The sequence below is a fragment of the Nocardia amikacinitolerans NBRC 108937 genome (genome assembly GCF_001612615.1).
GTDB lineage: Bacteria > Actinomycetota > Actinomycetes > Mycobacteriales > Mycobacteriaceae > Nocardia > Nocardia amikacinitolerans.
Genome location: NZ_BDAU01000004.1, coordinates 227,095 through 283,414 on the forward strand (window position 1 = coordinate 227,095; position 56,320 = coordinate 283,414).

General features: G+C 69.1%; 48 protein-coding genes. 33 read left to right on the forward strand and 15 right to left on the reverse strand.

Features of this window, described 5'->3' with window-relative positions:
• Positions 1 to 291 precede the first annotated feature (291 nt).
• The 16 genes from NAM01S_RS05055 to NAM01S_RS05130 all read left to right on the forward strand — a co-directional run bounded on the left by NAM01S_RS05055 (position 292) and on the right by NAM01S_RS05130 (position 17,091).
• Positions 292 to 1,929 (forward strand): cutinase family protein, encoded by a 1,638-nt coding sequence (locus tag NAM01S_RS05055; RefSeq protein ID WP_067779936.1) that lies wholly within the window; start codon positions 292 to 294, stop codon positions 1,927 to 1,929.
• 56 nt (positions 1,930 to 1,985) lie between these two features.
• A complete protein-coding gene (locus NAM01S_RS05060; RefSeq protein WP_067779939.1) occupies positions 1,986 to 2,912 on the forward strand; it encodes a DUF8176 domain-containing protein in 927 nt (308 codons plus the stop codon).
• A 16-nt stretch (positions 2,913 to 2,928) separates the two neighbouring features.
• Positions 2,929 to 3,810 carry a MinD/ParA family ATP-binding protein gene (locus NAM01S_RS05065; RefSeq protein ID WP_067780155.1) on the forward strand — a complete coding sequence of 294 codons (882 nt, stop codon included), beginning with the start codon at positions 2,929 to 2,931 and terminating at the stop codon, positions 3,808 to 3,810.
• Positions 3,807 to 4,451: a hypothetical protein gene (locus NAM01S_RS05070; RefSeq protein WP_067779941.1), complete on the forward strand. Its 645-nt coding sequence runs from the start codon at positions 3,807 to 3,809 to the stop codon at positions 4,449 to 4,451. The genes NAM01S_RS05065 and NAM01S_RS05070 overlap by 4 nt, the downstream gene beginning before the upstream one ends.
• Positions 4,452 to 4,491: 40 nt before the next feature.
• On the forward strand, positions 4,492 to 4,788 hold the full coding sequence (locus NAM01S_RS05075; RefSeq protein WP_067779944.1) for a hypothetical protein: 297 nt from the start codon (positions 4,492 to 4,494) through the stop codon (positions 4,786 to 4,788).
• A 7-nt stretch (positions 4,789 to 4,795) separates the two neighbouring features.
• Positions 4,796 to 5,068: a hypothetical protein gene (locus tag NAM01S_RS05080; RefSeq protein ID WP_067779947.1), complete on the forward strand. Its 273-nt coding sequence runs from the start codon at positions 4,796 to 4,798 to the stop codon at positions 5,066 to 5,068.
• Between the two features lie 31 nt (positions 5,069 to 5,099).
• Positions 5,100 to 5,762, forward strand: coding sequence for a DUF8175 domain-containg protein (locus NAM01S_RS05085; protein ID WP_253798275.1), 663 nt, complete (start codon positions 5,100 to 5,102; stop codon positions 5,760 to 5,762).
• Positions 5,759 to 6,571: a DUF8175 domain-containg protein gene (locus NAM01S_RS05090; RefSeq protein WP_067779949.1), complete on the forward strand. Its 813-nt coding sequence runs from the start codon at positions 5,759 to 5,761 to the stop codon at positions 6,569 to 6,571. The genes NAM01S_RS05085 and NAM01S_RS05090 overlap by 4 nt, the downstream gene beginning before the upstream one ends.
• Before the next feature lie 131 nt (positions 6,572 to 6,702).
• Positions 6,703 to 8,181, forward strand: a complete 1,479-nt coding sequence (locus NAM01S_RS05095; RefSeq protein ID WP_067780161.1) for a hypothetical protein — start codon at positions 6,703 to 6,705, stop codon at positions 8,179 to 8,181.
• Positions 8,178 to 9,668 carry an SCO6880 family protein gene (locus tag NAM01S_RS05100; protein ID WP_067779952.1) on the forward strand — a complete coding sequence of 497 codons (1,491 nt, stop codon included), beginning with the start codon at positions 8,178 to 8,180 and terminating at the stop codon, positions 9,666 to 9,668. The genes NAM01S_RS05095 and NAM01S_RS05100 overlap by 4 nt, the downstream gene beginning before the upstream one ends.
• Positions 9,669 to 9,675: 7 nt before the next feature.
• Positions 9,676 to 12,006, forward strand: a complete 2,331-nt coding sequence (locus tag NAM01S_RS05105; protein ID WP_067779955.1) for a hypothetical protein — start codon at positions 9,676 to 9,678, stop codon at positions 12,004 to 12,006.
• Between the two features lie 79 nt (positions 12,007 to 12,085).
• A complete protein-coding gene (locus NAM01S_RS05110; RefSeq protein WP_067779958.1) occupies positions 12,086 to 12,394 on the forward strand; it encodes a transposase in 309 nt (102 codons plus the stop codon).
• Positions 12,395 to 12,455: 61 nt separating this feature from the next.
• Positions 12,456 to 14,120 carry a peptidoglycan DD-metalloendopeptidase family protein gene (locus NAM01S_RS05115; RefSeq protein ID WP_067780164.1) on the forward strand — a complete coding sequence of 555 codons (1,665 nt, stop codon included), beginning with the start codon at positions 12,456 to 12,458 and terminating at the stop codon, positions 14,118 to 14,120.
• 101 nt (positions 14,121 to 14,221) lie between these two features.
• A complete protein-coding gene (locus NAM01S_RS05120) occupies positions 14,222 to 14,749 on the forward strand; it encodes a hypothetical protein (protein WP_169810807.1) in 528 nt (175 codons plus the stop codon).
• Between the two features lie 40 nt (positions 14,750 to 14,789).
• Positions 14,790 to 16,634, forward strand: a complete 1,845-nt coding sequence (locus NAM01S_RS05125) for a type IV secretory system conjugative DNA transfer family protein (protein ID WP_067779961.1) — start codon at positions 14,790 to 14,792, stop codon at positions 16,632 to 16,634.
• A 73-nt stretch (positions 16,635 to 16,707) separates the two neighbouring features.
• The gene (locus NAM01S_RS05130) at positions 16,708 to 17,091 is read left to right on the forward strand and encodes a DUF4913 domain-containing protein (RefSeq protein WP_245910580.1); all 384 of its coding nucleotides are present in this window, start codon (positions 16,708 to 16,710) and stop codon (positions 17,089 to 17,091) included.
• Positions 17,092 to 17,154: 63 nt separating this feature from the next.
• Here the strand turns inward: NAM01S_RS05130 and NAM01S_RS05135 are convergent, their stop codons facing one another.
• Both NAM01S_RS05135 and NAM01S_RS05140 read right to left on the reverse strand, forming a co-directional pair.
• Entirely contained in the window at positions 17,155 to 17,709 is a 555-nt protein-coding gene (locus NAM01S_RS05135) for a hypothetical protein (RefSeq protein WP_067779964.1), read from the reverse strand.
• Between the two features lie 412 nt (positions 17,710 to 18,121).
• Entirely contained in the window at positions 18,122 to 18,991 is an 870-nt protein-coding gene (locus tag NAM01S_RS05140; RefSeq protein ID WP_067779967.1) for a peptidylprolyl isomerase, read from the reverse strand.
• Between the two features lie 139 nt (positions 18,992 to 19,130).
• Between NAM01S_RS05140 and hisS the strand changes: the two genes are divergently transcribed.
• From hisS to NAM01S_RS05155, 3 genes are all read left to right on the forward strand, one after another.
• The gene (hisS, locus tag NAM01S_RS05145) at positions 19,131 to 20,411 is read left to right on the forward strand and encodes a histidine--tRNA ligase (protein WP_067779970.1); all 1,281 of its coding nucleotides are present in this window, start codon (positions 19,131 to 19,133) and stop codon (positions 20,409 to 20,411) included.
• A 189-nt stretch (positions 20,412 to 20,600) separates the two neighbouring features.
• Complete coding sequence (locus tag NAM01S_RS05150) at positions 20,601 to 21,182, forward strand: hypothetical protein (protein ID WP_067779972.1); 582 nt, start codon at positions 20,601 to 20,603, stop codon at positions 21,180 to 21,182.
• Positions 21,183 to 21,486: 304 nt separating this feature from the next.
• Positions 21,487 to 22,494: a malate dehydrogenase gene (locus tag NAM01S_RS05155; RefSeq protein WP_067779975.1), complete on the forward strand. Its 1,008-nt coding sequence runs from the start codon at positions 21,487 to 21,489 to the stop codon at positions 22,492 to 22,494.
• Positions 22,495 to 22,619: 125 nt separating this feature from the next.
• Here NAM01S_RS05155 and NAM01S_RS05160 read toward each other — a convergent pair whose 3' ends face one another.
• The 5 genes from NAM01S_RS05160 to NAM01S_RS05180 all read right to left on the reverse strand — a co-directional run bounded on the left by NAM01S_RS05160 (position 22,620) and on the right by NAM01S_RS05180 (position 29,081).
• On the reverse strand, positions 22,620 to 23,771 hold the full coding sequence (locus tag NAM01S_RS05160) for an FIST signal transduction protein (RefSeq protein WP_067779978.1): 1,152 nt from the start codon (positions 23,769 to 23,771) through the stop codon (positions 22,620 to 22,622).
• Between the two features lie 85 nt (positions 23,772 to 23,856).
• The gene (locus tag NAM01S_RS05165) at positions 23,857 to 24,936 is read right to left on the reverse strand and encodes a 2-oxoacid:ferredoxin oxidoreductase subunit beta (RefSeq protein WP_067779981.1); all 1,080 of its coding nucleotides are present in this window, start codon (positions 24,934 to 24,936) and stop codon (positions 23,857 to 23,859) included.
• A complete protein-coding gene (locus NAM01S_RS05170) occupies positions 24,936 to 26,897 on the reverse strand; it encodes a 2-oxoacid:acceptor oxidoreductase subunit alpha (RefSeq protein ID WP_067779984.1) in 1,962 nt (653 codons plus the stop codon). Before NAM01S_RS05170 ends, NAM01S_RS05165 begins: the two co-directional genes overlap by 1 nt.
• A gap of 125 nt (positions 26,898 to 27,022) precedes the next feature.
• Entirely contained in the window at positions 27,023 to 28,045 is a 1,023-nt protein-coding gene (locus NAM01S_RS05175; protein ID WP_067779987.1) for an Rv2578c family radical SAM protein, read from the reverse strand.
• A gap of 31 nt (positions 28,046 to 28,076) precedes the next feature.
• The gene (locus NAM01S_RS05180) at positions 28,077 to 29,081 is read right to left on the reverse strand and encodes an NAD-dependent epimerase/dehydratase family protein (protein WP_067779990.1); all 1,005 of its coding nucleotides are present in this window, start codon (positions 29,079 to 29,081) and stop codon (positions 28,077 to 28,079) included.
• Positions 29,082 to 29,120: 39 nt separating this feature from the next.
• On the opposite strand from NAM01S_RS05180, the gene NAM01S_RS36365 reads away from it, so the two are divergent.
• Complete coding sequence (locus NAM01S_RS36365; RefSeq protein ID WP_253798273.1) at positions 29,121 to 29,651, forward strand: ESX-1 secretion-associated protein; 531 nt, start codon at positions 29,121 to 29,123, stop codon at positions 29,649 to 29,651.
• Positions 29,648 to 31,294, forward strand: a complete 1,647-nt coding sequence (locus NAM01S_RS05190) for a hypothetical protein (RefSeq protein WP_067779993.1) — start codon at positions 29,648 to 29,650, stop codon at positions 31,292 to 31,294. Before NAM01S_RS36365 ends, NAM01S_RS05190 begins: the two co-directional genes overlap by 4 nt.
• Positions 31,295 to 31,391: 97 nt before the next feature.
• On the opposite strand, the gene NAM01S_RS34745 is transcribed toward NAM01S_RS05190, so the two are convergent.
• Together NAM01S_RS34745 and NAM01S_RS34750 are read right to left on the reverse strand one after the other, a co-directional pair.
• Complete coding sequence (locus NAM01S_RS34745; protein WP_253798271.1) at positions 31,392 to 31,838, reverse strand: DUF4254 domain-containing protein; 447 nt, start codon at positions 31,836 to 31,838, stop codon at positions 31,392 to 31,394.
• Complete coding sequence (locus NAM01S_RS34750; protein WP_067779996.1) at positions 31,808 to 32,284, reverse strand: DNA-directed RNA polymerase subunit beta; 477 nt, start codon at positions 32,282 to 32,284, stop codon at positions 31,808 to 31,810. The genes NAM01S_RS34745 and NAM01S_RS34750 overlap by 31 nt, the downstream gene beginning before the upstream one ends.
• 246 nt (positions 32,285 to 32,530) lie before the next feature.
• Between NAM01S_RS34750 and NAM01S_RS05205 the strand changes: the two genes are divergently transcribed.
• The 5 genes from NAM01S_RS05205 (at position 32,531) to NAM01S_RS05225 (ending at position 36,749) form a co-directional block, all read left to right on the forward strand.
• Positions 32,531 to 33,406 (forward strand): helix-turn-helix domain-containing protein, encoded by an 876-nt coding sequence (locus tag NAM01S_RS05205; protein WP_067779998.1) that lies wholly within the window; start codon positions 32,531 to 32,533, stop codon positions 33,404 to 33,406.
• Positions 33,407 to 33,581: 175 nt separating this feature from the next.
• Positions 33,582 to 34,172, forward strand: a complete 591-nt coding sequence (locus NAM01S_RS05210; RefSeq protein WP_253798268.1) for a DUF3558 domain-containing protein — start codon at positions 33,582 to 33,584, stop codon at positions 34,170 to 34,172.
• Between the two features lie 43 nt (positions 34,173 to 34,215).
• The gene (locus tag NAM01S_RS05215) at positions 34,216 to 34,689 is read left to right on the forward strand and encodes a hypothetical protein (RefSeq protein WP_253798266.1); all 474 of its coding nucleotides are present in this window, start codon (positions 34,216 to 34,218) and stop codon (positions 34,687 to 34,689) included.
• A complete protein-coding gene (locus tag NAM01S_RS05220; RefSeq protein WP_067780004.1) occupies positions 34,686 to 35,843 on the forward strand; it encodes a hypothetical protein in 1,158 nt (385 codons plus the stop codon). Before NAM01S_RS05215 ends, NAM01S_RS05220 begins: the two co-directional genes overlap by 4 nt.
• 138 nt (positions 35,844 to 35,981) lie before the next feature.
• A complete protein-coding gene (locus NAM01S_RS05225; protein WP_067780007.1) occupies positions 35,982 to 36,749 on the forward strand; it encodes an ESX secretion-associated protein EspG in 768 nt (255 codons plus the stop codon).
• A gap of 129 nt (positions 36,750 to 36,878) precedes the next feature.
• Here NAM01S_RS05225 and NAM01S_RS05230 read toward each other — a convergent pair whose 3' ends face one another.
• Together NAM01S_RS05230 and NAM01S_RS05235 are read right to left on the reverse strand one after the other, a co-directional pair.
• Positions 36,879 to 37,523 (reverse strand): TetR/AcrR family transcriptional regulator, encoded by a 645-nt coding sequence (locus NAM01S_RS05230; RefSeq protein ID WP_067780010.1) that lies wholly within the window; start codon positions 37,521 to 37,523, stop codon positions 36,879 to 36,881.
• A 79-nt stretch (positions 37,524 to 37,602) separates the two neighbouring features.
• Positions 37,603 to 39,642, reverse strand: coding sequence for a CocE/NonD family hydrolase (locus tag NAM01S_RS05235; protein WP_067780013.1), 2,040 nt, complete (start codon positions 39,640 to 39,642; stop codon positions 37,603 to 37,605).
• Positions 39,643 to 39,924: 282 nt separating this feature from the next.
• Between NAM01S_RS05235 and NAM01S_RS05240 the strand changes: the two genes are divergently transcribed.
• On the forward strand, positions 39,925 to 42,198 hold the full coding sequence (locus tag NAM01S_RS05240) for an MMPL family transporter (protein ID WP_084482468.1): 2,274 nt from the start codon (positions 39,925 to 39,927) through the stop codon (positions 42,196 to 42,198).
• Positions 42,199 to 42,315: 117 nt separating this feature from the next.
• Here NAM01S_RS05240 and NAM01S_RS05245 read toward each other — a convergent pair whose 3' ends face one another.
• The 4 genes from NAM01S_RS05245 to NAM01S_RS05260 are packed head-to-tail and all read right to left on the reverse strand — an operon-like array spanning position 42,316 to position 48,193.
• On the reverse strand, positions 42,316 to 43,503 hold the full coding sequence (locus tag NAM01S_RS05245; RefSeq protein WP_084482470.1) for a cytochrome P450: 1,188 nt from the start codon (positions 43,501 to 43,503) through the stop codon (positions 42,316 to 42,318).
• On the reverse strand, positions 43,500 to 45,425 hold the full coding sequence (gene asnB / locus NAM01S_RS05250) for an asparagine synthase (glutamine-hydrolyzing) (protein WP_067780016.1): 1,926 nt from the start codon (positions 45,423 to 45,425) through the stop codon (positions 43,500 to 43,502). Before asnB ends, NAM01S_RS05245 begins: the two co-directional genes overlap by 4 nt.
• Position 45,426: 1 nt before the next feature.
• Positions 45,427 to 46,812, reverse strand: a complete 1,386-nt coding sequence (locus tag NAM01S_RS05255; RefSeq protein ID WP_067780019.1) for a wax ester/triacylglycerol synthase family O-acyltransferase — start codon at positions 46,810 to 46,812, stop codon at positions 45,427 to 45,429.
• Positions 46,813 to 46,816: 4 nt separating this feature from the next.
• Positions 46,817 to 48,193 carry a cytochrome P450 gene (locus tag NAM01S_RS05260; RefSeq protein ID WP_067780022.1) on the reverse strand — a complete coding sequence of 459 codons (1,377 nt, stop codon included), beginning with the start codon at positions 48,191 to 48,193 and terminating at the stop codon, positions 46,817 to 46,819.
• 281 nt (positions 48,194 to 48,474) lie between these two features.
• Here NAM01S_RS05260 and NAM01S_RS05265 point away from each other — a divergent pair, with 281 nt between their 5' ends.
• The 6 genes from NAM01S_RS05265 to NAM01S_RS05290 are packed head-to-tail and all read left to right on the forward strand — an operon-like array spanning position 48,475 to position 56,079.
• Positions 48,475 to 49,512 (forward strand): 3-oxoacyl-ACP synthase III family protein, encoded by a 1,038-nt coding sequence (locus tag NAM01S_RS05265; RefSeq protein ID WP_067780025.1) that lies wholly within the window; start codon positions 48,475 to 48,477, stop codon positions 49,510 to 49,512.
• A 6-nt stretch (positions 49,513 to 49,518) separates the two neighbouring features.
• The gene (locus NAM01S_RS05270; RefSeq protein ID WP_084482474.1) at positions 49,519 to 50,427 is read left to right on the forward strand and encodes a hypothetical protein; all 909 of its coding nucleotides are present in this window, start codon (positions 49,519 to 49,521) and stop codon (positions 50,425 to 50,427) included.
• Positions 50,424 to 52,139 (forward strand): fatty acid CoA ligase family protein, encoded by a 1,716-nt coding sequence (locus tag NAM01S_RS05275; RefSeq protein ID WP_169810808.1) that lies wholly within the window; start codon positions 50,424 to 50,426, stop codon positions 52,137 to 52,139. Before NAM01S_RS05270 ends, NAM01S_RS05275 begins: the two co-directional genes overlap by 4 nt.
• Complete coding sequence (locus tag NAM01S_RS05280) at positions 52,136 to 53,164, forward strand: NAD-dependent epimerase/dehydratase family protein (RefSeq protein ID WP_084482478.1); 1,029 nt, start codon at positions 52,136 to 52,138, stop codon at positions 53,162 to 53,164. Before NAM01S_RS05275 ends, NAM01S_RS05280 begins: the two co-directional genes overlap by 4 nt.
• Before the next feature lie 30 nt (positions 53,165 to 53,194).
• Positions 53,195 to 54,601, forward strand: a complete 1,407-nt coding sequence (locus tag NAM01S_RS05285) for a cytochrome P450 (RefSeq protein WP_084482480.1) — start codon at positions 53,195 to 53,197, stop codon at positions 54,599 to 54,601.
• The gene (locus NAM01S_RS05290; protein ID WP_067780034.1) at positions 54,598 to 56,079 is read left to right on the forward strand and encodes a flavin-containing monooxygenase; all 1,482 of its coding nucleotides are present in this window, start codon (positions 54,598 to 54,600) and stop codon (positions 56,077 to 56,079) included. The genes NAM01S_RS05285 and NAM01S_RS05290 overlap by 4 nt, the downstream gene beginning before the upstream one ends.
• The last annotated feature ends 241 nt before the right edge of the window (positions 56,080 to 56,320 follow it).

The window sequence follows — 56,320 nt, forward strand, 5'->3', positions numbered from 1 at the left end:
ATCGTTGCCGCGCGGCATGTTTGCTGGAAAACCTGAAATGTTTGCTGGACCGTCAAGAGGGGTTGCTGGCCCGGTAAAGCCCAATTGTCGCTCCTCGGTGGCGGTCTCGCGTGAGCTGTCGGAAACTTGCCGTGCCGATCTCCGCGCCGCGCCGGTCGGTGTGCGTTATGCTTCGGCGTTTCGCGAAAAGTTTTCTCTGTTGCGGCAGTAATAGCCGGAATCTGTTACGGTCTATTGCGTTTCATGGCGTTGAGGGTAGCTGCGGCAACACGGGATTGATTGCGGATCGCTATGACTGATTACACGGCAAGACTCTCGGGGCTGGTGGTCGCGACCACCGTTGCCGTCGCCGCCGCGACGGCGAGCCCCGCGCTCGCCGATCCGCCGAATTCCCCCGCCCCCTCGACCGATCTGGCCATCGATGACTGTCCGGCGTTGTACGCCTTGGGCGTTCAGGGCACGGGGGAGTCCTCCCCGGACGCCGCGCCGACCACCGACACCGGCATGCTGTCCACGGTCTTCATGCCGTTGCTGGCCAAAGCCGCTCGGCCCGGCCTGGTCGAGCGCGCTTACGTGCCATACGAATCCGGCTTCGGCGGCTTCGTCAACGGCGGCGCGGCACCGTACGTGGAGTCCGTGCAAGGCGGGTTGACGCGGCTGCGGGACATGGCCGCTCAGGTCGCCCAGCGGTGCACCGACACGCGCCTGGCCATCGTCGGCTACTCCCAGGGCGCGCACGTCGCCTCGGTGTTCGCCCAGGAGGTCGGGCAGGGCCGCGGCGTGGTGCCCGCCGACCGGGTCGCGGCCGTCGCGCTGTTCGCCGACCCGACCCGCAATCCGGGCGCGCCGCTGTTCCCCGGCTCGCCGGGCAAGCAGACGCCCGATCCCGCGCCCGGCACCGCGGGCGCCGAGATCGCGACCATCGCCGCGCTGCCGCAGACGCCTGCGAACGGCGGCGGCGTCGGCCCGGAACGGGACCAGGCGGCCAATTTCGCGGCCCTCACCGGCCGCGTGGCGAGTTTCTGTGCGGCAGGCGATCTCGCCTGCGACGCGCCGCAGGGCGCGCCGATTCTGAAGGCCGTTGCCTCGGTGGCGGGCCAAGCGAAGCTGAGCGGCGGCGACCCCATCGCGTCGCTTGTCTCCATCGCGCAGGCGCTCGCGTTCACCTCGATCAAGACCGCGACCAAGGTCGTGAACGAGGACGTGCGGGGCACCTCGCTCGCGAATCTGTCGCTCTCCCCGCAGAAGTCGATCTCCCAGCGCATCGCCGACGCCTCGGACCCGCGCACCCCGCTGGATCTGAACGGCGCGCTGCGCGCCCTGCTGAAGGTCGGCATGATCGGGCTCAACGCGGTCGCCACCGTCGTGAAGGCGGTGATCAGTCCGGCGGCGATCTCGCAGCTGGCCACCGCTGGGTTGTCCAATCCGGCGGCGGGTCTGCTGCTGCTCGGCACGAAGTTGATCGGCGCCATTCCACAACTGATCCCGCCGACGACGGTGTCCCGGCTGGTCACCCAGGCGTTCGACGCGGTGGTGCAGAACATCACCGACAACAGCGAACTGCTGAACGTCACGACATGGGTGCGGTATTGGGACACCGTGCAACGGCACGGCGCGTACAGCACCGCGGCGGTGGCCGCCAACGGCGACGCGCCCACCCGCTTCGTCGCCGACTGGTTCGCCGCACTGGCCCGTGACCTGGCCGATCGCTTCGGCGCGGGCGCCGAGCCGCAGGGTGGGGCGGCCAAACCGCCCTCGGGATTCTTCGGCGAAAGTACCGGCGCGTCGACTACGCCGAATTCGTCCGGTACGGGACAATTTCCGTTCGGGACAGGAGCCGATGGCGCCTCATCCGGCGGCGCGACCTCGATTCCGCCCACCGAGCGACCCGGCACCGCCAACAACGCCTACCCGTTCTCCACGAACTGATCGCCGAGAGGTCCGACGATGCGATACCACGTGCCTGGCTCTGCGGGAATGGGGGAATGTTGAAGTCGTACAAAGATCTGTCCCGCTGGTACGACGCGCTCGAACCCGACAGCGGCGCGCCCGCTCCCGCGCAGCAGGACGACACGAGTCTCGACCCGGTCGACGACGACGGACCGGCTCGGTATCCGCACTATATCCGCGAGGAAGAGGATCCAGAGGAGGCGCGCGCGCGGAACGAAGTTCCGGCGGATCTGGCCTCGCGGCGCGCGGAATTCACCGGCGGCTGGTCCGATTGGGTCGCGGTCCACGCGCCGGGTCCCGACGACGACTACACCCCGCGCGACGGCGATCTGGTCCGTTTCCCGTGGCCGGAGGACGACGACTACGACGACGAGCCCGCGCCTGCCGTCCGCCCGCACCCGCGCGCGCTGCGCGACCATCCGGCCTCGCGCCGCGGCCGCGTCGTCGTCGTGCTGATCGTTGCGGTCCTGTTGCTGGCCTTCGTCGCGCTGGGCGCGCTGTACCTGTTGCGGGCCTCGGGCAACCGCGCCGCCGTCGCGCCGACCACCCCGCCGATGCAGTTCACCGCGGGCAGCGCGCAGGCGGGCATCACCTCGGGCTGTCCGACCGAGCGCGCCGAACGGCTGATCCGCAGCGCGGAGCCCGGCGGCACGCACAGCGGCCCCGACGTCGTGCTGGCCTTCCAGTACGCCTACTACGTGGAGCGGTCCGGCGAGCGGGCACGGGAATTCGTCGCGCCGGACGCGGCGGTCCCGGCCGCTCCGACGATTCAGCGTGGAATCGACACGGTCCCGGAGGGCACCACGCACTGCGTGCGCGTCGCGACGGTGGCCGTCGACATGTATTCGGTGGAGGTCACCGAGTATCGGCCGGGCGGAGCGCCCGCCACGTACAACAAGCAGACGGTCACCACCGCGGTGATCGGCGGCCGCACCCTGATCACGGGTGTCGCGGCCGGATGAAGGAGAGCTGAGAACGATGGGAGAGGACTGGAGCCGCTGGCTCGACGAGGCGCCCGAGGAGGGCCCTCCGCCGGGTCGTCAAGCGCGTTCGAAGGCTCCGGTGGTGCGGTTGCGGCGCGGCAAGCGGGGTGACGGCGAAGAGGAGACCGGGCCGACGCAGCGGCCGATTCTGGTGGTCGGCGGGTGCGGCGGCGCGGGGACCACCACGACCGCCCTCGGTATCGCGGGCGAATTGGGTTCGGGCGGAACGCCTACGGTCGCGGTGGACGCCACCGCGGCGGGCAGCGATCTCGCGCTGCGCGGCGCCGACGAGCACCTGCACCCGATCAGTCTGCAATCGTGGTTGTACGGGCGCGGCGACGACGAACCGGCCCCGCTGAAGGAATGCCTGTCCCGCGCCACGTCCGGCATCGGTCTGCTCTGGCGCGACGCCGCACCGCTGCGCCGCCGCGCCACCTACCTGACGGTCGCGCGCGCGGTGGAGGACGCGGGATTCACCGCGGTCTACGACGGCGGCAGCCCGATCGCGGGACGCCAGCTGCGTCCGCTGCTCGACGACGCGGATGTCGCTCTGGTGCTTGCCATTCCGGCGCGCCCGGATGCCGCGAACCGGCTGCGCGTCACCCTGGAATGGCTCGACGATCAGTTCGGCGATTCGACCGAGGGGCAGGGCGCGGGAATCGTCGGCGACACCACCATCGTCGTCTCGCATCAGCAGCCCGGCGCCGATTCGCGGGTTGCCGACCATTTGCGTGAACACCTGGGCGGCTGGGTCCGCGACATCAGGGAGATTCCCTACGATCCGCATCTCGCGCGCGGCGAACTCGTCCGGCACAGCGCGCTGGCCGCCGAGACCCGCCGCGCGTACGGGGTGCTGTTGGCGGGGGTGGCATCATGACCGCCGCCATGAAACTTCGCCGGAAACTCGATCCGCAGCCCGCGGGCGTCGTCGCGCCGCCCGAGTCCCGTCGCGCACCGGTCTGGGACCGTCCGGTGCCCGGCGTCGGACGCGCGCCCCTGGTCTGGCTGCTCGGTGTGCACGGCGGGGCCGGAGCAACTACCCTCGCGCATGTGCTTGCGCCGGCGGCGGATTCGAGCCGCCGCTGGCCCGGCGTCTTCGAGCGTGAATCGCCGTTCGTCGTGTTGGTGGCCAGGGAGACGATCGCCGGGTTGACCCGCGCGCACGACCTGCTGCGCCAGCACCATTTCGGTTTCGGCGGACCCTCCGAGGTGCTCGGCCTGATCACCGTGGCCGCGCGGCCGGGCAGGATGCCCGCCGAAATTCGGCGCTACCGCGACGTGGTCGGCTCGTTGGCGGGCCCGCTGTGGCAGGTGCCGTGGTACGAGGAGTGGACCCTGGTCGAGCCGGAGCAGTTGCCGGTGTGGACGCCGGGCGACCCGATGCCGGAGAAGAAACGCAAGATCGATCCGCTGGCCGAGGTCCCGCTGGAGGTGCGCGAGCTGGGCGTCGACATCGTCTCCGCGGTGCGTGAGAAGCTTGACAGCACTGCGGCTTTCGACGAGGGGGAGGATTCGTGAGGTCGACCGGCGCGCGCAGCAATTTCGAGAAAGGCATCCGATGAGCATGTTCCTCCTCGCCGTGCAGGACACGTACGGCACCGTGCTGGCCCAGGTCGGCAATCCGACGCCAGAGGCGCCGCCGGGATCGGAGAAGATCCTGCAGCTGGTGCGCTACCTGACTTGGTTCGTGCTGCTGTCCGGCATCTGCGGAATCATCTACGCCGGCGGCAGGTTCGCCTGGGAGAAGTGGACCGGTGGCGGCCTCGAATCGCCGAAGATGGTGGCGGGCGCGATGATCGGCGGCGTGGTCGCGACCAGCGCGGGCACCATCATGAACGCCGTCATCGGCACCTAGGACGACCATGTCCACCGTGCGAATGTCGACGGAGCTGCTCGCCTACAAGCAGATGCCCTCCGAGGTGCTCGAACCGCTGATGCAGCTGCTGAATTGGCTGCTGTGGTTCGTGCTGCTGGTGTGCCTGGCCTGGATGATCCTGTCCGCCGGCAGGCTGTGGATCGCGTTCCGCAGCGATCTGGCCGTCAACGACGCGACCCACGGCGTGGTGATGAGCCTGATCGGCGCGATCGTCGCCAGCACCGCCTCCGGCATCGCGTTGGCGTTCCTACCGACGTGAGCCGCGGGATCCTGATGGAGACGGTTCGGACATGAACTGCACAGCGACGCGGCCGCGTTCGGTGGCACACCCGCCCGGCGCCGGGCGGCTCGGCAGATCCGCGGCCGGGGTGTTCGGCGCGGTGCTGCTGGCGGCCGCCGTCGGCTGTGGCGGCGCGGACGAGCCCGCGGGCCCGGATCTCGCCGCGCGGCCGAGCGGGCTGCGCTGGCAGGCCTATCAAGGCGTGGCGCTGCCGCACACCGACCAGGGACCCGAGTCGCTCGCCGACGGTGCCGCAACGGGTTTCGAGCAGACCCCGCCGGGCGCGGCCGTCGCCGCGATCACCCACACCGTGCGCCTGTCGGTGGCCGCCGACGACCAGTGGCCGAAAGTGATCGCCGCCGAAGTAGTTCCAGGTCCCGCGCGCGACGAGTGGGCGGTGAGCCGGGTGCAGTTGTCCATCACCGGACCTGCCGAGCCCGAGTACGCCCCGCGGCTGCTGGGGTACAAGATCACGGACTACACCGAGCAACGCACCGCCGTCGACGTGTACACCGAGTACTCGGACGGCTCGAAAGCGGTGAACCACACGGTTGTCGAGTGGTTCGCCGAGGACTGGAGATTACGACTGCCCGACCCCGACTCGACCGCCCGCCCCGTCGAGGCCATCGACGTATTACCCACCGACATAGTGACATTGGAGGCGCCGAAGTGACCGAGAAGGAGTCCTACGCGCGTGATCGCGTCTCCTTCGGTGCGATCGCGTCCGCGGCGCTGCTGGCGCTCATCGTGATCGTCGGTGCGGTGGTGTACCTGGGGGGCGACGACGAGGCCACCGGCAACAACGAGGCCGAATTCGCCGCGACCACCGGCGAGGGTTTCGCGAGCCCGGAGGTCGACCTGTTCGGCAGGCGCGTCGATATTCCGAACAACCCTGCGGGACAACCGCTTCCGCAGGACCCGACGCATCAGCGCAAGCCGTCCGACCCGGACTGGCTGACCGCGGCGCCGGAGGGCACCCAAGCCCCGCGCGGCTGGCAGCGGGTGTACGGCGCGTCGGTGCCGTTCTCCACCTCCGACGGCCCGACCCGCATCGAGGACGGACTCGCCGTCGGTTACGCGCACACCCCGCAGGGCGCCGCGCTGGCGGCCGCGCAGATCACCTACCGGCTCAACGCCCGCCCCGCCGACCGCGACCTGTACGTGCGGCAGGTGCGCGTTTCGGCGCAGCAGATCGCCGCCTACGACCGCGCGCTCGACGAGGATCGGCTTCCGAAACAGCAGCCGGAGAAGGTGACTCGCTACTTCGTCGCCTCCGACGCGTTCAAGGTGGAGAACTACGCCGACGACTTGGCCATCGTCCGGTTCGCCTCGCGCGGGCCCGTCGTCGACGGCAAGCAGCTGTGGGCGGCGCTGCGGTTGGTCATGGTGTGGGACGCGGGCGACTGGCGGCTCAAGCCCGCCACGAGCAACGGCGCGCAGACCGAGTACATCGAGTCGCTCGAAGGGTGGACGAAATGGTGACCGCAGGCCCTCGAATCGAAAGCGACGCCGACGATTCCGCGATCACGAGGTTCGCGAGAAAGGCACGAGACACTGACCGGCGAGCAGCAAGTCCAGATCGAGTCCCTGCGGAGCATCGAGGGGTGGACACGATGGTGAGAAAACTGGTGACGATCCTCGCGGTCGTCTTCACGGTGATGGTCGCGACGCCGACGGTGGCCTACGGCCAGACCTACGGCTTCGACGAGACCTGCAACGAGATCCACGACACCCTCGACGGAGTCGGCCTGCCGGGGATCTCCCTCGGCGACGCCGCATCCGCGGTGTGCAAGGCGGGCAACGCCGCGTCGCATCCCGGCGACGCCGCGACCGCCGTCAAGGACAAGGCGTGGGACTCCACCTTCGGCAAGGTGGTGGATTCGCTGATGAACGGCCTCGGCGAGGCCATCATCCTCGCGCTCACGTTCTGGATGAAGGTGCCCAACGAGGCGGCGAGCGACAACGGGTCGTTGTTCACCAGGATCAACGACTACACGTATCAGATTCAGATATTGCTGCTCATCGCCTCGGTCATCCTGTCGGGCGCGAGACTCGCCGAGGCGAGGCGCGGTGCGGCGGTGAGCGAAGCGGCCGAATCCTTCCGCATGTTCGCCAGGGTGGTGTTCAGCTCCTGGATGCTCGGCGCCATCATCGTGGCGGGTACCCAGGCCTCGGATCGGTTCGCCGAGTGGATCATCAACGACTCGACCAACGGCAACGCCAAGGATTTGGCCGAGCTGATGGTGAAAACCAGTAAGCTGCAAGCCTTCTCGCCGGGTCTGGTGCTGATCATCGCGATCGTCGGCCTGCTCGGCGCGCTCGCGCAGATCGTGTTCGCCATCGTCCGCCAGGGTCTGCTGATCATCGCGGCGGGCGTGCTGCCGCTGGCGGCCGCCGCGTCCGGCATGAACATCGGTAAATCGTCGTATCAGAAGCTGATCGGCTGGATCATCGCCTTCATGTTGTTCAAACCGGTGGCGGCGATCGTCTACATGATCGCGTTCACCACGGCGGGCCACGTCGACGGGCTCACCTCGACCACCGGCCTGCCGGAAGGCGAAGAGGCACAGCGCATGCTGGTCGCCATCGTGTTGCTGTGCAGCGTGGCGTTCGTGCTGCCCGCGCTCATGCGCCTGGTCACCCCGGCCGTCGCGATCGTCGGTTCCGGCGGTTCGGGTCTGGCCTGGACCGGCGGCGCCGTGGTCGGCGCGCTGGCGCTCGGCGCCATGGGCACCAAGGCGGTCGGGGTGAAGGCCGCGGCGTCTCCTGGTTCGGCGGGCTACGTCAGCGGCAGCGGCTCGGGGCCGCGCCCGCCGGGTGGCGCCGGCGGCGGACGCGGCGGCGGCGCACCACGTCCCACGCCTCCGCGCGGCGGTGGTGGCGGTGGCGCGGCGGGTCAACCACCGCGCGCCTCCGAGCCGCAGGGCTCGGCCGGAGTACCGTCCGGAGCGGCGCGAGCGGCAGGCCGCATCGGCGCGGCGAGAGCCGCGGCGGGCAGCATGCGCAACGCCGACGATTCCATGGGTGATGTGGCAGGCGACCGTTGGGCGAACCGGTCGCCCGACCTCGGGAGGAGCACCATTCCGCGATGACGATGACCGAACCCTACGAGCGCCGCTCCTACGGGCTGTGGCAGAAGCCGCGCAGCGCAGGCCTTTTCGGCCTGCGCTGGGAAGAGACCGTGATCGGCTTCGTCGTCGTGATCACGGCGCTGATCTGCGCGATGGTCGGCGGCTTCCAATGGGGTCTCGTCGTCGGCGGCGTCGGCGTCGCCGTGATGGTTCCACTGGTGTGGCGGACGGGGGGCCGCTCCGGCTACGAGACGGGATTGATGATGTTCAACTGGATGCGCTCGCGGAACCGCGGCGAACACGTGTATCGGGGCGGACGGTTCTCCCGGATCCCCGGCGGCGTCACCCGGCTGCCCGGGCTGCTCGCGCCCTCGAAGCTGTACGAGGGCATCGACGCGGGCGGCTACAGCTTCGGCATGATCCACCTGCCGCAGTTCGCGCAGTACACCGTGGTGCTGCGGGCCTGGCCGCAGGGTCACGAGGCGGTGGACCAGCCGGTCATCGACCGCTGGGTTTCGGCATGGGGCACCTTCCTCGCCTCGGTGGGCCAGACCAGCGACATCGTGGCCGTTGTCCCGGTCATCGACACCGTCCCCGAGACCGGAAACCGTTTGCTCACCGAGGTTTCCACCATCACCCGCCCCGAGGCGCCGGAACTGGCCCAGCAGGTGATGTACGAGCTGGCCACCGAGCTGCCGCAGGAGCGGGTGCAGCTGCTGCCGCGCGTCGCCATCACGTTCAAGGCCACCACCGCCGAGCGTCGCAAGAACCCGGCCGAGGAAGCCGTCGAGATCGGCAGGCGGCTGCCTGGCATCTGCGCGGCGCTCGCCGAGGCGGGCGTGCGCGCCCAGCCGATGTCGGCCGACGAGGTGATCGCCTTCATCCGGCGCAGCTACGACCCTGCCTCGCAGGCCGACCTCGAGGTCGCGGCCTCCGAACCCGAAGGGCACGGGCTGGATTGGGCCGACGCGGGCCCGGTCTCGCACGACGAGAAGTGGGACCACTTCATCCACGACGGCGGCCGGTCGGTCACCTGGGAGATGGACGCCGCCCCCGAGGGCGCGGTGGACGAGCGGGTGTTGCAGCGGCTGCTGGCGCCGAACCCGGAGGTGCCGCGCAAGCGCATCGCCATCGTCTACCGGCCGCACTCGGCCGCCGACGCCGCCGAGATCGTCGACGACGACTTCAAGAACGCGCTAGTGGCGCAGCAAAGCGAACGCGGCGTCGTCTCGGCGGCCGCGACCCTGCGGGTGGGCGCCACCCAGCAGGCCCGTGAGGAACAGGCGAGGGGTCACGGTGTGACCCGCTTCGGGGCGCTGGTGACCATCACCGAGCCCCTGCGCGGCGACCTGCCGCGCATCGAGGCCATCACGCGCGACCTGTCGACCCAGGCGCGTTTGAAGATCCGGCGGTGCTACCGGTACCAGGCGGCGGCCTTCGCGGCCTCCCTCGGGTGCGGGGTGATCCTGCCGGAGCACGCGACGATTCCGAAGGCATTGGCGGGGTGAGCGATTCATGGCACGCGACAACGAGCCACCCGTACGGGAGCGCGACGAGGCGCAGGCGCGCCGAGGCAGGCGACGCGAGGACGCCGAACGCGAGGCATGGGGTCGCCCCTCGGCCGAGGGCAGGCCGCACCGCCCGCCCGTCGAGGGCACGAGCCAACGCGGCGGGCAGCGCTCGGGCAGCGAGGAGATGCCCGAGCGGAGGCGGCGTCCGGCCGGGGACCAGGCGCGGGTGAGCGGCGAGGAGCGGACCGGTCTGGGGGAGATGTCCGATCGGGAGCGCCGGCCGTCTCGGGACGCGAGCGAGCGGCGCGCGCGCCCCGGCCGCGCCGACGGCGTCCGTCCCGAGCGGGCGCACGCCGACCGCCCTCCGATGGACCGGGCACGCGCCGAGCACGCGCGGGCCGAGCGGGCCGCTCAGGAACGCGCGCGCGCCAACGGCGCTCGGCCGCAACGGCCCGCCGACCGCCCGGTGCGCGGCGAACGGCCCGTCCGCTCCGACAACGGTCGCGGCGGGCGCGCACCGCAGCGCCCGGCGAAGGTCGACTACACCGCCGACCGCGCGATGGGCGCACCGCACATGGACAAGGCCGCCCGGCGCGCGAAAGCCAAGGCGGACAAGCGCAAACAGTCCGGCCCGCCGCTGCTCGACGACGCGACGCGGGCACGGCTGGAGGCCGTCAGCCGGGAGGGCTCCGGCCTGCGCGCGGCATGGGCGACCTTCCGCATCCGCACCGACGACATCCGCCGCCGTAACTACGCCGCGCGCGCGGAGCAGACCATCGAGGACGGATTCGACCGCAGCACAGCCCAACTCACCGACCGCGGGTACGCGGGCGCGGGCGGCGGCCGGATGAACGTGGTCGGCCGCCCCGTCGAATACCGCGCCACCACGGCGCAGGTGGCCGGTCTGTGGCCGTGGTCGGTCGGCGCCGGCGCGCCGCTGATCGGCACGCCGCTCGGCTCACACCTGCACACCGGAGCGCCGGTCTGCTTCGACCCGATGAACTGGTTCATGCGCGGCAGCTTCATCACCGCGCCGAGCCTTTTCGTGCTTGGCCTCAACGGTTTCGGCAAGTCCTCGCTGGTGCGCCGGATCGTGCTCGGCGGCATCGCGCAGGGCATCACGCCGCTGGTGCTCGCCGACGTGAAGCCCGACTACCGCAAGCTGGTCGAACTGGTCGGCGGTCAGATCATCGACCTCGGCTACGGTCACGGCAAGCTGAACCCGCTGGCGGCCGGTGTGCTCGGCTCGGTGGTACCGCGACTGGAAGAGTTCCCCGCGCTGCAACTGCAAGTGCTGCAAGACATGCGGGCCAGGCAGGTCACACTGATCGCGGGCCTGATCGAGCTGGTGCGCGGCGCGCGGGTGCGCGACTACGAGGAAACGCTCATCTCGACCGCGCTGCGCATCCTCTACCAGCCGGGCAGCGGCTATACCCCGGACCAGCCGCCGATCATGGAGAACCTGCTGGAGGTGATCCAGGCAGGCGGCGAGGAGCTCCAGCTCGACGCGGGCGCCGACGATCCCGCCGAATACCAGGTCGCGATCAAGAACCTGCGCCGCTCGCTGCGCGCGCTCACCCAGGGTCCGTTCGGTGCGGTCTTCAACGGCCAGACCTCGGTGCCGATCGACACCGAGGCGGTCGCCGTCTGCATCGACGTCTCGCACATCCCGACCGGCGACAAGAAACTCAAAGCCGCTGTGATGCTGGCCTGTTGGGCCGACGGCTTCGCCTCGGTGGAGGCCGCGCACGTGCTCGCCGACGCGGGCCTCGGGCCGCAGCGCTACTTCCAGGTGGTGATGGACGAGCTGTGGCAGGTGCTCGGCCTCGGCGACTTCATGGTCGACCGCGTCGACGAGCTGACCCGTCTGCAGCGCGGCCTGGCCACCGCGCTGATCATGATCAGCCACACGATCAAGGACCTGCAGGCACTTGGCTCGGAAGCCGCGATCGCCAAGGCGCTCGGCTTCCTGGAGCGGGCGCGCGCCAAGATCTTCGGCGCGCTGCCCGCCGAAGAGGTCAAGCGGCTCGACAGCACGGTGCCCTTCACCTCCGCCGAGGAGGAGATGGTGACCGGATGGTCGGCGCCGCAAGCGTTGACAGGTGAGGCGCTGAAACCGGGCCAGCAGCGCCCCTCTCCGCCGGGCACGGGTAAATTCCTGCTGAAGATCGGTGAGGATCGGCGTCCCGGCATTCCCTTCCACATGGAATTCACGTTGTCGGAGAAGGAAAGCGGGATTCACGACACGAACCAGCGGTTCAGTGAATTCACCGGCGGCCCGAATACCGAATCCACCGCGCGTGGCGGTGAATCCCCGAACGGGAGCGCGGCATGAGATACCGTCCAGGACGCGAAGCAACAAGGATCGGCCGAGCGCCTGGTTGGGCGGTGTTGTTCGGCGGAAGGAGTGCCGCATGATGCCGCATCGTTCGTATCGCAGAGTGTCGCCGGAAGTGCGTAAGGCCGCCGTCGAGCAGGTCATCGCGCTGACCGGCAAACTACGCAGTGAATCCGAGGCATGCCGGGTGGTCGCCGAGCAGATCGGCGTCCACACCAACTCGGTGCGCAATTGGGTGCGCGCCGCGGAAGGCCCCGGGCTGGAACGCATGGACGCGACCGCGCTGCGCCGGAAAGTGGCGCTGCTGCAACAACAATTGGCGGCCGCCGCCGAAATGAACCGCACCCTCGCCGACACCCTCAACGAAGCCCGACGCCACACGTGACCATTCCCCCCGAGTCGCATTCGAACTCCGGCGCCCCGCCGCGTCCCCGTGCGAGGGCGTGGTGACCGGCCGCGGCGTGTTGTGGACGGCCCTCGGCGCGGTGATCGGACTGATCGCCCTGGTACTGGTCGTGGTGCTGCCCGCCGTCGAGGACCCGTGCGAGGACGCGTCGGTGCTCGGCCCCTCGCAGACCGCGTTGCCTCCGCTGGGTGGTGACCCGCCGGGCGCCAGTCCCGCAGGTGCCGCCGAACCCAGTGCCTCCCAGGCGAATCCGACCGTCACCGGCACTCCCTCGCTGGCCGCGGGCATCGGCCCGATCCGGCGCACCCTGCCGATGGCCGCGGGCACGTTCACGATCTCGGACACCTTCGGCTCCCGCAACGGCGGCCACCGCGGCGTCGATATGGCGGCGAGCGACGGCACCCCGATCTTCTCGGTGGCCGACGGCCGGGTGGTCGCGGCCGGACCGGCCTCTGGCTTCGGCAACTGGATCGTCGTCGACTCGGTCGACACCAACGGCAGGTCGTATTCGGCTGTGTACGGGCACATGTGGGACCACGGCGTGCTGGTGCGGGTGGGGGAGAGCGTGCGGGCGGGTCAGCAGATCGGCATGGTCGGCTCGGCGGGCGAATCCAGTGGCCCGCACCTGCATTTCGAGATCGTCCCCGGCGGACGCTTCACCGGCGGCCGTCAGATCGACCCGCTGCCCTGGCTGGACGGCGCGCCCACCCCGGACCTCGGCGGCGCGCAGTGGTACTCCGCCGACCCGCGGTGCCAGCGCGGCTTCGGCAGCGCGGGCGGCGCGCTGGCCGCGGGCAAGGTGCCCCAGGAACTCGAGATCTGGTACCGCCGTGCGGGTTCGCTGTGCCCGCAGATCACGTCCTCGTTGCTGGCCGCCCAAGGCAGGCAGGAGTCGGGTTTCCGCAGGGGTCTCACCTCGCCGGCGGGCGCGCAGGGTCTTGCGCAGTTCCTGCCCGGCACCGCGGCCGCGATCAACCCCGACGACGGCAGGCCGTATGTCATCGATGCCGATGGCAACGGCGTGGCCAGCGTGTGGGACGACGGCGACGCGATCATCGGGCAGGGCCGTTATATGTGCGCCATCGCACGCAAGGTCGGCCAGTGGGTGTCCGAAGGGCGCGTCCAGGGGGATGTCACGGCGCTGACGCTGGCCGCCTACAACGCGGGCGAGGGCGCGGTGCTCGCGTCGGGCGGCATGCCGAATCAGTATGCGGCGCACTACTCCGAGACCCGGCCGTACGTGGCGAACATCCTCGCGATGGAACCGCAGTACCGCGCGCCGGGTTCGACGGGACGCTTCAGCCCGCAGGAAGGCAGCGGCGGCGAACAGATCCTGGAGGCCGCGCACGACTGGCTCGGCACACCGTACGTGTGGGGCGGCGGCGGGCCGCAGGGGCCAACCGGCGGCGGCATGGACGGCCCCGGTCTGACCGCGGCCGCGGTGTTCGCGGCCTCCTCGGGCGCGGTGACGTTGCCGCGCACCGCCGAACAGCAGTGGGAGGCAGGCGTCGAGGTGCCGATGAGCAAGGCGCGGCCCGGAGATCTGGTGTTCAGTTCCTTCGGGCCGCGCGGACCCGCGGAGGTCGGAATCTATGCCGGTGACGGACGCATGATCCAGTCCGTGCCCGGTTCGGACGCGCGGTCGGGCGGCGGCGTGATGGAGGTCGCAGTGCCCGGCGACGCACGGCTGCGGAGGGTACTGTGAGCGAACACGCCGAGGCGCGAGTGCTGATCGGACCGCCACCGTGTCGGTCCGGGCGGTTAGCCTTGAAAGACAGAGCAACTGCACGCGCGAAACTGGTGGTGATGCTGGTGGTGAGCGTGGCGATGACCGTCGCGGCCTGCGGGCGCGACCAGACCGGCGAATCGGGTTCCGGTGCGCCGCAACCCGCCACGTCCACGACCAGGCTGCTCGAGAACGTGCCCGCGCCGGACCCGGTGACGCCGGACGGTGTCGCGGTGGCGGCGCTGCGCGAGATCTACACTTGGCGGCCCGCCACCGAGGCGCCGGGCGATTCGCTGGCCAGGGCGCGGAAATGGCTGGGGCCCAGCATGATACGGATGTTGGACGGCGATCCGTCGGTCACCGAGACGCCCAAGCCCTCGCTGCAGTGGGCGGACTGGGCCAAGGCGAAGGCCACCGTCGAGGCGTTCACCTTCGCCTCGGGGGACCGGCCGCCGCCGGGGCCCGATCCGGACCTGGCGCAGTTCAAGATCGGCATCGAGCAGACCGTCGTCTACCCGAACGGGCGCAAGGAACCACTGGCGCCCGCGACGGTGATCGCCACCGTGGTGCGCACGCCCGACGGCTGGCGGCTCGACGCGTTCCGCTGACCACACGCTTTCCACCGCAAGGCGATTCGAGGAGACAGACATGGCGAAGAAGAAGAAGGTGACGGATCCGGCGATACCCGGACCCGATCTCGGTCTGTTATCGGTCTACGCCGGTGCCGTGGTGATCGGAACGCTCTTGGTGGCCCTGCATCTCGGCAACCAGATGGCGGCCGAGCCGCAGGACCTGCCGATCAATCCGATCGAGATCGTCGCCGGGATCGCACGCGGTAAGTACACCTGGCCGACCGGCGCGACGGTGATCCTGCTGCTCGTGATCTCGTGCGCCGTCGCCGTCCTGGTGGTGCGCAGGCAGATGAACAAGCGCAAGTCCAAAGGCGCACTGCCGATCGACGAGAAGGCCCAGTACATGGGAACGGGCGGCGCGATCCGCGCGCTCACCGAGGCCGGTGTGCGGGAGAAGGCCGAACAACTCGGAATGAACCTCGGTTACGACGATGCGCCCGGCGTGCCGATCGGCGTGAGCGTCGCCGACGGTGTCATGCTCTACGGCTCCTACGAGGACCTGCACCTGGACATCTGGGGTCCGCGCCAAGGCAAGTCGACGTCCCGTGTCATCCCGGCGATCCTGTCCGCCATCGGCCCGGTGCTGTCCACCTCGAACAAGCGCGACGTCGTCGACGCGACCCGCGACGTACGAGAGTCCAAGGGCAGCCCCACCTTCGTGTTCGACCCGCAGGGCGTCGCCGACGAGAGTCCGAGCTGGTACTGGAACCCGCTGGACTGGGTCGACGCCAGGCACGAGGGCTGCGAGATGCGCGCCCAGCGGCTGGCCGGGCACTTCGCCGACGCCGACAACGGCGCCGAATCCAAGTCCGACGAGTTCTTCGATCCCGAGGCCGAGGATCTGCTCGCCGCGCTGTTCCTCGCCGCCGCGGTCGGCCAGCGGCCGATCGTGCAGGTGTGGGACTGGGTCACCAACCCGGTCGACACCGAACCCATCGAGCTGCTGCGCAACGCCCGCCACCACTACATGGCCTCCGGCCTTGCGATGCAGTACAACGCCGATCCCCGTACCCGCAGCGGCATTTTCGGCACCGCCAAGAAGATGGTGCGCTGTCTGCAGCTGTCCAACGTGCACGACTGGATCCTGCCCGGCACCGACCCGCGGACCGGCCAGACCCGCAGGCAGTTCGACGAGCTCGAGTTCATCGAGCGCAACGGCACGCTGTACTGCCTCTCGCTGGAAGGGCGCGGTTCGGCGGCGCCGCTGGTGAGCGCGCTGACCGAGGCCGTCATCGACGTGGCCATGCGCAAGGCGTCCCGCTCGCGCGGCGGTCGCCTGCCGATCCCGCTGCTCGCCGTGCTGGACGAGGCGGCGAACGTGGTGCGCTGGAAGGATCTGCCCAAGCAGTACAGCCACTTCGGTTCGCGCGGCATCGTGGTGATGACGGTGTTGCAGTCCTGGGCGCAGGGCGCACGCTGCTGGGGCGACGCGGGCATGCTCGCGCTGTGGTCGGCGGCCAACATCAAAGTGCTCGGCAGCGGCGTCGACGACATGAACTTCCTGCGCGACCGCTCCGAGGCGATCGGCGAATACGACTCCATCTCCGGTTCCGTCTCGGAATCCAAAGGCGGCAAGAGCTATTCGCGGTCGCTGGGCTCGTCGAAGACGTTCAGCGTCAACGCGCTCACCACGCTGCCGCGCGGCCGCGCGATCGTGTTCACCTCGGGTCAGCCCGCGGTGCTCATCCGAACGGTTCCGTGGTGGGAGGGCGAGTACGCTGCGGACGTGAAGAAGTCGATCGCGCAGCACGATCCGCAACGCAAGACCGAGATCACCGACCTGATCGGCTCGCCATCGCTGACCAAGGTCCCACCGCAACAACCCGATGCGGGCCAAGTCGAGGAGGTTCGGCCCCTGTGAGCGCGCGTAGCGAGCGAACCATGAACACAGCACGAGCTGTCGCGACGGAGCCGAGCGTCAGCGAGGCGGAGTCGTGACCGAACAGCAGCAGCACATGATTTACACCAACGTCGTCGAATTCGTCGAGAACTACCTGAGCCTGGTCTACCGGCGGCAGGTGACCGACATCAGCGAAACCGTATGGTGCCCCGAGTGGTGGAAGCACGCAGAGGCGGTGGCGCGGCTGGACGCACTGTGGCGCGCCTGGGAGCACTACCGCATGGAACCCAGCACCGGGCTGAGTGTCTGGTTCCTCGATCACGCCGACCCGCACATGACCAAGCTGTTCGACCCGCGCGGGCCGTTCAAGTACTGCAGTGTGCGCAACGGGCACAAGGACATGCTGAGCCCGCTGCCGCTGAAGTCGCCGGCGCAAGGCATGTTCGGCGATCCGACGGTCGGCGACTTCCGGGTCTAGCAGACACCAAGACGCCCGCTGAATTCAGCGGGCGTTCTCGGGGATTCGGTTCTTTCGCGCGGATTACTGCCTGGTGCGTTCGAGACCGCGGGCGTCCGGCTCGCGACCACGCGCCGCGACGGAGCGGTTCTCCTCGGTGCGGGCTCGGACCGCCTCCTCCGGCGGTTGTCCCTGCCCTACCTCGATGAGCATGCGGACGGCCGCCAATTCCGGTGCGACGCCTATGCGCGAGAGATGCGCCGCGATCGCCATGCGCCGCTCGGCCGAATCGTACCGAACGACCGGTTGTTTCGCGGCGGACGCGGTGGCCGCCATGCGCGTGGCTTCGGCCTGCGCGGAGAAACGATCCTTCTCCAGTGAAATGCCTTTGGCCGGCGCCGCTTTCTCCACCATGCGCGCGAGCTCGAGGTTGCGCGGGTCCTTGGCCTTGGAGTCGCGAGCCTCCCGAATCTGGAGTTCGCGAGCCTCTTTCATGCGGGCCTCGGTGATCTTCGCGCGCGCCTCGGCTTCCTTCTGACCACGCTCACGGGTGCGCAGTGCGACCAGGGTCGCCAGCTGCAACATACTCTTCATCATGGCCGCGGTTTCCCGGCCGATGTCGTCCAGTTCCTCGGACATGGCTGCTCCCCGATGCTGCAGTGATCACTATGGATGATTGTGGTGCTTCGTCACGGACACCGCCACGCGAACTGTAGCCCGTCGGCGGATGCCCCGCCTGCAAACGTGGACACCAGGAGAACTCGTGTCGTCGGCATCCCTTGTGGCTGGGGATCGCCCATTAGGGATGGCTACGCTACGCGAACTCCTTGTTTCGAGATTACCCGAGAAACGCGTGGCACAACCGTACGGACGTGCCACGTAACAGCATATATCGCACAATTCCGACACGCGCAGCGAAGCGCCGGAGTAGTTCCGGCACAAGTCCTGTGCCGCCGGATAATTAGGCTCGCCTACCCTGAGTTGCCGTAGCACATAAGGTTCGGGCCCGGTCGCCGATCACGGCGCCGGGCCCGACGATGTTGCCGGGGATTCAGTCCAGCTGAACCGACTGGATGGTCACCGGCGCGTTGGGCTTGCCGTCGCCGGGACCGTTGGAGTTGTCCTGGCCGATCTGCGCGATCTTGTCCAGGGTCGCCATGCTGTTCTCGTCCACGGTGCCGAAGATGGTGTACTGCGGCGGCAGTTGCGAGTCGCCGTAGACGATGAAGAACTGGCTGCCGTTGGTGCCGGGGCCAGCGTTGGCCATGGCCAGCGTGCCGCGCTTGTAGTCGATCGGCACCTGGCTGCTCGGGTCGCCTTCGGCGTACTGATCGGTCGGGTACTCGTTGTCGAATTCGTAACCGGGACCGCCCATTCCGGTGCCGGTCGGGTCGCCGCACTGGAGCACCTTCAGCGTCTCGTCCGCGGTCATCCGGTGGCAGTCGGTGCCGTCGAAGTAGTTCTGGCTGGCCAGGCTGACGAAGCTGTTGACGGTGCAGGGGGATTCGGCGTTGTTCAGGGTCAGGCCGATCGGACCCTGATTGGTGTCCATGCTCACGCTGACCTTGGCGTCGCCGCCGGTGGTCGGGATGCCCTGCGCCTTGGACGGCTTCTGCACCGGCTTGTCGGCGGGCTTGGCGCCGTCGCGGTAGGTGCAGTCGACCAGCTCGGGCTTGGCCTTGGCGTTCGGCGGTGCCGCGGCGGACAGCGACGCGTCCTTGGTCTCGGAAGCGGAGTTCTGGTTGTCCTCGCCCTTGGTGAGGAAGTAGACGCCGGTGACGGCGGCGACGGCGACGACCACACCGAGCACGGATCCGGCGATGGTCAGTTGCTTGCGCCTGCGCGCGCGTTCTGCCCGGTTGGCCAGTTGGCGCTCGAGCTTGCGTTTGGCCGCTGCTCGTCGCTGTTCGTTGCTCGGCACTACCACGTTCCTCCCGTGTCGGCTTGCTTCCGAGGTAAGAGTGTGCCATCTCTTCCTGAGACCGCTCGGAAGTTCCTCGGACGGGTCGGGAGCAAACCGGTTGGACTCGAGGGGCGGTGGTGGTGGAAACTGGACCATCGTGACCAAGACCAGCAGCTTCTCCGCCCCGCGGGGGGTACCGGACTACGTGCCTCCCGGCTCCGCCGAGTTCGTCGCCGTGCGCGACGGCCTCGTGCATGCGGCCCGACTGGCCGGGTACGGGCACATCGAGCTGCCGGTGTTCGAGCAGACCGCGTTGTTCGCGCGCGGCGTCGGCGAGTCCACCGACGTGGTCAGCAAGGAGATGTGGACCTTCGCCGACCGCAAGGGTGAGAGCTTCACCCTGCGCCCCGAGGGCACCGCGGGCGTGATGCGCGCCGTGATCGAGCACGGCCTTGACAAGAGCGGTCAGCTGCCGCTCAAGCTGTGCTACGCGGGTCCGTTCTTCCGCTACGAACGCCCGCAGGCCGGCCGATACCGGCAGTTGCAGCAGGTCGGCGTCGAGGCGATCGGCGTGGACGACCCGGCGCTGGACGCCGAGGTCATCGCGATCGCCGATGCCGGCTACCGCAGCCTCGGTCTGGACGGGTTCCGGCTGGAGATCACCTCGCTGGGCGACGAGACCTGCCGTCCGCAGTACCGCGAGCTGTTGCAGGACTTCCTGTTCGGCCTGCCGCTGGACGAGGAGACCAAGCGCAGGGCGCAGATCAACCCGCTGCGCGTGCTCGACGACAAGCGTCCCGAGGTTCGCGAGCTCACCGCGGACGCCCCGCTGATGATCGATCACCTCTCCGAGAGTGCCAAGACGCACTTCGAGCAGGTGCTCGGCCACCTCGACGCGCTCGGCGTGCCGTATGTGCTGAACCCGCGGATGGTGCGCGGCCTGGACTACTACACCAAGACCACCTTCGAGTTCGTGCACGACCAGCTCGGCGCGCAGTCCGGTATCGGCGGCGGCGGCCGCTACGACGGGCTGATGGCCGAGCTCGGCGGTCAGGCGCTGTCGGGCATCGGCTTCGGTCTCGGCGTCGACCGGACGGTGCTCGCGTTGCAAGCCGAGGGCAAGTCTGCGGGCGTTCCGTCGCGCTGCGAGGTGTTCGGCGTGCCGCTGGGCGATGCGGCCAAGCAGCGCCTCGTCGTGCTCGCCGCGCAGCTGCGCGGTGCGGGCATTCGCGTCGACCTCGCCTACGGCGGGCGCGGCGTGAAAGGCGCGATGAAGGCTGCCGACCGTTCCGGCGCGCGGTTCACCGTGGTGCTCGGCGACCGCGACCTGGCCGAGAACAGCATCGCCGTGAAGGACATGGCGACCGGCGATCAGCGGCACGTGCCGCTCAGCGAGGTCGTCGGCGTCCTGCGCGAGGCGTTGATCGCGGGGCACTGACCCGGCTCGGCGGGCGGGGCCCGGGGACGAAAGTCCCGTGCCCCGCCCAACGGCGCACCCCTGAGATTCGCGCGCGGTACCGTGTCTGCGCACCGCCCGTGCGGTGATCTTGCGGAGAGGTGGAGAGTGGACGCGAATCCTGGTCAGCCGGAATCGGTTCCAGTCGGACTCGATCTCGTCGCCCCCGAGATGTACGAGCCGATGCTGCGCAGGCTCGCGCTGGCGGCGGCCGGTGTCGGGATCGGCGCGGCGCTGCTCGCGGCGACCGTCGTCGAGTGGCCGATCGCGGTGGCCATCGGTCTGGTCGTCGGCCTGCCCACCGTGGGCTACGCCCTAGCGCTGCGGCGCCGCCGGATGTGGGTGACGGGTACCACCATCCACGCCCGCCGGGTGTTCGGCGAACGGCGGGTCGAGGTCGCGTCGGCCACCGGCGTCGAACTCCTGGTCTTTCCCGCGCGGCTGAGCCGCATCGTGCTGCGCGTCACCGCGGGCCCGGACGTTCAGCTGATCCCGCTCGCCATGTACACCGACGCGGGCAGCGGACGGGAGCTGCACCTGCTCGGTCTGCGCAAACTCGCCGACGCCCTCGCGGCCAGCCACCTGGCCGCCGCGGTCGCGGTCTCGGCGCTGCTCGTGCACCAGTTGCGCGCCGAAGCGCGGGACGCCCGCCTGGAGGAACGCCCCCTCTACCGCGCCGTGCAACTGGCGCGCGCCAAGGACTACGTGTCACCCGTCGTGCTCACCGACCGGGAGGTCGCGGACCTCGGCTGAGCCGTCGGTCTTGGACCCGGCACGAGCTCCGTGGCACTCACGCATGGGCATGCCCGGCACAGCTCCGAGACACTGACGCTGGGGCATGAGCCGTCGCATCCGTTGTGCGCACAGGGCAGGAAGCGGCCGACCTCGGATTGAGCCGTCTGGTCCCACAGACTCCGTGTACGCCCCACACAGGCGGTGCCTATGTGGGGCGTACACGGGGTGTGTGGGACGTGAGGCGTTGCTCACGGGTGCGATTCGAGCACCGTGAGGCTGAGTAGGGTTGGGCCTGAGTAACCGTCCAACGCAAGGAGTTCGCGTGAGCACCGCCGCTCGGAACACGCCCGTGACCGTTGCCGTGACCGGTGGAGCCGGGCAGATCGCCTACGGCCTGCTGTTCCGTATCGCCTCCGGCGTGATGCTCGGACCGGACACTCCGGTGCGACTGCGGCTACTCGAGATTCCCGCCGCCGTCGCCTCCCTGGAGGGCGTGGCGATGGAGCTCGAGGACGGCGCGTTTCCGTTGCTGGACTCCATCGACATCAGCGACGACCCGTGGGTCGGCTTCGCGGGCGCGAATGTCGCGCTGCTGGTCGGCGCCCGCCCGCGGACGGCGGGCATGGAGCGCTCCGATCTGCTCGCCGCCAACGGCCCCATCTTCACCGAGCAGGGCCAGGCCATCAACGCCAGCGCCGCCGACGACGTGAAGGTGCTCGTGGTCGGCAACCCGGCCAACACGAACGCGTTCATCGCCATGAGCAACGCGCCCGACGTGCCCGCCGAGCGCTTCACCGCGATGACCCGCCTCGACCACAACCGCGCCATCGCCCAGCTGGCCAAGAAGACCGGCACGCCCGCCGCCGATATCGCTCGCGTGACGATCTGGGGCAACCACTCCGCCACCCAGTACCCCGACATCACCCACGCCACCATCGCGGGCCGCCCCGCCCCGGACCTGGTCGACGCCGCCTGTCTGCGTGACGACTTCATCCCCACCGTGCAGCAGCGCGGCACCGCCATCATCCAGGCCCGTGGCGCGTCGTCTGCCGCCAGTGCGGCAAGCGCCGCCATCGACCACATCCACGACTGGGTCCTCGGCACCCCCGCGGGCGACTGGACTTCCATGGCCGTCCCGTCCGACGGCTCCTACGGCGTCCCCGAGGGCCTCATCAGCTCGTTCCCGGTCACCTGCGCCGACGGCGGCTACACCATCGTCCCCGATCTCGAGCTCGACGACTTCTCCCGCGCCCGTCTCACCGCCACGGTCTCCGAACTCGAACAGGAACGCGACGCGGTTGTCGACCTCGGCTTCGCCAAGCGCGGCTGAGCCGCAGGCGGGGCGATTACCTCGCAGACACCTGCAGACGACCTGACGTCCGCGAGGTATGTGGTCTGCGAGGAGTCGACGCTACGGGGTTCCGTTGCCGGTGCGTAGCCTCAGGCGGTCGCGGGTCATTCGCTGAACAGCGCCATGGATGCGGTGAAGCCGTGCAGTGCGTTGCGGCCAGCGACCGGGCCGATCTCGCCCGCGGCGAAGAAGCCCGCGAGCGGAATGTCCCCGAGAACGTCTTCGATGGCGGTGGCATCGTGATCGGCGACTCCGAACATTCGCCTGCCGCGGCCGTTGCAGGTGAACAGCAGGGCGCCCGCGGGGCGGCCGGGGAGCGCCGAGCGGGCCTGGGCGAGTGCGGCGCGCAGATCTCGGTCGGCCACGACCGCATCGCGAACCTGGAACTGCACCGTCGTGCCGACCTCGACCTCCTCGCCGATTTCGATCGCGCCGCTCGCCGGGTCGGCGCCGAGCAGCCCGCGGATGAGGAAATCACCCTGCCCTGGGGTGGCAAGGTGCTCGTCGACCACGATGCCGATCTGCACGCCGCGCGCCACAAGCTCCCGCTGATCGGGCGGCAGCGCGTCGACGATCTCGCGTAACCGCCAGATCGGCGACCGGCCGCCGAGTTCGGTGATCACCGCGCCACTCGCCTCGGTGACGATGTACGGCTGCCCGATCGGCCGGCAGCCCTGCGACACGACCGGCACACCGTGCAGTCCGGGAAGCCGCACGCCGACCGCGCCGGAGGCGACTACCTCGTGGTCGCGGAACAGCCTGTTCCCGCCGGGCCGCGGGCCGCCGCTGACCAGCCCGCCCATCAGGATGGTGCCGGGCAGGTCGTGGTTCAGGTGCTCGAGCAGCGCTTCGGCCGGGAAGGTGAACGGGTCGGGCAGCAACAGGTGGAAGTCTTGCGCGGCGCGGTCGAAGCGATACCCGGCCAGCAGCCCGCCCGAGGCCGTGGGTACGAAGTCCAGTTCGAACGTCTCGGCGGCCGCGCCGGCCGCCAGCCACACCGCCACCGCGGGTTCGTCCTCGAATTCGCGACGCCCGGCCACGACCGCGTGTGCCACGCATCCGACGAGCGCGGGCACCCGGACCGACTGATGGACGCCGTCGAGCACGGCCTGCGCCACATCCGCGTGCGCTCGCGACGCGAGGAGCACCGCGAGCGAGGGCGAGGTGTCCGCGAGCCGCTCGCGCGCACGCAGCGCCGCCTCCGCGCCGGCGTCCTTGGCGTCGGGCGCGGTGGAGAGTCCTACCGCGATCCGCACAAATCCATCGTAGGGCGCGATGATCGCGTCGACACCTCACCGCGGTTATTGCCGGGGTCGCAGCCGCCGCGAGGCGTGCGGAGGCTCAGGCGACGGTCCAGGTTTCGGGGCCGGTGAGCAGGGTTTGCAGGGAGTCGGGGGTGCGGGGGTTGCGGTCGGCGGCGGTGCTGTTCTGGGCGCGCACGGCGTCGTCGTAGGTGGGGCGGGTGACGCTGCGGAAGATGCCGGTGACCACGTGGCCCAGGTCCTGGTCGGAAAGGCGGGAGAGGGCGTAGGCGTATTCCGGGTCGTCGGTGTAGGCGTCGTGCACGACGATGTCGGCCTCGTCGACATCCGCCGTTCGGGCCACGCGCAAGCCGAAACCGTTTCGCACGACGGCGAATTCGCCTTCGGCGCCGAAGCGCAGCGGTTGTCCGTCGTGCAGCGGGATCAGTCGCGATTCGGCGTCGCCGCGGCGCAGGACGTCGAAGGAGCCGTCGTTGAAGATCGGGCAGTCCTGCAGGATCTCCACGAAGGACGTGCCGCGGTGTTCGGCGGCGGCGCGCAGCACCTCGGTGAGTCCGGCGCGGTCGGAGTCGATGGCGCGGGCGGCGAAGGTGGCCTCGGCTCCCAGCGCGAGCGAGAGGGTGTTGAAGGGGTGGTCGACCGAGCCCATGGGCGTGGACTTGGTGATCTTGCCCTGCTCCGAGGTCGGCGAGTACTGACCCTTGGTCAGGCCGTAGATGCGGTTGTTGAACAGCAGGATCGTCATGTTCACGTTGCGGCGCAACGCGTGGATCAGGTGGTTGCCGCCGATGGACAGCGCGTCACCGTCGCCGGTGACCACCCACACGGAGAGGTCGGGGCGCGTCACGGCCAGGCCGGTGGCGATGGCGGGCGCGCGGCCGTGGATGGAGTGGATGCCGTAGGCCTCCAGGTAGTACGGGAAACGGCTGGAGCAGCCGATCCCCGACACGAACATCAGGTTCTCCCTGCGCAATCCGAGCTCGGCGAGGAACCCGCGCACGGTCGCCAGGATGACGTAGTCGCCGCACCCGGGGCACCAGCGCACCTCCTGATCGGAGGTGAAGTCCTTGACCTTCTGCGGTCCGTCCGCGCCGGGTACTCCGGACACGCCGGAGAGGCCGAGATCCGTTCCGACGAGCGAGGTTTCGACGATGGTCATCAGTTGCCCCCGATCCGCTCGGCGGTGGCCGCGCGCCGTGCGTCCTGTGTCCGATAGGTGGCCCGCGCGCGGGCGGTGAACGCCTTGTCCTGTTCCATGTCCGCGATGGAGCCGTCGAGCGCGGCGTCGATGACGCCGACGAGTTCCTGCGCCGAGAAGGCGGTGCCCGCGATCTTCGTCCACGGCTGCACGTCCACCAGGTACTTGGCGCGCAGCAGCATGGCCAGCTGGCCGCCGTTCATCTCCGGCGCGACCACCGTCCGATAGCGGCGCAGCACCGCACCGAGGTTGGGCGGCAAGGGATTCAGATGCCGCAGGTGCGCCTGGGCGACCGGGACGCCGCGGCGGCGGGCGCGGCGGCAGGCCTCGCCGATCGGACCGTAGGAACTGCCCCACCCGATCAGCAGCAGTTCGGCGCGCCCGTCGGGGTCGTCGACCTCGAGCCGGGGGACGGCGATGCCGTCGATCTTGGCCTGCCGCAGCCGGACCATCAGCTCGTGATTGGCGGGATCGTAGGAGATGTTGCCGCTGCCGTCGGCCTTCTCCAGTCCGCCGATGCGGTGCGCGCGGCCCTTCGTGCCCGGCACCGCCAACGGGCGGGCCAGGGTTTCCGGATCGCGCGCGTAGGGCTGGAATCCGGTCTCGTCGTCGGCGTCCGGTTCGAAACCCGGATCGATGGGCGCCAGTTCCGCGACGTTCGGAATCGCCCACGGCTCCGAGCCATTGGCGATGGCGCCGTCCGAGAGCAGCAGCACGGGCGTGCGATAGGTGAGCGCGATCCTGGCCGCCTCCACGGCGGTGGCGAAGCAGTCGGCGGGGGAGCGCGGGGCCAGCACAGCCACCGGGGACTCGCCGTTGCGGCCGTGCAGCGCCTGCAACAGGTCCGCCTGCTCGGTCTTGGTGGGCAGGCCTGTGGAGGGTCCGCCGCGTTGCACGTCGACGACCACAAGCGGCAGTTCGGTCATCACCGCCAGACCGATCGTCTCGCTCTTCAGCGCCAGGCCGGGCCCGGAGGTGCTCGTGACGCCGAGTGCGCCGCCGAGCGCGGCCCCGAGCGCCGCGCCGATGCCCGCGATCTCGTCCTCGGCCTGGAAGGTGGTGACGCCGAAGTGCTTGTGCTTGCTCAGCTCGTGCAGGATGTCGGAGGCAGGCGTGATCGGATAAGTGCCGAGGAACACCGGCAGCCCGGCCAGCTGTCCTGCCGTGACCAGTCCGTAGGCCAGCGCGGTGTTGCCGGTGATTTGGCGATAGGTGCCTGGCGCCAGGGTGGCGGGCGCGATCTCGTAGGTGGTGGCGAAGGCCTCGGTGGTCTCGCCGTAGTTCCAGCCCGCGCGGAAGGCGAGCACATTGGCCTCGGCGATGTCCGGCTTGCCGGCGAACTTCTCGCGCAGGAAGCGTTCGGTGCCGCCGATCGGCCTGCCGTACATCCAGGAGAGCAGGCCGAGCGCGAACATGTTCTTCGCGCGCTGGCCGTCCTTCTTGCCGACCTCGGCGGGTTCGGTGGCGGCGAGCGTCAGCGAGGTCATCGGCACCTGGTGCACCACGAAGTCGGTGAGCGAGCCGTCCTCGAGCGGGTCGGTGGCGTAGCCGACCTTGGCCAGGGCGCGCTTGGTGAACTCGTCGGTGTTCACGATGACGGTGGCACCGCGCGGCAGGTCCTCGAGGTTCGCCTTGAGCGCCGCCGGGTTCATCGCCACCAGCACGTCGGGCTGATCGCCCGCGGTGAGGATGTCGTAGTCGGCGATCTGGATCTGGAAGGACGAGACGCCGGGTAGCGTGCCCTGCGGCGCGCGGATCTCGGCGGGAAAGTTCGGCTGGGTGGCCAGGTCGTTGCCGAACGCGGCCGCTTCGTGGGTGAAGCGGTCGCCGGTCAGCTGCATTCCGTCGCCGGAGTCCCCGGCGAACCGAATGACGACCTTTTCCAGTTTGGCTGTGCCGACATCACTTTGGTGCGAAACCATATGCCTGCTTCACTTCCTCGTCGAGTGAGAGGTGCCAGGGCCAACCTACTCCGCCGAAGGCGGGTATCGCCGCTGAAGCGCGCAGTCCGCCGCGATTGGTTTCCCGAGGTCGGGCGGGTCACCGGTCAGGCGAACAGCGCCAGCTGGGTGTCGGCGGCGCTCGGCGGCTCGGCGGCTCGCACCCGCGCGGCCATGGCGTCGTCGTCCCTGGTCAGACCGTGTCGCTCCAGCAGCGGCGTCACGCGCTCGCGGAGCCAGGCCGCGTACTCCGGCGTGACGTAGGCGCCGCGGCCGTACAGCTGACGGTATTTGCGCAGCAAGGCGGGGTGCGCCTCGCCGAGCCAGCCCAGGAACCAGCCGCGGGTGCTGCCGCGCAGATGCATCGGGAAGGCGACGGCCGAGGACGCGCCCGCCGCCGCGATCGCGCCGAACAGCTCGTCGAGATGCGCGCGACCGTCGGTGAGGTAGGGGATGACCGGTGCCACCATCACGTGCACCGCGAAGCCCGCGTCGGTCAGCGCGCGCACCATGTCGAGCCGGGCGCGCGGTGACGGCGTTCCGGATTCCAGGCCGCGGTGCAGTTCCTGGTCGAGGATGGCGATGGAGACGGCCAGGCTCACCGGCACCTCGCGGGCGGCGAGCGTCAGCAGCGGCAGGTCCCTGCGCAGCAAGGTGCCCTTGGTGAGGATGGAGAACGGGGTACCGGAATCGGTCAGCGCGCGAATGATGCCGGGCATCAACCGATATCGGCCTTCGGCGCGCTGGTACGGATCGGTGTTGGTGCCCAGCGCCACCGGATCCCGGTGCCAGGATTTGCGGCCGAGTTCCTTGCGCAGCACCGCGGCGATGTTGGTCTTCACCACGATCTGCGCGTCGAAGTCGCGGCCGGCGTCCAGGTCCAGATACTCGTGGGTGGGGCGGGCGAAGCAATAGCGGCACGCGTGCGAGCACCCGCGCATCGGGTTGATCGTCCACTGGAAGGGCAAGTTCGAAGTCTCGGGCATCTTGTTCAGCGCGCTCTTGCAGAGCACTTCGTGGAACGTGATGCCCTCGAACTCCGGTGTCTGTACGGTGCGAACGAACCCCGCCCGGCTCAGGCCGGGCAGTGCGCCGTCGTCGGCGTCCAGGGTCTGGTTCTGCCACCGCACACCCTCAGTCGAACATGTGTTCTAGGGTGTGTCAAGCGATGCGGCGGGTCTCGGTCGCGTCGAACGCGGTCGTGTCCGCGAAGAACGTGACCAGATCGCGGACGGTGTCGTCGATCGGGCGCGGCCGGTAGCCGAGTTCGCGTTCGGCCTTGCCGTGGTCCACCATCGGCGCCGAGACCAGCGCGCCGAGCGCGGCCCTGGAGAGGATGTCGGTGCCGAGCATCTTGCCGATCGGCTCGAGCACCGGGATCAGCCCGCCGACCAGCTTGGGCGGGATGGTGAACTTCGGTCCCTTCTTGCCGCCGTGCGCCGCGGCCATCCGGCACAGGTCGAGCATCGAGATCATCGAGCCGCCGAGCAGGTAGTTCTCGCCGGTCCTGCCCTTCTCGCCTGCCAGGATCAGGCCGTGCGCCACATCGCGCACGTCGACCAGGTCGAAGCCGCCGCCGATCATCGCGGGCACCCGGCCCTGGGCCGCGTCGCGCAGCGTGCGGTTGATCCGGGAGAGGGGAGTGCTGTGGTCGACGGGACCGAACACGCCCGTCGGGTTGCAGAGCACGGCGTCGAGGCCCTTGTCGACGACCTTGCGCAGCTCGACCTCGCCCGCCCACTTGGAGCGGTCGTAGACCGGGAGCGCCGGGTCGGTGGAGCGCACCGAACTCTCATCGATGCGGCCGCCGCAGCTGTACTGGTTGAAGGCGTGGATGGAGCTGGCGTGCACCATCCGGCGCGCGCCGACCTCGAGCGCGGCCTCGGCGACCACGCGCACGCCCTCGGTGTTGACCTTCCAGGCCAGATCGTTCTTCTCGGCCAGGGTGATCACGGCGACGAGGTGATACACCAGTTCCGCGCCCGCCAGCGCCTCCCGCATCGACGCGGGGTCGAGCACGTTTCCCGAGACCCAGGTGAGGTTCGGGTGCACCGTCTGCTCCGGGGCCACTCGGTCGATGGCGGTGACTTCGTGTCCCAGATCGACGAGCAGGCGGAGCAGATTCGTGCCAAGGTAGCCGGCGGCGCCGGTCACTGCGACCTTCATGGCCGTTAGAATATAGAACTTGTTCTAATTTGCAACACGTTGCAGTTCTATCCGGCTCGTTCCACTTCGCTCGCGACGGTCTCGAAAGATGCCGGTGGAGTCGGCTATATTGAGCCCAACCGCAGCGGCTTCGCCGTTCGGACGGCCCGAGCTGTCCGGGGGCACAGTCGTTTCGGGCAGGGAGACGTTCGACAACGCTATGTGCACGACACAGATGTTCACGACGAATTGGGGGGCAACTCGATGAGTGATCTCTCGGTGGAGACCGAAGCGGTCCGGGCATTCGCCACGGAGAACGCCGGGATCGCCGCACAGATTTCCTCGGCAAGTTTCGACGGCGCGGCTCAGTTGGCCGCACTCACGCCGGTCTTCGGGCTGATCGGCGCCGACTACCTGCTGAGCTTCGCGGCCGCGCAGGTGCTGCAAGCCAAAGACATCAACGACTTGTCGGCCAAGTACGCCGACCTGTCGTTCAAGGCGTTCAACGCCGCCTCGCTCTACGAGGGCACCGACACCACCAACGCCGGTGCGCTCAACGTGCAGACCGGCGAGATCGGGGGCGGAGCGTGAAGCCGCTGGATCCCTCGCCCACGGGGCTCATCGCCCCGTCCGAGCCCGCTCTCGACTCGCTCGACCACGCCGCGGCAGGCGCGAATCAGGCGGCCGCCGTGGAGATTCCCACCGATCAAGCCCTCATCGATCTGCCGCTGCCGCAGCTGCCCGAGGACATTCCGCCCATCGAGGCGCCGGAATTCGTGTTGTCGCAGAAGGTGAGCGAGGACGCGCCCGCGCACGGCGCCATGCCCGCCGGACTGCCCGGCCTCGGCGGGGCGCCCGCGCCGGAGGCCCAGGACATCCTCGGCGGCATGCCCACCGACGTGGAAAGCCTGCTCGCCGGTGCGAACACCGCCATCAGCCACGCCGCCACCCAGGTGCAGGACGCCGCGAACAACCTCGTCGGCCAGGCGGGCGGACTGCTCGGCGGCGGGCTGGGCGGTGACCCGTCCGGTGCGGCGACGCCCGCCGCGGCGGCGATCCCGCAGCTGCCCACGTTGCCGCAGCTGCCTGCCGACCCGATCGGCGCGCTGATGAACGGGCTGCAGATCCCGGCGCTGCCGGGCGTCGACCTGCTGTTCAAGCCGATTCTGGATCTGCTCGGCAGCTTCGGCACCGGCGTCTTCGGCGCGCTCGACCCGACCGCGATCCTCAGCCAGTCCTCGAAGATCATCGAGACGGCGATGCAGATCGGCAAGGGCAGCCTGGCGACCGTCGAGCAGGTCTGGGAGGGGCAGGCCTCGCGCCAGGCGCAGGTCGCCGGGCAGGAAGCCAACCAGCAGGGGCAGGAGACCAGTCAGCGCGGCTTCGACATCTCCGAACTCACCCAGCGCGCGGCGGCCGTCGTCCAGCAGGGCAATGCCCAATTGCTCGGCATCGCAGGCTCTTTCGCCACCCAGGCGACCGCGATGGCGCCGGTCATCCTCACCCCGCCCGGCCAGGCCGCGCTGATCGCCAGCGCGACAGAGCATCTCGGGCAGGCCGTCTCGGTGGTGAACATGACCCGCGGCGATCTTGCGGGCAAGACCGCCGAGCTGAACGGTGTCGTCTCGCAGCTGCTCGGGCAGAGCGGATTGCCCTCGGCGCAGGAGGTCGCGCAGGCGGCGGCCCAGAACATCGGCGAGCCGCTGCTGGCGCAGGCGCAGGAGACCGCTACCCAGGCGGCGAGCGCGAGCCCGAGCAGCGGTCTCAACACGTCGACCTCGACGATCCCGTCCTCGCTCAACACGACCGGGCCGGCGGGCACACCCGGCTCGCCGAGCGGTTTGCTCGGACCGCTTGGGCGTCCGGGCGGTCCCGGCCCCGGTCCCGGCGGTCCCGGGCCGGGCTACTCCGGACTGCCGAGCACACCGGGTCTGCCCGGTTCGGCGGTACCCGCCGTCCGCCCGATCGGCATGCCGGGCGCGGCGCTGCCGACCGGTCTCGGCGCGGCGACGACACCCGCGGGCACCGGCAGCTCGTTCATGGGCGGTGCGCCGGGCGCGGCAGGTGCGCGCCAGTCCGACGACGACGAGCACTCGCGCAATGTGCAGCCGTATCAGAGTCGCACCGGCAACGACGATCTCACCGGACCGCTCGGTGAGTCGACGCCGGATGTGATCGGTGCGACGCACACGGACGAACTGCTCAGCTCGGACTACGAGCAGGATCAGTTCTAGGGATTCGCAAGAGGTTTCGCGACGGCACCCTCCTCCGGGTTCGGGGGAGGGCGCTGTTGTTCGTGGTCGTCGGTTTCGCGCGCGGACGGACGTGTGGTCAAGGCGCGGCGGGAAGCCTGCGGCGGCCCGCGTGCAGTTCGTCGGCGAGGTCTTCGTAGGCGACGGCGAGTTCCGCCAAGCGCTCCCACGCGAACCACAGGTCCCAGTCGGAGTTCTTCGCGAGAGCGGTGTAGGCGTGGGCGGTGCGCTCGGCGAGCCGATCGATGACGGTGCCGAGTCCCTCGGTGTGCAGGTACGCGGCGCCGCGTGCGACGGGGAGATGTGCGCGCGCCCAGCGGTCGACGGCGCGCACCAGTTCGGCGCGGCGTTCATCCATGGCGTGGACCGCGTCGCCGTCGAGCCTGCGGTGGTGCAGCAGCGTGAGTTCGCGGGCGTGGGACGCGAGCGGGTGGACGACGGACGCGTCGCCCCGGCAGGCGCGCAGGAGTTGGCGCCTCGTCGGCAGCGGCGCGGTCAACGGGACGTCCGTCGTGGCGGGCGACACCGCGACACTCCTGCGCAGGCGAGGGCGAGCGCGACGATCCTCGCTCCGGAGGGCCGGAACGTATCGCGCGGCGGGTTCACCCAGCGGCGGAACCCGGTGTCGGTAGGCGAGGGAAGCACGATCTCGCCGCCGCGCGCGACGACCGAGACGTCCAGCCGCAGCAACCGCAGGCGCAGATCCGCGTCCTCCTCGACGTCCGGTCGGCACAGGAAAGTCCATCTGCGCGAACGAACATGGTCGACGACCGGACCGAGCGCGCCACCCTGGAACAGCATCTCGTCGCGAACCCGCCGCCCCAGCGTCGCGGGCATGGTGACGCCGCCGACGAAGCCCGCCGTGACCACGATGCGCCCGGCCTCCGGTTCGATGCCCGCCGGTAGGCCACAGGTGCGCCGATAGTAAGTGCATCTGGACACCGGGGTGTCCGCGAACGCCGTGTCGTTCATGGGAGCCTCGATTCGCCGGATTACTGACGTACGCGCACCGTCCTGGACCTGGAACCCTTGCGGTGGTTAGAGTTTCAGGACTTTCTGAGTCGGACCGGGGCGCGTTCAGTGAAGCACCGGGTATTGCGCGGCGGGAACGTTCGAGGTGGTGGAACCGGCGGAATTCGCCCAGGTTCCAAGGATTCCCGTCTTTAGGTTCCAGTTTGATACCTGGCCACTAGTGAGGCTTACGAAAGGGAATCTGTCGTGACCGGATCGACCTTGCCGCGGCGCGTGCTTGCCCGACATTTGCGCACGCTTCGCGAAACATCTGGCGTCAGCGCCGAGGCCGCCCGCTTGTCGATCGGCGTCGGCAAACAAACCCTCTGGCGTTTGGAGACCGGGCAGCCTGTCCGTCTGAATCCACTCTTCATCGAAAGGCTGTGTCAGGTGTACGGCGCGGGTGACGACGTCACCAGCATGCTGCTCGCGCTGACCGAGGAGGCGGGACGCGCGGGATGGTGGCATGCGTATCGGGATGCACTCCCCAAGCACAGGGATCTGTTCGTGGGTCTGGAAGCGGCTGCGAAGAGGATCGTTTCGTATCAGATCGCGTTGCTGCCCGGAATCTTCCAGACTGTGGACTATCGACGAGCGATCACCTGGATCGACTCGCCACAGATGCCCACGGCGGAGGTCGAGCGGCGGATGGGGGTGTTCGCTTGCCGGAAGATGCGGTTGACCGATACCGGCAATCCGATCGCTGTGGATGCGATTCTGGACGAAAGTCTGTTGCACCGGGCGATCGGCGGACCAGCTGTCATGGCCGACCAGCTCGAGCACCTCGCCACGCTGAGTGACTTGCCGAACGTGTCCTTGCGTGTCGTGCCGCGTTCCGCGCACGCATACATCGGATTGAGTGTCGGTCCATTCGTGATACTCGAATTCCTAAGGCATCCAACGATGCATCTCACCGAGCCTCCGGTGGTCTACCTGCAGGCGTATACCGGAGCGTTGTTCCTCGAGAAGCCCGAAGAGGTACGGCAGTACCGGCAGGTCCACGTCGATCTGCAGCGCTCCGCATTGGATGAGGCGGACAGCCGGTATCTCATCCGCGAGATCGCGAAGGAGTACGCGGTATGACGTTGGCATCTCGGTTGATGACTGGCCGCGGCACGTCAGAGCAGCGCTCCGAGGTCGCGTTCCTCGCAACCTGGGCTTCCGGATCTCGCGAGTGTTCGCTCGCCGGTGGTAGTCTCAGCCGCAGTTGGCTGGGGGCGGAGAAGCCGGTCCACCCCGTGACGCCGAGGGTCCGGCGGTGAAGGTGCCGATGACGAGCAAGTCGAATGCGTGGCGGGTGGGGGTTCTCGCGTTGGGGGCCGCGTTCGTGCTGGTGGGGTGTGGGTCGTCGGTGGGTGGGGATGCGAATCCGGCAGGGAGTCCTACCGCGACCAACGCTGGGACGGGACTCGCGGCGGACGTGCCGTCTGGCTACAACACGTGTACGGATATTCCCCAGAGCGTGCTGGACTCGGAGAAGTTGCTGGACAAGACTTCGAACGATTCGAACGTCTCAGGCGGTATCAAGTGGCGCGGATGCATCTGGGTCCAGAACGACGGCTACGGTGCGAGCATCCGAACCACGAACCTCACCGTGGAAATGGTTCGGGAGAAGAACTTTTCAGACTCCCGCGAGTTCACTATTGACGGACGAAGGGCGATCTCGACCCGTCAGAACGAGTCTCGTCCGGAAACAGCATGCAATCTGAACGTCGAGATGCAGGGCGGCAGTCTCGAGATCTATCTGACCAATCCGCCGTCGGCAAAGAAGACGGGCCATCTCGACACTTGCCAGCTGACTCGTTCGCTCGCAGAGAAGGTCGTGCCGACCATACCTGCGGGCGCATGAGGAGCGTCATGGGTATTCGAAACACGGGGGTGGAATTCGATTCATGAGCGACGATCAGAGGCCGCGGCCCATGGCGAACCTGCTCAGCGCGGCGCGCGAAGGGTATGCGTCAGTCGAGATGAAGCCGGAAGACTTCATCTATATCGATCGCGACTGCGACTATTTCAAACGCGTGATCCGGCGGATTCAGACCATCATGGAGGGCGTGTCGAACCAGGAACCTTGGGGCCTGGGCGAGGGCAACAATAGGATGGTGTCTGCGCAGACCGTCGTCAACCGCTTCAGGAAGAAGGCCAAAACGGCCGACGACGGCAACGCGGTTTGGGAAATCATGGAGCAGCACTACCGCATCGTGGAAGACATCCAGGAAGTGCACCGGATCGCCCGCGAGCGGATGATGCAGGCGGACAGCAACTTCGCCGCGGAGTTCAACCGATTGAACGAGACCTTGCCGGAGCGTCCTCCGGAAGGGCAAGTGCTGGGTCCGTTCATCCTGCCGGATGGGTCGACCAAATGACCGGCTACGAGAGCCCACGCATCCCCATCGGCGGTGAACATCCGTACGGCTGGAAGCATCCCGACATCAACGACGCCTTCAGCCCGCTTGACGTGACCAATGCGGTCAACCAAGCCCAGCAGTACTGGCAAGTGCGCAATCTGTGGGATCAGGGTCTGCGGACTTTCGAACGCTCGATTCGAACCTCGTTGGAGCAAGCTTGGTCTGGCCCGGCCGCCGATAAGGCGATGGAGCAGATCCAGGACTACACACGGAAAGCGGACGAACTCACTCCCATCCTCGCGGAGCTGTACACCCGCGTGCGCGACGCCGCCGACGCGATTGTCAACACCAAGAAGGCCCTGCCCGACCCGGTCGTTGTCACCTGGACATCTTGGCTGTGGCCACCGAACCGGTGGGAACTCCAGCGCGAACAGTCGAGCGAAGAACAGGCTGCGCAAGTGGCGATGGAGACGCACTACGTCAAGCCGTTCGCCGACATCGACGGCAAGATTCCCGTGCTGCCCACCCCCGTGAGTCCCACCTCCTCGCTGGATATTCCGCCCCCACCGCCCGGCGGATACAACGGCGGCCCCGGACCCGGACCGGGCGGCCCCGGCCCTGGACCGGGTTCCGGCGTACCGGGCGACACCGACGGCGACGGTGTTCCCGACACCCCCGTCGAGGAGCCGACGGACGAGGAAACTCCCGAGGACACGACCACCGACGACACCTCGACGAACCCGACCAGCACGACAACCACGCCCACCACCCAGACCCCGACATCGACCACCCCGGCCGGGCTCAACCCGACCGACCCGAACCGCACGGTACCGAGCGGCCTCCCCTCCGGCCCCGGTTCGCCCGGCGGTCCGGGCCCTGGCACCCCGGGCGTCCCCGGTGCACCCCCGGGCATGGGCCGCAGCATCCAGGGAGTGCCGACGACACCGGGCACCCAAGGCCCGGTGGGCGGCCTGGCCGCGGCCAGCAACGCCAATTCACGTGGCATGGCCGGTATGCCTGGCATGGGCGCGCCCGGCGCGCGCGGCGGCGGCAAGGACGACGAGGAGCACAAGCTGCCGGAATACCTTGTCACGCAGGAGAACACCGACGAATTGCTCGGCGAGATCCCGAAGACGATCCCCGGCGGCGTCATTGGTGGCGACCTCGACTGACGCCGGTGGGGGCGTCCGCGTGCTGAGCCCGAGTACTCGGCGCGGACCGTGTTCTACTTGCCGGGCTCACGAGCCGGCTTCGCAGGGCAGCAAGGCGTGCGGGTCGCCGCGGGCCGAAATGTGAGATGAGGGTTGTGAATGGCTGAATGGTCCTGGGAGACAGACGATTTCGCGGCACTATGGCTGGGTGACGCGCACGATCGGATCCCGAGCCCGCTGCGCCATCTCAGCCGCTTCGCCTACCGCGACGAGTTCGCCGCGCACTGTGACGCGGTCCGGCAGCGCTACTCCGCAGACGAACTCGACGAGATTCGCGCCGCCATGCACACCCTGGGCGCGTCCGAGTTGCGCATCGAAATCCTCGGCGGGAGTTGCAAACACCGCGCCAGCGCCGGTCGCGACGACCTGCGCGAGTACCGGATCATCGGCGCTCGCGCCGGGCATCGCGCCGTCACGTTGAGCCAGTACGGCACCGACAGCGAGCACGGCCCGATCCGCCTGCGCGCCTTCGACGCCGACCAGCTGCCCGCCCGCCTGACGCAATCGATCCCCGGCTGCGCGCCGGGAGCCGAGAAGCCCGCCACTTTCCACGCGGACGAACTGAGCCCCCGCCGCGACGGTTACCTCCAGGACAACGCCCGCAACACCCCGCGCGAGCGCTACCAACGCCTCCTCGGCCGCCCCTCCGACGGCGGCGGCTCGGCCGTCCTGCTGACCGGCCCCCTGCACACCCACACCAAACCCCGCAATGTCGTGCAGTGGTACGACATCTCCGGCGACGGCCGCTACACCGAACTCCGCGGCGCCCACATCACCGTCCGCCCCACCACCCCCGCCGACTTGACCACCCAGTTCGCCACCTGGATCACCCGCGCCCTCGACCACCTCCGCCCCGACGACCTCTGACCACCATCCATGAGCCGAAGTCGACCGACTGAATCCGACCTTCAGTTGGTCGGACGCTGTGGAGGTGACACCCAGTCGGGCTTTCGGTGGTGGGATCCCGCGCGCGGGTGATAGCGCGGGCGAGTTCGGTTATCGGCCCAACCCCTCCAGTACCGAGGTCAGGACCGTGTGGGCGCTGTCGACGACGGCGTCTAGGGGTTGGCGGTAGTCGTCCAGTACCCACTGTTGGGCGATGGTGAGTACGGCGCCGACGAGTCCGGTGGCGATGGTGCGCAGAAGGGGTGGTGGCACGGAATCGATGTCGATCATCGGGGTGGCCAGTTCGAGGAAGGTGTCGACGAAAGATCCTGTGACCCTGCGGTAGTCGGCGTCCACGGCGGGGCTGATGCCGAGTATTTCGAAGAACGCGATGCGCGCGATTCGAGGGTCTTCGGCGATGCCGTGGAAGAAGCCGGTCAGCGAGCTGTGCACGGCGGCGCTGACGGTGCCGGGAGACGTCGAGGCTCCGTCGACTATGTACCCGCGCAACCGATCGGTGGCCACCGCGTACGCGGCGAGCAGCAAAGACTCACTGCCGTCGAAGGATTCGTAGAAGTAGCGTTTGCCGACGCCCGCCCGCGCGCAGACGGCGTCGATGGTGGTGTTGCGATAGCCGCGGGTGCCGAATTCCTCGACCGCCGCGTCGACGAGTCTGGCGCGCCGCTGCTGTTGACGCTGTTCGGGCCCGGCGCCCCGGTATTTGCGGCCGGGGGCGCCGAGCTCGGAAACGGTCACGCCACCATGGTGGCACCGGCGTCGGTGTGAGACAAACCACGCCGGGCACAGTGCTCGACGCGGGCCCGTCACGGTCCGCTCACCAGCCGGGATCGCCCTCGACCGGGATGTTGACCCAGCTCGGTTCGTTGGGATCCAGCACGAGATGCTGTGGGCGAAGGCCACTCTCGTTCAGCAGCGGGCGCAGCGGGATGCTGCTGGGGAAGTTGCTCGCGAAGATGTCGATGCGCAGCCGATGGCCGGGCTGGAGCACGCCGTCCGTGGCGAACAACCCGATGTCGAGTACGGTCGGCTGACCGGGTACGACGGGCTCGCGGCTCGCCAGGGTCAGGATCGGATAGGGATCGGTGTAGTCGCCGTTGGGGGAGCGGGTGGAGGCGGCCTCGTCCACCGCGCGCAGCGAGGCGGTGCGCTGTCCGGTCGTCCATACCGTCGAACGGCCGTCCGGCGCAACGTCGTTCAGTGTCACCGTCCAGTAGCCGTCGGTGGTGTCGAGCACGGTGTTCAGGTGGACGGCGAGCGGGCCGGAGATCTGGGTCGGCCGGTTCACCGGCGCCGTCGTGAAGGTCAGCGCGTTCACCTCGCTGATCCGCGCGTCTTCGGCGCAGATGTCGAGTGCCGAGACGATGCCCGCGGTGCCGTGCGCGGCGTCGCGTGAGCACAGGGTGGCGAGTCCGGGCGCGATCGTCAGCCGTGCGGGTCCGCCAGGCGCCGCGGTCAGGGAGCCGTCGCCCGCGGCGGTCGGTGCGGTGCCCGAGGGGGCCGCATTCAGGTACAGCCGCCGGTACTCCATGCCGGGGCGCGGGAAGGACGGGCTGTCACTCCATCCGCCGCCCTGCTGCCACGACGTCACCTGGTCGTAGCCGTCGATGCCGTTGTCGATTCCCTTGAGCCACTTGTCGAACCAGGCGCGCTGCAGCACGTCCAGCGACGGCGGTGCGCCGGGCAGGCCGAGGCCTGCGCCGGTGGTGATGTGGTAGGTGTCGCCCATCACCAGCTTCTTTTCGCTGTCGGGCACATCGATCGCGTTGTACACCCGGGGCGAGGAGTAGGTGAAGATGTCGTGCCAGCCGCCGTAGATGAAGGTCGGCGTCTGGATTCGCTCCGGATTGCCGACCCACGCGGTCCGCAGATCGCTCTCGTCATCGAGCACCGCGAGCATTTCCGGTGGGATCTGGTCGATGCTCGGTGTGGCCAGCGCCGCGATGACGACGTTGAAGAAGGTGAACGGGTCACGGATGCGATCGGCCAGCCAGGTCCAGTCGAACTTGCCGGTCACCATGGAGACCACGTCGGGAAGCAGTTTGGTGGCATTGACCGCCAACAACCACTCGGGGATGAAACCGATGCCGAGCGCGCCACCGGGCGCCGCGACGTCGCGGATCAGGTCGCTGCCCGGGACGACAGGGAAGATCGCTCGCAGCGCGGCGGGTCTGCGCTCGGCGGTGTGCAGTTGGTTGATGGCGGAGTAGGAGATTCCGCTCATCCCGATCCGTCCGTTGGACCACGGCTGGCTTGCCGCCCAGTCCACGACCTCGGCGCCGTCCTGCTGCTCGCGATGGCCGAACACCTGCCAAACACCTTGCGAGAAACCGGTTCCGCGCACATCGACGACGACCTGCGTGTAGCCGCTCTGGATCAGCTTGCGGTCCACGCCGAAGGTGCGGGCGGCGCCGCCGGGCAGGGCGCGCATCAGATCGCTGAGCCCGCCCATCCCGAAGGCCGAGAAATCCAGATTGCGCAGCACATGCATCAACGGGTCAGCGAGCCCGGGAATCGCCAGGGCCGAATCGGCCAGGTTGGCAACGAGTTTCGTGTAGGGCGTCAGGTTGACGACCGTCGGCGTCGGCTCCTGGATCGGCTGACCCGTCGCGTCGGCGGGATGGTAGACGTTCGCCTTCAGCACCGTGCCGTCACTCATGGTGATCGGCACATCCCATTCGATGAAGACATTCGGATACTGGGGCGGCGCATTATGGGTGGCGACGAACTGGGCGTCGAGCCCGGCGCGCGTCGGCGTCGACTCGGCCGACGGCGCGGACACCAGCCCACCTGCCATCACGAGGAATACGGACAGTGCTGCGGCCGCCGCAGCGATCGGACCCCGACGTCTGATCATGCCTTGCAAACCCTCCCAATGAGGAACTACTCCGTTCCCATAAGTGACGCAACGGTAACCTACGCCACGAAATCGCGCCAGCATGACCGGGCTCACATCACGCCCGCGTGCCGTTCGTCTCCCCGAACAAGATCGGTGGCGATTGTTCTCCCGACGATGCAGTGACACCCGATCGCTTTGCTGCGTACGGTGATTCACCGGCCCACGCTCAGCGGAGCGATCTCCTGGGCCGGGAAGGCGTGCTGCGATGGTTGACGTTTCGGACCCGGGGCTTGTCGCCCGATGAGCCTCGACGCACTCGAAAACACTTCAGCCGCACCGGTTTCCGCGCACCGAAGTCTGCTGCTGCGCTGGACACGACGACTGACGACCCATCCGCGCGCGGTGATCGCGGTGTGGCTGGTCGTTCTGGCGCTGTGCGGAGCGGGCTACCCCGTGCTCGAATCGCGCGTGCAGGCACCGGATCTCACCGTCGACGGCGCGGAATCGGTCGAAGTGCAGCGTCTGATCGCCGAGCACTTTCCCGGTTTGCGAGCCGAGCAGGCGCTGCTGGTCTTCGATTCCGACACCGCGAGTGTGGACACCGCCGACTATCGCGCCCAGATCGAGCGGACCCGGCACGCCGTCGAATCGATCGACGGCGTCACGCTGCTCGCCGCTCCCGACAGTGCCCGACAACTGATCTCGGCCGACAATCGCACCGCCTTGGCCGTTGTCGCCATCGAGGGCGACCAGTCCCACCGCGTCGCCGTCTCCGCCGACGTCCAGAGCGTGCTGTCCGCGCTGCCCGGTCGTGACGTGGTCCGCGTCGATCTCACCGGCTACACCGCGATCCAGAACGACGTGATCATCGCCGAACAAGCCGATGCGCTCCGTGCCGAATCACTCGGCATGCCAGTGGCTTTCGTGCTGCTGGTCCTCGCGCTCGGTGCGGTGGCCGCGGCGCTGCTGCCGATCCTCATGGCTGTCGCCGGTCTGCTGACGTGCACCGGTGTGCTCCTGGTCGCCGACACCGTGACGTCCGTCGACCCGCTGATGCTGTCCATCGCCACCATGATCGGTCTCGGCGTCGGCATCGACTACGCCCTGTTCGTGGTGAGCAGGTTTCGCGAGGAGCTCGCGGCGCACGGGGTGACCTCCCGCTCCGACACCGACGCTATCCGCGCCGCCGTGACAACGACCATGGCCACCACGGGCGGCATGGTCCTGGCGTCGGGCTCGGTCGTCATCGTGTCGCTCGCGGCGCTGCTTGTGGTGCCCGCCGGTGTCTTTCGCGGCATCGTGCTCGGTGTCGGGGTGGCGGTGGCGACGGCGATGCTCGCCGCCGTGACGCTGCTGCCCGCGGTCCTCACCGTGCTCGGGCCCGCCGTGAACCGCTGGCGGGTGCGCGGCCGTGGCGTCGACTCCGACGACAGCGCCGCCGCCCGCCGGTGGACTCGTCGGGTGATGCGCAGGCCGGTCGTCTTCGGCCTGGCCGCCGCGAGCCTGCTGGTCGTGGCCGCGCTGCCGCTGACCGGGCTGCGCACCGGCTTCGACCTGGGCATCGCGTCGCTGACCGACTATCCCTCCGGGATCGCTGCCCGCACGGTCGCGGAGAAATTCCCGTCCGGCATGCTCTCGCCGATGGAGTTCGTCGCCACCGGCTCCGACGGCGGGCCGCTGAACCCCGGCGGCGCGACTGTCGTGCGGAAGTTCGCCGACGAGCTGCGCGCCGATCCCCGCATCGCCGCCGTGCTGACGCAGTGGTCGGACGGCCGCGTCCACCTGACCGTCGTGACCCGCACGCTGATCGACTCGGCGGAGGGCTCGGACCTGGTCGCCGAACTCGACGGTCGAGCACGCTCCCTTGCCGCCTCGACCGATGACCTGCGGGTCAGCGTGGGCGGCGCGCCCGCCGGTCTGCTCGAGATCAGCGACGCGGTGCGCGGGGCCTATCTGCTTGCCGTCGTGATCACAGTGCTGTGCGCACTCGCGCTGCTACTGGTCGTCTTCCGCAGCGTCGCGGTGCCGGTCAAAGCCGTGGCGGTGAACCTGCTCGCCACGGCGGCCGCGCTCGGCATCACCGTCGCGGTGTTCCAATGGGGCTGGGGCGAAACGCTTTTCGACTTCGAGAGTCCCGGATTCGTCCAGGTCGTGATGCCGCTGATCGTGTTCGTGATCCTGTTCGGCCTGTCCATGGACTACGAGGTGTTCGTCATCCGCCGGATCAGGGAGAACTGGGATTCGGCCGTGGGCCGTGGCGGGACCGATCCGGCCGCGGCCAACCGCGACGCGGTCGTCGACGGGATCGGCGCCACCGCTAAACCGGTCGCGGTGGCGGCGGCGATCATGGTGGTGGTGTTCGCCAGCTTCCTCACCGCGAGCACCCTGGAACTTAAACAGCTCGGGTTCGCGCTCGCGGTGGCGGTCCTGCTCGACGTGGTCGTCGTGCGACTGGTCCTGGTACCGGCCACCCTGAGGTTGCTCGGCCGCTGGAACTGGTGGCTGCCCGCCTCCCGATGGCGCAAGCGAATGTCGCGACCGAAGGCCACCTTCATCTCGCGAGACCGGCTGTAGGTGACCATCATTCACCTGACCGGCGCGTCCGGTGAAACCGACCGACGGTGACCTTCATCGGCTTGGGCCGAGTGATGGTGGCCTTTGGTCGGGTTGCGTGTCCAGCCGGTGGCCGTCTCAGCGCAAGCGGATGTGGAGCCTGCGGTAGAGCGGGACGAACGCGTTGAACCGGTAGCGGCGGCGGGTGATCTCCCAGGGGCGGCCCGCCGCGAGCAGCGTCTCCAGGAAGCGGGTCAGCTGCACGTGGGTGAGCGCGGCGCCGAGGCAGAAGTGCTTGCCGCCGCCGAACCACAGCTGCCGCGTCCGCGCCACGTAACCGAGATCCAGGTCGAACCTGCCGACGGAATTGTCGACGTACCAGGTCATCACCTTGACGCGGTCACCGGAGCGCAACAGCCTGCCGCCGAGTTCGACATCGCCGATCACGCCGCGCCCGACGACCGGCATCGAGCTCGTCACCCGCAGCCCCTCCCGGATCGCGTCGGGGATCAAGCCCGCGTCGGCCAGCAGCCGGTGCTGGTCACCGGTGTCGTGCAGCAGCGCGACCAGCCGCCCGAGGGTGCTGGCGAGCGTGACGGTTCCGGCCACTACGAGCAGCACCGTGAATCCGCGAGTCTGCTCGAGTGTCAGCCCCAGGTCGCGGCAGCGTCCGATGACGGTGCCGGAGTCGGCCGAGTCGTAGACCTGCTCGACGTTCGCGCCGATCAGCGCCGCCAGCTCGCGGCCCTTGCGCCGGTTGCGCGGCGGAACGACGGTGGTCGCCCAGTTGCCCTTGCCCAGGTCGGCCAGCCGCTCCATGGCCGCGAAGAGGTCCAGATACGGTGTGTCGGTACTGGTTTCGCGCGGCAGACCGGCCACGTCGACCATCGTGCGCGCGGTGAACACCCGGCCGAACTCGGCGATGTCGACCGTCCGGCTCGCGGTCAGATCGGTGCGCAGACGCTCGAGTTGCGCGCCGGCCGCGCCCTCGACGAAGTACTCGGAAGCAGGCCTGCTGAACAGATCGCCGAGACCGGCCCGCAGCCGTTGGTGCTCGGGGCCCTCGAAGCGTTCGGCGCCGAAGTCGCCGAGCATCTGTGACCACCAGTGTCCCGACGCGCCGTCCGTCGCGATGCTGAAATGCGCGCTGTCGCGGTGGACTTCGCGCGCGAGTTCCGGATCCGACACCACCCAGCCGAATTTCGGCACCTTGCGGATCGGCCGGGTCGCGGCCCCGAGCGGTGCGAGCAGCGCCAAGCCCGGCTGGGCGGCGGCGTGCAGGGCGAATTCGTGCCATTCGGCGGCACGCGGCAGTGTCACGGTCATGCGCGGACTCCGGTGATCGCGTCGGCGGTGAAGCGGTCGGCGCTGAACTGGTCGACCACCACGTGGGTGCACAGGATCGCCATCGCGGCCCATTCGGCTGTGACGCCGTCCCAGGTGCCGGGCCGGTCCATGGCGGTGCGCCAGATCCGTTCCGTCGCTTCGGGATCGAACAGCCCGTAGCGTCGTGCGGCGTCGCGGGAAAGGTGATCGGCGGCCAGCTGCGCACCCGGCCCGCTGAGGTACCACGGGCCGATCGGCGTCATGAACGGTTTCTTGCGCCGCCGCACGATCCGCTTGGGCAGCAGATCGGCCATCGCCCGCTTGAGCACGTATTTCTCGGTGCCGAGCCGCAGCAGCATGCGCGGGTCGAGCTCGGCGCAGACGTCGAGGACGTCGCGGTCGAGGAACGGCACCCGCACCTCGAGGCCGTGCGCCATGCCGAGCCGATCGGAGATGGGCAGCACCCAGTGCGGCAGGCGAGTGTGGAACTCGAAATGCATCTGCCGGTGCAGCGTGCTGTGCTCGGGCGGGCGCGGCAGCGCCGACGGCTCGGGCAGCTCGGCGAGCACGGCGGGTCGCGCGGTACCGGACAGCGCACTCCACAGGTAGACCCACGGCGGCATCTGGCCGTACCGCTCGGTGTATCCCGCACTGCGAGCGGAGATTTCGACGAGGTGGCGGTCGATGCCGCTCGGCCCGCCGATCCATTTCGTCGCCTGCCGCCACACCAGCGGTCGCAGCGCGTCCAGCCGCAGGTCGGTCAATCGCGAACTCAGGCGCAACAACCGGTAGAAGTCGTACCCGGCGAGCAGTTCGTCCGAGCCGTCCCCGCTCATTGCCACTTTGAGCCCTTGGTCTCGGGCGAGCGCGGTCAGGTCGAGGAAGGGGGAGGCGACGCCGCCGTACCAGAACGGAGACTCGAAGTGCCACATGCTCTTCGGCAGCAGCTCGCCGACGCGCGCACCGGTCGTCTCCGATTCCACGTTCGGCACGTCCAGCGAGCGTGCGACGAGCCGCGACATCTCGGTCTCGTCGTGGATCGCGCCGGACAACCGCACACTGAGCGTGGTCAGCGGCGCGTCACAGCGCCGGGCGGCGACGGCGGCGATGGCGGAGGAGTCGAGCCCGCCGCTGAGCGCGACGCCAGCGGCGACCTCGTCGGGGATCCGCTTGGCGACCGCGGCGGTGAACCGCTCGTCGAACGCCTCGATCGCCGCGCGCCCGGTGAGCAGCGGCGCGTCGGGATCCTCGCGCTGGAACACACGGAAGTAGCGCCTGCTCCGGACGCCGTCGGCATCCGCGGTGAGGACGGTGCCCGGTTCCAGGTCGCGTACGTCACGCCAGAACGTGCCCGGCGCGATCGTGTGGCCGTAGAACAGGCAGTCGCTGAGCCCTTGCGGGTCGATCTCCGGTGTACAGGCGCCGGAGGCGAAAATGCCCTTGATCTCCGACGCGAACGTCAGCCGACTCCCGCGCAGGTGGTAGAAGAGCGGTTTGACCCCGACGCGGTCGCGGGCCAGCGTCAGACGCCGCCGGACGCCATCCCAGATCGCGATGCCGAAGTCGCCGTCCAGGTGTTCGACGAACCCGTCCCCGTACTCCTCGTACAGGTGGGGGACGACCTCGGCGTCGCTGTCGCTGCGGAACCGGTGCCCGCGCGCCGCCAAGGCGCGGCGCAACGCCTTGTGGTTGTAGATCTCGCCGTTGAGCAGCGCACGGACCGAGCCGCTCTCGTCGGCGGTCGGCTGCGCGCCGTGCCGGACGTCCACGATGGACAGGCGCTGGAAGCCCAGCGCGGCGTGCCGGTCGTGCCAGGTGGCGTGGTCGTCGGGACCGCGGTGGCGCAGCACCGCGCACATCGCGGCGAGCGGGCCTGGGTCGACCGGCGCCGCGAAGTCGACGATGCCGCAGACCGCGCACATCTCAGGACTGCCCGACCGCGGTCGCGGGCGCGAGGACACCGTCCAGCTCGGCGAGGGCGGCGTCCACGGCGGCCGTCAGGTGCTCGATCGGCGGCAGCTTGTCGGCCGCGCCGAGCACACCGAGGAACAGCTCGTCGCGGTAACCGAAGCAGGTGAAGTTCAGCGAATTGCCGTGCATCAGAAGCGATATCGGATGCATCGCGTCGAGTCGAGCGCCGTCCCAGAACAGCGTCTCCCGTGGGCCGGGGATATTGGAGATGCCCATCGGGTGCGAGGAAGGGGCCGACCGGATGCCGAGCAGAAGCGCGAAGACCCACGGGAAGGTGGTGGCCAGGCCGTAACCGATGACCGCGCCTGGCGACATCGCGCCCATGTGCCGCTTGGCGGCGTCGATCGCGTCCTTGACGGCGGCGAGGCGTCGCAGCGGATCCTCGACGTCGGTCGCCAGCGTCGTGAACATCAGCCCGGCGCGGGTGCCCACCCGCTGGTCGCCGTCGCGCAAGTCGGTCGGCACACCGGCGGTGAGCGGGCGCTCGGGCAGTTCGGCGTGGTCGGTGAGGTAGTTGCGCAGCGCCGTGGCGACCAGATACAGCACCAGATCGTTGACGGTGCAGTCCGCGGCGCGCGCCAGTCGTTTGATCTCGCTCAGCCGGTAGCGGCGCAGCGAGAGGTCACGCGCCCCGGTGATCGGACCGTCGAGGACCGACGGCGGCTGCCGGTAGGTCTGCTGCGCGGTCGCCCGTCCCGCCTTGCGCCGCAGCGCATCCCGCGCCGCACCGGCGACTCCGGCAAGTACCGCGAAGAACCCGCGCACCGCCGTGAAACGCGCGGCGATCCGGTTCACGCGCGCTGAATCGCCGGGCTCGGGTCCGATGGTGAAGAAGGGCGGCAGGTCGCGCGCCTCGGCGTCGGGGGACAGTCCGCCGGTGATGACGCGCACCAGCGAAACACCGTCCAGCAGACTGTGATGCGCCTTCAACACCGCCGCGAAGCGGTCCGCCGACTGTCCTGTCACGAAGTGCAGCTCCCACGGCGGCTTGCCCAGGTCGAGCTGCTCGCGGTGGATGCGCGTCACGAGCTCGACCAGTTCGTCGCGGCCCGCGCCCGCCGGCAGCGACCACTGCCTGATGTGGTCGGCCGGGTCGATCTCGTCGACTTCCCGTACCAGGGCGAGGGATTCGGCGAGGCGGCCGCGTACCGGCGTCAGGTTCCACGGCGGCGGTGCGGTGAACGGGGCCGCGTGCCGCGCCCGCCAGCGGCGCACGAATCGCTCGGCATCGCCGTCGGGACAGTGGAATTCCATCAGGAACGCCACGTGCATCGGCATTTCCGGCGACTCGAGCGACAACCAGGTCGCATCGGTGGCCGACAATCGCTTGATCGCCATACCCCTATCCTTCGAATTCTCGGTCGGCCGCCGGTCGTGGCGCGAGGTCGAGCCGCAGGCCCACCGGGATGACGGCGAAATGGAACCGGTCGTCGGGCGGCGGAATGCCATCCGGGATCCGGAAATCGAATGTGCGGCAAGCCATCGCGGCCACACTCTTGATCTCGAGCATCGCCAGGCCGCGCCCCGGGCAGAACCGCGGCCCCGACCCGAAGGGGATCGAGACGTCGGGGCGGTGCGCCCGGCCGTCGGCGCGCAGCCACCGTTCGGGGTCGAACCGCTCCGGATCGGCGAAGTTCTCCTCCCGCAGGCCCGGATACCGCACGTCGACCAACACCCAGGTGCCCGCGGGCAGAGCGATATCGCGCAGCACGGTGTCGTGCACCGCCTCCATGAGCAGCAGCGGGGTGGTGGGTTGCAGCCGCATGGACTCGGCGACAACGGCTTCCAGATACGGCTGCCGCTCCAGCGTCGACGGTATCCTGGCGATCTCCTCCCGGATGCGTTCCTGCGCTTCGGGTTCGGAGGCCAGATGGTAGAGCAGCCATGCCGTGGCGTTGCTCGTGGTGTCCTGTCCGGCGATCAGGATCGTCAGCGCCTCGGCGAACAGCTCGTCGTCGGTGAAGGATTCCCCGCCGTCGTTGGCCAGCAGGAACGCTTCGATGAAATTCGTCGGCTGCTCCGGCACCGCGGTGCGCGCGCGGGCGATGACCGCGTCCACCTCGGCGCGCAGCGCGTCCAACGCCCGGTCCAGCGCGTGGTCGGCGGGCAGCTTGACGTAGCGCCAGTACGGGAACGGAATGTTCAAGCGGCGGTTGATCATCGGGAAGACGTGGTCCAGGTGCTGCTGGATGACGTCGCCGGACTGCTCGAGGGTGTTGATGTCGTAATCGAAGGTCAGCTTGGCGGTCACGTCCACGGTGTAGCGGGTGAGGTCGGCGCGCACGTCCTCGGGCGGGGACGCCAGCCAGCGCCGCCGTAGCCGCTCGGTGATCTGCTCCAGCGTGGTGTGGAACCGGGTGAGATGGGCGGCGTTGAACGCGGGCATGGCCAGTCGCCTGCGTCGCCGCCACGCCTCGCCCTCGGAGGAGAACAGTCCGTTGGAGCCCATCTCGCTCATGATCGATTCGATCGAGGACTGTCGCCGGTAGGTACCCGGGCGCTGCCGCAGGACCTCCTTGCCGATCTCGGGATCGCCGACCACGACCAGCCGCCTGCCCGGCATGCTCAGCCGGTAGACGGGACCGTATTCCGCGCACCAGCTGTCGAGTTGCCGGTGCAGTCGCGTCGGGGTGAGTTGCGGGAGGTTGCCCAGCACCGGCCAGCCGTCTGGGCCGGGCAGATCGAGCAGCGACATCGGCGCGCGGGGCGGGACGGACACCGGCCCGAGCCTAATCACGAATCGGGCGCTCGACGCAATCGAAAACGAGAATTCATCACGGGAGACGATGTTCTCGCCCAACTTTTGTCACGAAGTAGCAAGCGGCACTGATGGATTGGTGATCCCCCTCACTGACCGGCTCCGCAAGTGGACTGCTGTCGAGATCTGGTCGTAGTGTCGCAATCATCCGGTCGAGCCCGGGTTTCTTTGGCCCCCTTGCTTTATCAGCGCCGTGTCATTCCATTTTCCGTGGGAGCCGCGGCCATCGGAGGAAATCTCGTATGAATCGCTCTCGAATACGTGCGCTCGGGGCCGCTCTCCCCGCCGGAGAATTCACCACGAACGAAGTGCTCGACCGCATGTCGAGCGGCGGCGAGTTCGACGTCGAACGCATTACCGGTATCGCACACCGGCATATGGTCGACCGCACCGAGGAGGACACCCTGACCTTGGGCGTCGCCGCGGCGCTCGACTGCCTGGCGGACTCCGGATACGATCCCGCCGATCTGGATGTGATCATCTGCGGCGGCACCACCGTGCACGACGGATTCCGCATGGTGTTCGAGCCGTCGGCGGCGGGGGAGATCGCCCGGCGCATCGGCGCTGTCAATGCCACCGGCTACGACGTCGCCAATGCGTGCGGCGGCACCATGACCGGTATCTACCTGTTGGACAACTTGATTCGCGCCGGGCTGGTCCGAAACGGCATGGTGGTGACGCCCGAGGTCATCTCGCCGGTCACCGAGGGCGCGCTCGCCGAGGCGGTGGACGCGCGCGACCCGCAGTTCGCGGCGCTGACCCTGGCTGACGCGGCCGTCGCGGTGGTGCTCGACCGCGCCGTCGACGACGCCGAGGCCGTCCACTACATCGACATGATCACCTGCGCGGAATACTCCGGCCTGTGCATCGCCAAACCCAGCGACAGCACCGAGAACATGATCATGCTGACCGACAACCTCACCATGCAGGCCGCGCCGCGGCGCGAGACCTGGGCGAAATTCCATCGCGACGTGCTCGCCAAGAAGGGCACGTCGTTCGCGGAGGAGAATTTCGATTACATCGTCTTCCATCAGCTCGGTGTCGGGTTCACTGAGAAACTGGCGGAGTCGGGCAGCAAGATTCACGGCGCACCGATGCCGCCGCGGCTCGCGTGCGTCGAGAAGTACGGAAATACAGGGGCGAGTACACATTTCCTGGTGCTGCACGACTACCTGTCACGCGGCCTGATTCCGGCGGGTTCGAAGATCTGTTTCGTGCCGACCGCGTCGGGAATGGTGTTCGGGGTGTTGTCGGCGACCATCGGTGAGTTGGTGAAGTAGATCGTGGTGACCATTCTGCGGAATTCGGCGGTGAGCGTGGATCCGGCGCTCGGCTCGATCGACCACGCGGTCGCGGCGGCACGGGAATGCCTCGCCGGGGCAGGTCTTTCGGCGACGGACGTGGACGTGCTGATGAACGTCGGTGTGTATCGGGACGCCAACATCGTGGAGCCGTCCAACGCCGCGCTGATTCAGCGCGAGCTCGGCATGCACCTCGACTACGAATCCGGTTCCTCCCGGCCCGGCTTCTCCCTCGATCTGCGCAACGGCGCCTGCGGCGTGCTGAACGCGCTCCAGGCCGCGAATGCGTTGCTGGCCAACGGCACTGCCGAGCACGTCCTCATCGTCGGCAGCGACGCCCACCCAGGCAGCCGGGCGGACGCGGCCGACTTCCCCTACGCCACCGTGGGCGGTGCGTTCCTGGTGACCAAAGGCATCGACGAAACGACGGGACTCGGCACGGTGCACTTGCAGCCCGCGCCGAGGCCGGACGGAGTGCATCCCGGCGTCGCGGGCTATCTCGACCTGAAGTCGATGGGCCGCGACGGCGCCCGCACGATCACCGTCGACGTCGCCGACGATTTCGCCGAGCGGGTCCTGGGTGTCGCGCGCACCGCGGTGCGGAACTACCTCGCGAATCACCCTGAAACAGCGGCTGATTCGACGGTGTTGGTCTCCAATAATCCCGCACCGGACTTCGCGGAGACGCTGGCGGCCGACTTCGGCTTCACGCGACACCACCAGGCCGATACCGGGTCGCGGAACGCGGGAAGCTCCGGTCTCATCATCGCCTACCACCAGCTGATGCGGTCCGGCGCCGTGCGTGCGGGCGACCAACTGCTGCTCGTCGCGGGCGGATCGGGACCGACGGCGGGCTGTGTCGGCTACCGGGTGCCCGGCGGCGGTGCCGGGTGACGCGCGCGATCGGCTACGACGACCCGAGCGCCCTGCTCGAGCGCCGGATCACGGGACGGGCCGACGAGCCCGCCATCAGCTATCCGACCCGCGCTGGCGCGGCGAAGGCCGAGCGCGGCGCCGACCTGCTGTTCGCGACCATGACCTACGCCGAGCTGGGGCGGCGCGTCCACTCCTATGCCGCGGGCTTCGCGAGGATCGGAATCACCAAGGGCGTCAAGGTCATTGTGCTCGTGCGCCCGGATCCGGATCTGTTCGCGGTGCTGTTCGCGCTGTTCCGGGTCGGCGCGGTACCGGTGGTGGTGGATCCCGGCATGGGCGTGCGCCGCATGCTGCACTGCTTCCACAGCGTCGGCGCGGAGGCCTTCATCGGGATCCCCGAAGCGCATGCGGTGCGGCTGGCCGCGCGGCGCACCTTCGGATCGATCCGGGTGCACGTCACGGCGGGGCGGTCGTTCTGGGGCGGTCACAGCCTGTCCGATCTGCGCGACGAGCCGGAAACCCCGGCGGCCGAACATGATCCGGACGACTTGTTCATGATCGCGTTCACCACCGGAAGCACCGGACCGGCCAAGGGCGTCGAGTTCACCAGGTCGGGTTTCGCCGCCGCACTAGATGTCGTCACCGAACTGCACGGCCGCCCAACCGGTTTCGTCTCGCTCACCTCGGTGCCCCTGTTCGGGCTCTTCGATCTGCTGCAAGGCGCGCACGTCGTGCTCGGTCCGGTCGACCCGGTGCGCGTGTCGAAGGCGAATCCGGCGCTGCTCACCGACGTGGCGCGGTCCTTCGGCGCCACCGACCTCACGGCCTCGCCCGCGCTGCTGGTCAGGCTCGGCGAGCATTTCGCCGAGACCGGCGAGAGCCTGCCCGACATCGCGCGGATCATCTCCATGGGCGCACCGGCGAATCTGGTGGCCCTGGAACGTATTCGAGCCGCGCTCGGCGAGGACGCGAAAGTCTTCACCACCTACGGCGCGACCGAGGCACTGCCGCTGACCACCTTGGAATGGTCCGAGCTGGACCGGACCCGCGCCGCGACCGCCGAGGGCGCGGGCGTGTGCGTCGGCCGCCCGCTGCCGGAGGACCGCGGCGCGACCCTGGTCCGGATCATCGGCGTCACCGACGAGCCCATCGCCGACTGGAGCGAGGACCTCGTCCTGCCCGCCGGGCGGATCGGCGAGATCGTCGCGAGCGGACCGCAGATCAGCCGCGCCTACCACCGCAATGCCGCCGCCGACGCGCGGCACAAGATCGACGAGCGACTGCCCGACGGCAGTATCCGGCGCTGGCATCGCACGGGCGACTTGGCGCGCGTCGACGAATCGGGCCGACTGTGGTTCTGCGGGCGGGTCTCCCAGCGCGTGCGGACCGCAAGCGGTGACATGTACACCGTCCGGTGTGAGCAGATCTTCAACACCCACCCGGACGTCGCCAGGACCGCACTGGTCGGCGTCGGCGCGCCGGGTGAACAGATCCCGGTGCTGTGCTTCGAGCCCGCCGCGGATCTCACGCCCGCTGAGCTGACCAGGGTGCGGCGCGAACTGTGGACCCTCGCGCAGCGGAGGCCGGAGACGACTCGCATCCGAACCTTTCTGCCGCACAGCGAGTTTCCCGTCGACATCCGGCACAACGCGAAGATCGGGCGGGAGCGGCTCGCGCAATGGGCCGCGGATCGGCTCGGTTTCCCGCGAACGAAAGGAACGGACCGATGAAGGTTCTCGTCACCGGCGCGACCGGATTCCTCGGCAGCCACATCGTCGATGCCGCCACCGGCGCGGGCGACGAGGTACGGGCGCTGGTCCGCGCGGGCAGTGACCTCGGCTACCTGTCCGGCGTGCCGGATCTCGAGACCACCGTCGGGGATCTCGGCGACCTGGACTCGCTGCGGGCGGCCTGCCGCGACGTGGACGTCGTGTATCACAGCGCGGGGCTGGTGTCGGAAGTCGGTGCGCGAGAACAGTTCTGGCGAGCGAATGTCGAGGGCACGCGCAACCTGATCGCGGCCGCACGCGATGCGGGGGTTTCGCGGTTCGTGTACGTCAGCAGTCCGTCGGTGGCGACCTCCTACGAGACCGACCGCTTCGGCATCGACGAATCCGAACCCTATGTCGACGCGCCCAAGAGCCTCTATGTCGCGACCAAAGTGGTGGCCGAGCAGTATGTCCTCGCTGCCGACTCGCCCGGCTTCACCACGTGCGCGTTGCGTCCGAGGATGATCTGGGGTCCGCGCTCGGCAGGATGGATGAGCCTGCTGCTGCGCAAGCTGAAAAGCGGTCGGCTGCCCGACCTTTCGGGTGGTCGCCCCGTCATGGCGTCGATCACCTACTGCGAGCACGCGGCGGCCGCCTGTCTGCAAGCCGCCCGGTCTCCCTCGGTCGCCGGAAACGCCTACTTCCTGGCGGATCCCGAGGACATCGACCTGTGGGAGTTCGTCCGCAACCTCGCCGTCGCACTCGACCTGACTCCGCCGACCCGCACCGTGCCCGGCCCCGTATTGGACGCGGCGATCGCCGTCTTCGACACCATTTGGCGGATACCCGCCGTCAAGGAGCGGTGGGCGCCGCCGCTGTCGAGCTGGACCACGGCGGCGCTGACCGTCTCCAGCACCTACGACACCGCGGCTGCCCGTAAGGATTTCGACTACAACCCGACCGTCTCCCGGGACGAGGGCCTCGCGCGCTACGTCGAGTGGGTGCGCTCCGTCGGCGGCGTCGACGCCGTGCTCGCCCGCGGCTGAACGGATTACGCCGAATCGAAGGTTGGTCTCGTGACATCACTGCTGTCCACCGTGCGGGGACGCCGCGCGGGCGTCCGGTCCACGGTGCCCACCGCGCCCGGCGCGCTGCCGTTCCTTGGGCATTGGCACCGTTTCGGCAGCACACCGCACCGGTTCCTGTCGACGTTGTCGGCCCACGGGCCGGTGGTGCGCATCGGAATCCCAGGCTACGACACGTATGTCGTCACCGAACCGGAGCTGATCAGGGAGGCGTTCACCGGGCTGTCGGATCAGGGCTCGATGATCGAACGCGCCGAACTGCTGCTCGGTGACGGTGTCACCGTCGTTTCCGGTGCGACACATCGGCGTTCGCGCAGGCTCATCGCGCCAGCGTTCGCCAAGGCGCGTATCGCCCAGTACGCCACGGTGATGACGGCGATGGGTCGGGCGCGGGCCGACCAGTGGCGTGACGGCGCGATGCTCGCGGTGAACGAGGAGATGCACGACCTCGCGCTGCGCACCGTGGCGGGCGCGCTGTTCTCCGGTGAACTCGGCGAGATCACCGCGCGGCGCGTGCACCGGCTGTTGCCCGAGGTCATGACGCTGCTCGCGCGCCGCGTCACCCGGCCCGCGTGGCTGGACCGGCTGCCAACCCGAGGCAACCGCCGCTTTCTCGCGCTGGTCGACGAGCTGAAGGACGCCACCGCCGACATCATCGCCGCCTACCGCGCCGATCTGGCCGCCGACCCGGCGCTCGACCACGGCGACCTGCTCGACACGTTGATCCGGGCCCGCGACGAGGACGGCGCGCCGCTGACCGACAAGCACGTGCACGACGAACTGGTGAACTTCCTCGTCGGCGGAACCGAGGCCATCGGCATGACCGCCACGTGGCTGCTCTACGAACTGGCGCGCAATCCGGAGGTCGAGCGCGCCCTGCACGCCGAACTCGACGAGGTGCTCGGCGGGCGACCGGCCGAATTCGCCGATCTGCCCCGGCTGGACCTGACCAAGCGGCTCGTGCTGGAGACGCTGCGCCGCTACTCGCCGTGGCTCACCGTGCGGCACGTGCCCGCCGATTACGAGCTCGGCGGGCACCCGCTGCCCGAGGGAGCGATGCTGTTCGTTTGCCCGATCGCGGTGCATCGCGATCCGCGGGTGCACGCCGACCCCGACCGGTTCGATCCCGATCGCTGGCTGCCCGAGACGACGGCGGGGATGTCGCGCGGGGCGCACATCCCGTTCGGTATGGGCGCGCGGCAGTGCCCCGGCAACGTGTTCGCGCTGACCCAGGTGGCGTTGCAGATCGCCACCCTCTGCGGGCGCTGGCGGCTGCGGCTGGAGCCCGGATTCACGGCGCGCGAGACCGTGATCGGCGCGCTGGTCCATCCGGAGCGGCTACCGATGCGGGTCGAGGCTCGTCGCGATACGGGCGCGGATCGGAAGGGTGTGCGATGAGCGAGATCTGTGAAGTCGCCGTGATCGGTTCCGGTTTCAGCGGGCTCGGCGTGGCGATCAACCTGAAGCGTTGCGGCATCGAGGATTTCGTGATTCTCGAACGCGCGGAGTCGGTCGGCGGGACGTGGCGCGACAATGTGTATCCGGGATGCGCCGTCGACGTGCCGTCGGTGCTGTACTCGTACTCTTTCTATCCCGGCGACTGGTCGCGGCTGTTCGCGACCCAACCCGAACTGCGCGCCTACACCGAATCCGTGGTCGACGCTTTCGATCTGCGCCGCCACGTGCGGATGAACAGCGAGGTCGTCGGTGCCGAGTTCGACGAGACCGAGCACCGGTGGCGGGTGCGGTTGGCCGACGGGCGCGTGATCAGCGCGCGCACCGTCGTCATGGGGTACTTCTCGCTGCACGTGCCGTTCGTGCCGGACATTCCCGGCCGGGAACTGTTCCAGGGTATCCAGATGCACTCCGGCTCTTGGGATTCCGATTTTCGGCCGGAAGGGAAGCGGATCGCTGTCGTCGGCTCGGGCGCGAGCGCCGTGCAGATCGTGCCCGCCCTGGCGCGCGCCGGTGCGCACGTGGTGTCGTTCCAGCGCAGTCCGGCGTGGGTGCTGCCGCGCGGGGATCGCGCGATCGCCGGACCGCTGCGGACGGTGCTGCGCAAGTTCCCGCCCGCGCGACTAGCGTTGCGCGGCATGGTGTTCGCGCTGCTGGAGTCGGTGCACCTGGCGGAGTTCCATCCCCGCTTGCTGCCGGTCTTCGAGCAGGTCTGCCTGCGCTCACTGCGCAAGCAGGTGCCCGATCCGCGCACCAGGGAGAAGTTGCGGCCGGACTACCGGTTCGGGTGCAAGCGGCCGATGGTTTCCGACGAGTACTACGCGGCGTTCGCCCGCGACGACGTCGACCTGGTGACGGAGAAGATCGTCGATCTCACTGGGTCCGGCGTGCGCACCGCCGACGGTGTCGTGCACGAGGTCGACGCGATCGTGTGGGCCACCGGCTTTCACGTCCAGGACTCGATCCCGCGCTTCCCCGACTTCCGCACGCCCGCCTTCTCGCTGCGAGACAGCTACGAGCGCAACGGTTTCGCCGCCTACCGCGGCATCGCCTTCGCCGGTCTGCCGAACCTGTTCTGCGTCACCGGACCCAATACCGCGCTGCCGCACACCTCCCAGTTCCAGGCCATCGAACCCACCACCCGCCTCATCGCCCGCACCATCGCCCACATGCGCGAGCGCGCCGTCACCCGCTACACACCGACCGACGCCGCCCAGAACCGCTTCGTGGACCACTGTCGCCGTGTCCTCGCCGATCGCGTCTGGACCACCGGCGGCTGCACCAGCTACTTCGTCACCCCCACGGGCACCAACACCCTCACCTGGCCGGGAAGCACCCGCAGCGTCCGCCGCGACCGCCGCCACATCCGCCCCGAGGACTGGGACCGCCGCCCGGCCGCCACCGAATCGCTCACGCCCTGAATCGGATTCGCCCGCGCGGGCCCGTGGTCGCGAGGGCGATTTAGATCCTCTCGTCGGCAGTCGGCAGTCGGCAGTCGGCAGTCGGCAGTCGGCAGTCGGCAGTCGGCAGTCGGCAGTCGGCAGTCGGCAGTCAGCCGTTTGCGGTCAGCGGTCGGCAGCAGCGGTCGGCGGTCTGTCGTCGGCAGTCGGCGGTCAGCGGTCAGCCGTTTGCGGTCCGCGGTCAGCGGTCAGCAGTCGGCAG

Bases quoted from the DNA above. Each gene is read 5' to 3' on its own strand.
- NAM01S_RS05085 (WP_253798275.1), top strand. From the start codon at position 5,100: ATGAACTGCACAGCGACGCGGCCGCGTTCGGTGGCACACCCGCCCGGC.
- NAM01S_RS05265 (WP_067780025.1), top strand. From the start codon at position 48,475: ATGAATCGCTCTCGAATACGTGCGCTCGGGGCCGCTCTCCCCGCCGGA.
- NAM01S_RS05135 (WP_067779964.1), bottom strand. From the start codon at position 17,709: ATGTCCGAGGAACTGGACGACATCGGCCGGGAAACCGCGGCCATGATG.
- NAM01S_RS05075 (WP_067779944.1), top strand. From the start codon at position 4,492: ATGAGCATGTTCCTCCTCGCCGTGCAGGACACGTACGGCACCGTGCTG.
- NAM01S_RS05235 (WP_067780013.1), bottom strand. From the start codon at position 39,642: ATGATCAGACGTCGGGGTCCGATCGCTGCGGCGGCCGCAGCACTGTCC.
- NAM01S_RS05120 (WP_169810807.1), top strand. From the start codon at position 14,222: ATGCTGGTGGTGAGCGTGGCGATGACCGTCGCGGCCTGCGGGCGCGAC.
- NAM01S_RS05180 (WP_067779990.1), bottom strand. From the start codon at position 29,081: ATGAAGGTCGCAGTGACCGGCGCCGCCGGCTACCTTGGCACGAATCTG.
- NAM01S_RS05125 (WP_067779961.1), top strand. From the start codon at position 14,790: ATGGCGAAGAAGAAGAAGGTGACGGATCCGGCGATACCCGGACCCGAT.
- NAM01S_RS05225 (WP_067780007.1), top strand. From the start codon at position 35,982: ATGGCTGAATGGTCCTGGGAGACAGACGATTTCGCGGCACTATGGCTG.
- NAM01S_RS05220 (WP_067780004.1), top strand. From the start codon at position 34,686: ATGACCGGCTACGAGAGCCCACGCATCCCCATCGGCGGTGAACATCCG.
- asnB (WP_067780016.1), bottom strand. From the start codon at position 45,425: ATGTGCGCGGTCTGCGGCATCGTCGACTTCGCGGCGCCGGTCGACCCA.
- NAM01S_RS05245 (WP_084482470.1), bottom strand. From the start codon at position 43,503: ATGACCGTGACACTGCCGCGTGCCGCCGAATGGCACGAATTCGCCCTG.
- NAM01S_RS05165 (WP_067779981.1), bottom strand. From the start codon at position 24,936: ATGACCATCGTCGAAACCTCGCTCGTCGGAACGGATCTCGGCCTCTCC.
- NAM01S_RS05100 (WP_067779952.1), top strand. From the start codon at position 8,178: ATGACGATGACCGAACCCTACGAGCGCCGCTCCTACGGGCTGTGGCAG.
- NAM01S_RS05110 (WP_067779958.1), top strand. From the start codon at position 12,086: ATGATGCCGCATCGTTCGTATCGCAGAGTGTCGCCGGAAGTGCGTAAG.
- NAM01S_RS05080 (WP_067779947.1), top strand. From the start codon at position 4,796: ATGTCCACCGTGCGAATGTCGACGGAGCTGCTCGCCTACAAGCAGATG.
- NAM01S_RS05215 (WP_253798266.1), top strand. From the start codon at position 34,216: ATGAGCGACGATCAGAGGCCGCGGCCCATGGCGAACCTGCTCAGCGCG.
- NAM01S_RS05150 (WP_067779972.1), top strand. From the start codon at position 20,601: ATGTACGAGCCGATGCTGCGCAGGCTCGCGCTGGCGGCGGCCGGTGTC.
- NAM01S_RS05170 (WP_067779984.1), bottom strand. From the start codon at position 26,897: ATGGTTTCGCACCAAAGTGATGTCGGCACAGCCAAACTGGAAAAGGTC.
- NAM01S_RS05095 (WP_067780161.1), top strand. From the start codon at position 6,703: ATGGTGAGAAAACTGGTGACGATCCTCGCGGTCGTCTTCACGGTGATG.
- NAM01S_RS05065 (WP_067780155.1), top strand. From the start codon at position 2,929: ATGGGAGAGGACTGGAGCCGCTGGCTCGACGAGGCGCCCGAGGAGGGC.
- NAM01S_RS05280 (WP_084482478.1), top strand. From the start codon at position 52,136: ATGAAGGTTCTCGTCACCGGCGCGACCGGATTCCTCGGCAGCCACATC.
- NAM01S_RS05290 (WP_067780034.1), top strand. From the start codon at position 54,598: ATGAGCGAGATCTGTGAAGTCGCCGTGATCGGTTCCGGTTTCAGCGGG.
- NAM01S_RS05240 (WP_084482468.1), top strand. From the start codon at position 39,925: ATGAGCCTCGACGCACTCGAAAACACTTCAGCCGCACCGGTTTCCGCG.
- NAM01S_RS34750 (WP_067779996.1), bottom strand. From the start codon at position 32,284: ATGAACGACACGGCGTTCGCGGACACCCCGGTGTCCAGATGCACTTAC.
- NAM01S_RS05255 (WP_067780019.1), bottom strand. From the start codon at position 46,812: ATGGCGATCAAGCGATTGTCGGCCACCGATGCGACCTGGTTGTCGCTC.
- NAM01S_RS05070 (WP_067779941.1), top strand. From the start codon at position 3,807: ATGACCGCCGCCATGAAACTTCGCCGGAAACTCGATCCGCAGCCCGCG.
- NAM01S_RS05060 (WP_067779939.1), top strand. From the start codon at position 1,986: ATGTTGAAGTCGTACAAAGATCTGTCCCGCTGGTACGACGCGCTCGAA.
- NAM01S_RS05105 (WP_067779955.1), top strand. From the start codon at position 9,676: ATGGCACGCGACAACGAGCCACCCGTACGGGAGCGCGACGAGGCGCAG.
- NAM01S_RS05055 (WP_067779936.1), top strand. From the start codon at position 292: ATGACTGATTACACGGCAAGACTCTCGGGGCTGGTGGTCGCGACCACC.